Annotated in this window: 54 protein-coding genes (2 of these 54 only partly in view); 42 read left to right on the top strand and 12 right to left on the bottom strand. The window is 35.7% G+C overall.

Going from position 1 to position 57,671, the window contains the following annotated elements:
- From C7K42_RS02710 to clpB, 30 genes are all read left to right on the top strand, one after another.
- Nucleotides 1-738, top strand: partial view of an inositol monophosphatase family protein gene (locus C7K42_RS02710; protein ID WP_069028967.1) — the 3' portion only. 48 nt of this gene lie to the left of the window's left edge; only the last 738 of its 786 coding nucleotides appear in the window; its start codon lies off the left edge, out of view; it ends in the stop codon at nt 736-738.
- Between the two features lie 164 nt (nt 739-902).
- Nucleotides 903-2,735, top strand: coding sequence for a translational GTPase TypA (typA, locus tag C7K42_RS02705; RefSeq protein ID WP_014124899.1), 1,833 nt, complete (start codon nt 903-905; stop codon nt 2,733-2,735).
- Between the two features lie 305 nt (nt 2,736-3,040).
- On the top strand, nt 3,041-3,340 hold the full coding sequence (locus C7K42_RS02700; RefSeq protein WP_014124898.1) for an Fpa/YlaN family protein: 300 nt from the start codon (nt 3,041-3,043) through the stop codon (nt 3,338-3,340).
- Nucleotides 3,341-3,343: 3 nt separating this feature from the next.
- Nucleotides 3,344-4,525, top strand: a complete 1,182-nt coding sequence (locus C7K42_RS02695) for an FtsW/RodA/SpoVE family cell cycle protein (RefSeq protein WP_014124897.1) — start codon at nt 3,344-3,346, stop codon at nt 4,523-4,525.
- Nucleotides 4,526-4,576: 51 nt separating this feature from the next.
- On the top strand, nt 4,577-8,005 hold the full coding sequence (locus C7K42_RS02690; RefSeq protein ID WP_103099522.1) for a pyruvate carboxylase: 3,429 nt from the start codon (nt 4,577-4,579) through the stop codon (nt 8,003-8,005).
- A gap of 18 nt (nt 8,006-8,023) precedes the next feature.
- The gene (locus C7K42_RS02685) at nt 8,024-9,139 is read left to right on the top strand and encodes a CAP-associated domain-containing protein (protein ID WP_014124895.1); all 1,116 of its coding nucleotides are present in this window, start codon (nt 8,024-8,026) and stop codon (nt 9,137-9,139) included.
- The gene (locus C7K42_RS02680) at nt 9,136-9,561 is read left to right on the top strand and encodes a YlbF/YmcA family competence regulator (protein ID WP_014124894.1); all 426 of its coding nucleotides are present in this window, start codon (nt 9,136-9,138) and stop codon (nt 9,559-9,561) included. Before C7K42_RS02685 ends, C7K42_RS02680 begins: the two co-directional genes overlap by 4 nt.
- A complete protein-coding gene (locus tag C7K42_RS02675) occupies nt 9,551-9,865 on the top strand; it encodes a YlbG family protein (RefSeq protein WP_014124893.1) in 315 nt (104 codons plus the stop codon). The genes C7K42_RS02680 and C7K42_RS02675 overlap by 11 nt, the downstream gene beginning before the upstream one ends.
- Before the next feature lie 33 nt (nt 9,866-9,898).
- Nucleotides 9,899-10,453, top strand: coding sequence for a 16S rRNA (guanine(966)-N(2))-methyltransferase RsmD (gene rsmD, locus C7K42_RS02670; RefSeq protein ID WP_061840465.1), 555 nt, complete (start codon nt 9,899-9,901; stop codon nt 10,451-10,453).
- A 2-nt stretch (nt 10,454-10,455) separates the two neighbouring features.
- Nucleotides 10,456-10,950, top strand: coding sequence for a pantetheine-phosphate adenylyltransferase (gene coaD / locus C7K42_RS02665; protein ID WP_014124891.1), 495 nt, complete (start codon nt 10,456-10,458; stop codon nt 10,948-10,950).
- Nucleotides 10,940-11,983: a SepM family pheromone-processing serine protease gene (locus tag C7K42_RS02660; protein ID WP_014124890.1), complete on the top strand. Its 1,044-nt coding sequence runs from the start codon at nt 10,940-10,942 to the stop codon at nt 11,981-11,983. Before coaD ends, C7K42_RS02660 begins: the two co-directional genes overlap by 11 nt.
- Nucleotides 11,984-12,085: 102 nt before the next feature.
- Entirely contained in the window at nt 12,086-12,469 is a 384-nt protein-coding gene (locus C7K42_RS02655; RefSeq protein WP_103099523.1) for a DUF1149 family protein, read from the top strand.
- Nucleotides 12,470-12,482: 13 nt separating this feature from the next.
- A complete protein-coding gene (locus C7K42_RS02650; RefSeq protein ID WP_014124888.1) occupies nt 12,483-12,854 on the top strand; it encodes a VOC family protein in 372 nt (123 codons plus the stop codon).
- A gap of 29 nt (nt 12,855-12,883) precedes the next feature.
- On the top strand, nt 12,884-13,618 hold the full coding sequence (locus C7K42_RS02645) for a metallophosphoesterase (protein ID WP_014124887.1): 735 nt from the start codon (nt 12,884-12,886) through the stop codon (nt 13,616-13,618).
- A 79-nt stretch (nt 13,619-13,697) separates the two neighbouring features.
- Nucleotides 13,698-15,875 (top strand): Tex family protein, encoded by a 2,178-nt coding sequence (locus tag C7K42_RS02640; RefSeq protein WP_170157593.1) that lies wholly within the window; start codon nt 13,698-13,700, stop codon nt 15,873-15,875.
- Nucleotides 15,872-16,333 (top strand): SprT family protein, encoded by a 462-nt coding sequence (locus tag C7K42_RS02635; protein ID WP_014124885.1) that lies wholly within the window; start codon nt 15,872-15,874, stop codon nt 16,331-16,333. Before C7K42_RS02640 ends, C7K42_RS02635 begins: the two co-directional genes overlap by 4 nt.
- A 101-nt stretch (nt 16,334-16,434) precedes the next feature.
- A complete protein-coding gene (gene murC, locus C7K42_RS02630; RefSeq protein ID WP_014124884.1) occupies nt 16,435-17,772 on the top strand; it encodes a UDP-N-acetylmuramate--L-alanine ligase in 1,338 nt (445 codons plus the stop codon).
- 79 nt (nt 17,773-17,851) lie between these two features.
- On the top strand, nt 17,852-18,322 hold the full coding sequence (locus tag C7K42_RS02625; protein WP_014124883.1) for a MaoC/PaaZ C-terminal domain-containing protein: 471 nt from the start codon (nt 17,852-17,854) through the stop codon (nt 18,320-18,322).
- Nucleotides 18,315-18,995: a Bax inhibitor-1/YccA family protein gene (locus C7K42_RS02620; RefSeq protein WP_014124882.1), complete on the top strand. Its 681-nt coding sequence runs from the start codon at nt 18,315-18,317 to the stop codon at nt 18,993-18,995. The genes C7K42_RS02625 and C7K42_RS02620 overlap by 8 nt, the downstream gene beginning before the upstream one ends.
- Nucleotides 18,996-19,158: 163 nt before the next feature.
- Nucleotides 19,159-21,804, top strand: coding sequence for a DNA polymerase I (polA, locus tag C7K42_RS02615; RefSeq protein WP_103099524.1), 2,646 nt, complete (start codon nt 19,159-19,161; stop codon nt 21,802-21,804).
- 14 nt (nt 21,805-21,818) lie between these two features.
- Entirely contained in the window at nt 21,819-22,667 is an 849-nt protein-coding gene (gene mutM / locus C7K42_RS02610) for a DNA-formamidopyrimidine glycosylase (protein ID WP_014124880.1), read from the top strand.
- On the top strand, nt 22,664-23,260 hold the full coding sequence (coaE, locus tag C7K42_RS02605) for a dephospho-CoA kinase (protein ID WP_014124879.1): 597 nt from the start codon (nt 22,664-22,666) through the stop codon (nt 23,258-23,260). Before mutM ends, coaE begins: the two co-directional genes overlap by 4 nt.
- A gap of 141 nt (nt 23,261-23,401) precedes the next feature.
- A complete protein-coding gene (gene nrdR, locus C7K42_RS02600; RefSeq protein WP_014124878.1) occupies nt 23,402-23,869 on the top strand; it encodes a transcriptional regulator NrdR in 468 nt (155 codons plus the stop codon).
- A gap of 18 nt (nt 23,870-23,887) precedes the next feature.
- Nucleotides 23,888-25,273 (top strand): replication initiation and membrane attachment family protein, encoded by a 1,386-nt coding sequence (locus C7K42_RS02595; RefSeq protein WP_103099525.1) that lies wholly within the window; start codon nt 23,888-23,890, stop codon nt 25,271-25,273.
- A complete protein-coding gene (gene dnaI / locus C7K42_RS02590) occupies nt 25,273-26,199 on the top strand; it encodes a primosomal protein DnaI (protein ID WP_014124876.1) in 927 nt (308 codons plus the stop codon). The genes C7K42_RS02595 and dnaI overlap by 1 nt, the downstream gene beginning before the upstream one ends.
- Nucleotides 26,200-26,380: 181 nt before the next feature.
- Complete coding sequence (locus C7K42_RS02585; protein ID WP_103099526.1) at nt 26,381-27,076, top strand: tRNA (adenine(22)-N(1))-methyltransferase; 696 nt, start codon at nt 26,381-26,383, stop codon at nt 27,074-27,076.
- Nucleotides 27,073-28,194 (top strand): Nif3-like dinuclear metal center hexameric protein, encoded by a 1,122-nt coding sequence (locus C7K42_RS02580; RefSeq protein ID WP_103099527.1) that lies wholly within the window; start codon nt 27,073-27,075, stop codon nt 28,192-28,194. Before C7K42_RS02585 ends, C7K42_RS02580 begins: the two co-directional genes overlap by 4 nt.
- A 12-nt stretch (nt 28,195-28,206) precedes the next feature.
- Nucleotides 28,207-29,436, top strand: coding sequence for a peptidase T (gene pepT, locus C7K42_RS02575; protein WP_061840454.1), 1,230 nt, complete (start codon nt 28,207-28,209; stop codon nt 29,434-29,436).
- Between the two features lie 77 nt (nt 29,437-29,513).
- Nucleotides 29,514-30,542 (top strand): lysylphosphatidylglycerol synthase transmembrane domain-containing protein, encoded by a 1,029-nt coding sequence (locus C7K42_RS02570; RefSeq protein WP_373852824.1) that lies wholly within the window; start codon nt 29,514-29,516, stop codon nt 30,540-30,542.
- Nucleotides 30,543-30,628: 86 nt separating this feature from the next.
- Nucleotides 30,629-33,247, top strand: coding sequence for an ATP-dependent chaperone ClpB (clpB, locus tag C7K42_RS02565; protein ID WP_103099529.1), 2,619 nt, complete (start codon nt 30,629-30,631; stop codon nt 33,245-33,247).
- Between the two features lie 55 nt (nt 33,248-33,302).
- Here the strand turns inward: clpB and C7K42_RS02560 are convergent, their stop codons facing one another.
- From C7K42_RS02560 to lepA, 3 genes are all read right to left on the bottom strand, one after another.
- On the bottom strand, nt 33,303-34,433 hold the full coding sequence (locus tag C7K42_RS02560) for an AI-2E family transporter (protein WP_014124870.1): 1,131 nt from the start codon (nt 34,431-34,433) through the stop codon (nt 33,303-33,305).
- A gap of 138 nt (nt 34,434-34,571) precedes the next feature.
- Nucleotides 34,572-34,928, bottom strand: a complete 357-nt coding sequence (locus C7K42_RS02555; protein ID WP_061840275.1) for a hypothetical protein — start codon at nt 34,926-34,928, stop codon at nt 34,572-34,574.
- A gap of 165 nt (nt 34,929-35,093) precedes the next feature.
- Entirely contained in the window at nt 35,094-36,923 is a 1,830-nt protein-coding gene (gene lepA, locus C7K42_RS02550) for a translation elongation factor 4 (protein ID WP_103099530.1), read from the bottom strand.
- 181 nt (nt 36,924-37,104) lie between these two features.
- Here lepA and C7K42_RS02545 point away from each other — a divergent pair, with 181 nt between their 5' ends.
- The 3 genes from C7K42_RS02545 to C7K42_RS02535 are packed head-to-tail and all read left to right on the top strand — an operon-like array spanning nt 37,105 to nt 38,795.
- Nucleotides 37,105-37,596: a nucleoside 2-deoxyribosyltransferase gene (locus C7K42_RS02545; protein ID WP_069028962.1), complete on the top strand. Its 492-nt coding sequence runs from the start codon at nt 37,105-37,107 to the stop codon at nt 37,594-37,596.
- Complete coding sequence (locus C7K42_RS02540) at nt 37,593-38,255, top strand: DUF2238 domain-containing protein (RefSeq protein WP_103099531.1); 663 nt, start codon at nt 37,593-37,595, stop codon at nt 38,253-38,255. The genes C7K42_RS02545 and C7K42_RS02540 overlap by 4 nt, the downstream gene beginning before the upstream one ends.
- A 12-nt stretch (nt 38,256-38,267) precedes the next feature.
- A complete protein-coding gene (locus tag C7K42_RS02535; protein WP_014124865.1) occupies nt 38,268-38,795 on the top strand; it encodes a hypothetical protein in 528 nt (175 codons plus the stop codon).
- A gap of 3 nt (nt 38,796-38,798) precedes the next feature.
- On the opposite strand, the gene queG is transcribed toward C7K42_RS02535, so the two are convergent.
- The gene (gene queG, locus C7K42_RS02530) at nt 38,799-39,959 is read right to left on the bottom strand and encodes a tRNA epoxyqueuosine(34) reductase QueG (RefSeq protein ID WP_014124864.1); all 1,161 of its coding nucleotides are present in this window, start codon (nt 39,957-39,959) and stop codon (nt 38,799-38,801) included.
- Between the two features lie 121 nt (nt 39,960-40,080).
- On the opposite strand from queG, the gene thrC reads away from it, so the two are divergent.
- Nucleotides 40,081-41,562 (top strand): threonine synthase, encoded by a 1,482-nt coding sequence (gene thrC, locus C7K42_RS02525; RefSeq protein ID WP_103099532.1) that lies wholly within the window; start codon nt 40,081-40,083, stop codon nt 41,560-41,562.
- Between the two features lie 13 nt (nt 41,563-41,575).
- Nucleotides 41,576-42,772, top strand: coding sequence for an amidohydrolase (locus C7K42_RS02520; protein ID WP_103099533.1), 1,197 nt, complete (start codon nt 41,576-41,578; stop codon nt 42,770-42,772).
- A gap of 46 nt (nt 42,773-42,818) precedes the next feature.
- Here C7K42_RS02520 and C7K42_RS02515 read toward each other — a convergent pair whose 3' ends face one another.
- Nucleotides 42,819-43,004, bottom strand: a complete 186-nt coding sequence (locus C7K42_RS02515) for a hypothetical protein (RefSeq protein WP_094243539.1) — start codon at nt 43,002-43,004, stop codon at nt 42,819-42,821.
- Between the two features lie 23 nt (nt 43,005-43,027).
- Nucleotides 43,028-43,795, bottom strand: a complete 768-nt coding sequence (locus C7K42_RS02510) for a tyrosine-protein phosphatase (RefSeq protein ID WP_094243540.1) — start codon at nt 43,793-43,795, stop codon at nt 43,028-43,030.
- Between the two features lie 147 nt (nt 43,796-43,942).
- Between C7K42_RS02510 and C7K42_RS02505 the strand changes: the two genes are divergently transcribed.
- On the top strand, nt 43,943-44,362 hold the full coding sequence (locus tag C7K42_RS02505) for an OsmC family protein (protein WP_014124859.1): 420 nt from the start codon (nt 43,943-43,945) through the stop codon (nt 44,360-44,362).
- A gap of 357 nt (nt 44,363-44,719) precedes the next feature.
- On the opposite strand, the gene glmS is transcribed toward C7K42_RS02505, so the two are convergent.
- Nucleotides 44,720-46,531 carry a glutamine--fructose-6-phosphate transaminase (isomerizing) gene (glmS, locus tag C7K42_RS02500; protein WP_103099534.1) on the bottom strand — a complete coding sequence of 604 codons (1,812 nt, stop codon included), beginning with the start codon at nt 46,529-46,531 and terminating at the stop codon, nt 44,720-44,722.
- A gap of 398 nt (nt 46,532-46,929) precedes the next feature.
- Between glmS and sppA the strand changes: the two genes are divergently transcribed.
- The 6 genes from sppA (at nt 46,930) to yihA (ending at nt 53,050) form a co-directional block, all read left to right on the top strand.
- Nucleotides 46,930-47,952 carry a signal peptide peptidase SppA gene (gene sppA / locus C7K42_RS02495; RefSeq protein ID WP_103097089.1) on the top strand — a complete coding sequence of 341 codons (1,023 nt, stop codon included), beginning with the start codon at nt 46,930-46,932 and terminating at the stop codon, nt 47,950-47,952.
- Nucleotide 47,953: 1 nt separating this feature from the next.
- Entirely contained in the window at nt 47,954-48,574 is a 621-nt protein-coding gene (locus C7K42_RS02490; protein ID WP_014124856.1) for an RDD family protein, read from the top strand.
- A gap of 19 nt (nt 48,575-48,593) precedes the next feature.
- Nucleotides 48,594-49,517, top strand: a complete 924-nt coding sequence (locus tag C7K42_RS02485; RefSeq protein WP_014124855.1) for a hypothetical protein — start codon at nt 48,594-48,596, stop codon at nt 49,515-49,517.
- 126 nt (nt 49,518-49,643) lie between these two features.
- Nucleotides 49,644-50,927, top strand: coding sequence for a trigger factor (tig, locus tag C7K42_RS02480; RefSeq protein ID WP_094243542.1), 1,284 nt, complete (start codon nt 49,644-49,646; stop codon nt 50,925-50,927).
- A gap of 217 nt (nt 50,928-51,144) precedes the next feature.
- Complete coding sequence (gene clpX / locus C7K42_RS02475; RefSeq protein WP_103097087.1) at nt 51,145-52,401, top strand: ATP-dependent Clp protease ATP-binding subunit ClpX; 1,257 nt, start codon at nt 51,145-51,147, stop codon at nt 52,399-52,401.
- Nucleotides 52,402-52,468: 67 nt separating this feature from the next.
- Nucleotides 52,469-53,050, top strand: a complete 582-nt coding sequence (yihA, locus tag C7K42_RS02470; RefSeq protein WP_103099535.1) for a ribosome biogenesis GTP-binding protein YihA/YsxC — start codon at nt 52,469-52,471, stop codon at nt 53,048-53,050.
- A gap of 46 nt (nt 53,051-53,096) precedes the next feature.
- Here yihA and C7K42_RS12835 read toward each other — a convergent pair whose 3' ends face one another.
- The 5 genes from C7K42_RS12835 to C7K42_RS02450 all read right to left on the bottom strand — a co-directional run.
- A complete protein-coding gene (locus C7K42_RS12835; protein WP_014124851.1) occupies nt 53,097-53,270 on the bottom strand; it encodes an SPJ_0845 family protein in 174 nt (57 codons plus the stop codon).
- Between the two features lie 271 nt (nt 53,271-53,541).
- Nucleotides 53,542-55,479, bottom strand: coding sequence for a PTS fructose transporter subunit IIABC (locus tag C7K42_RS02465; protein ID WP_014124850.1), 1,938 nt, complete (start codon nt 55,477-55,479; stop codon nt 53,542-53,544).
- A gap of 12 nt (nt 55,480-55,491) precedes the next feature.
- Nucleotides 55,492-56,406 (bottom strand): 1-phosphofructokinase, encoded by a 915-nt coding sequence (pfkB, locus tag C7K42_RS02460; protein ID WP_014124849.1) that lies wholly within the window; start codon nt 56,404-56,406, stop codon nt 55,492-55,494.
- The gene (locus C7K42_RS02455; protein WP_069028957.1) at nt 56,403-57,158 is read right to left on the bottom strand and encodes a DeoR/GlpR family DNA-binding transcription regulator; all 756 of its coding nucleotides are present in this window, start codon (nt 57,156-57,158) and stop codon (nt 56,403-56,405) included. Before C7K42_RS02455 ends, pfkB begins: the two co-directional genes overlap by 4 nt.
- A gap of 164 nt (nt 57,159-57,322) precedes the next feature.
- Nucleotides 57,323-57,671: the end of a ClC family H(+)/Cl(-) exchange transporter gene (locus tag C7K42_RS02450; RefSeq protein ID WP_014124847.1), read on the bottom strand. 1,187 nt of this gene lie beyond the right edge of the window; the window shows 349 of its 1,536 coding nt (coding positions 1,188-1,536); the start codon falls outside the window, past its right edge; its stop codon occupies nt 57,323-57,325.

Raw genomic sequence — 57,671 nt, 5'->3', positions numbered from 1 at the left:
GATTTGGTCAAAGAAGAAATCGCTAAAAATGACATGACAATCGATACAAAAGAAGGTCGTAAAGACTTAGTTACTAGTGTTGATAAAAAAGTGCAAGATTTTTTAGTCGAACAAATCAATAATTTTGACCCAGAAGCCAAGATTTTGGCAGAAGAAGACGGTCGTGATCGTCTTACTGACTTTTCTGGGCGTGTTTTTGTTATTGATCCGATTGATGGTACGTTAAATTTTGTATTAGAAAAAGAAAATTTTTGTATTATGATTGGTGTCTATGAAGAAGGGAAAGGAAAATTAGGCTTTATTTATAATGTCATGCAAGATCATCTTTTATGGGGCGGCAGAGAAATTGGGGTTTTCATCAATGAAGAAAATCTAACAGTACCAAAAGATTTGTCTTTAAAAGATGGTTTAGTAGGCATGAATTCGAGTATGTATCGTAAAAACGCTTATAATGCGCAAATTATGGCTGAACGGTCCATGGGTGTCCGGATGTCCGGATGTGCCGGCTTAGAATTAATCGGTTTAATTGAAGGAGAACGAAATGCTTATGTTTCAAGTTTAGCGCCTTGGGATTATGCAGCAGGAAGTATCATGTTAGAAGCACTAGGCATGGAAGTTTCCGATATTAATGGGAATCCTTTAAAATTTGCTGGAAGGGAACTTTTTATGGCGGGAACGCCTTCGGCTTATAAAGAAATGAGAGCTCTAGTTGAACAGAGTGAAACTGAAAATAGCTAGTTATTAAGAAAATTTCATATTTGAAATGTTTTCACTAGTTTTCAGAAAGATTTTTTGATATAATGATTTGTCGGGAGAAATATACGCGCTAAAAGTAGACATAAGTTTTATTATCATTTAATTTGATGGATAATCTGGTTAGTTTTTAAAGGAGCAAATGAATATTGAAATATAGAGATACAATCCGTAACGTAGCAATTATTGCCCACGTTGACCACGGAAAAACAACATTAGTTGATGAACTATTAAAACAATCTGAAACATTAGAAGGAAGAACAGACCTACAAGAAAGAGCTATGGATAGCAACGACCTTGAAAAAGAACGTGGTATTACTATCTTATCTAAAAATACTGCCGTACAATATCGCAATACACGTATAAATATTTTAGATACGCCTGGCCACGCAGACTTCGGGGGTGAGGTCGAACGTATTATGAAAATGGTTGATGGTGTGGTTTTGCTAGTTGATGCTTATGAAGGGACTATGCCACAAACTCGTTTCGTTTTGAAAAAAGCATTAGATCAAAATGTAACGCCCATTGTGGTTGTTAATAAAATTGATAAACCGGCAGCTCGACCACAGTTTGTTGTAGATCAAGTGTTAGAATTGTTTATCGAATTAGGTGCTGATGATGACCAATTAGATTTTCCGGTAATCTATTCTTCGGCTATCAATGGTACTTCAAGTCTTTCAGAAGATCCTAGTGAGCAAAAAGCAACAATGGCGCCGATATTTGATACGATTATTGATCATATTCCAGAACCTGTTGATAACAGCGATGAACCTTTACAATTCCAAGTTTCCTTATTAGATTACAATGACTATGTAGGTCGTATTGGTATTGGTCGTGTCTTTCGCGGGAAAATCAAAGTTGGCGATCAGGTAGCTTTGATCAAACTGGATGGCACTGTTAAAAAATTCCGTGTAAGTCAGCTGTTCGGCTATTTTGGCTTGCAAAGACAAGAAATTCAAGAAGCTAAAGCAGGAGACTTAATAGCAGTTGCTGGTATGGGAGATATTTTCGTTGGTGAAACTGTAACACCTTCTGATCACCAAGATGCATTACCCATTTTACGTATTGACGAGCCTACGCTGCAAATGACATTTTTAGTTAATAATTCACCGTTTGCAGGTAAAGAAGGTAAGTATATTACAGCACGTAAACTTGAAGAACGTTTAATGCTAGAATTACAGACTGACGTTTCATTACGAGTGGAGCCTTTAACACCAGAATCTTGGACAGTTTCTGGACGTGGTGAACTTCATTTATCTATCTTGATTGAAAACTTACGTAGAGAAGGCTATGAACTTCAAGTTTCTCGTCCGGAAGTTATTGAACAAGAAATTGATGGTGTGAAATGCGAACCATTTGAAAGTGTGCAAATTGATACCCCAGAAGAATACATGGGATCTGTTATTGAATCATTGGGCTTGCGTAAAGGTGAAATGCAAGATATGATCAACGGCGGAAATGGGCAAGTACGGTTGATCTTTCAAGTGCCATCACGTGGTTTAATTGGTTATAACAATGAATTCTTATCCATGACACGTGGTTATGGCATTATGCACCATACTTTTGATCAATATTTGCCAATGCTTAATGCGCAACTTGCTGGTAGAAATCATGGAACATTAGTTTCTATCGATGCGGGTAAGGCTACTGCTTATTCTATTATGAATCTTGAAGAACGTGGCGAGATTTTTGTAGAGCCTAACACTGAAGTCTATGAAGGAATGATTGTTGGTGAAAATTCACGGGAAAATGATTTGTCTGTAAATATTACCAAGGGTAAGCAAATGACTAACGTTCGTTCGGCTAACAAAGACCAAACTTCTACCATCAAGAAACCACGCATCTTGACTTTAGAAGAATCTATTGAGTTCATTAATGAAGATGAATATTGTGAAATAACGCCAGAAAATATTCGGTTACGTAAACAAATCTTAAATACGAATGAACGAGCAAAAGCTTCTAAAAAACAAAAGAAAGCTTAAAAGTAAAAAAATTCCAGAGCCTTTTATTGAGGCTCTGGTTTTTTTATGAAGAATTCATAAAAAAGATGTATCTAAATTTTAATAAGAACATTTTATTGTATAAACAGTGTTCTTATTCAGAACTACTCAAAGAGTAGTGTGAAATAAGTAGGTAAAATCTTACTAATTCTCTATTTCCTTGTAATGCTTCTTCTGATAAACTTTTAAATAAATTATTTAATTTATTATGAAATGCTAGAACCAACTGCCCAATTTAGATAAAGTTTGTGCTATAATAGTAAAACGTAAGAATAGGAGGGAATATAATGGAATCTATTTCTCCGGAATTAGCATTAGATTTGCTTTATCAAGAGGCTGATCGTATCAAAATGTTAATTAAAAATCAGCAAAACCAATTTTGTATTTCTCAGTGCAAAGCATTTGAAGAAGTTGTTGATACACAAATGTATGGTTTGTATAGGCAAGTATCTTTTTCAGTGCGCCTAGGAGTTATTTCAGAAGAAGAAGGGCAGCAGTTGCTTAGTGATCTCGAGCATGATTTAAATCAATTATACAATGAAATATATGAAAAAAACAAAGCTATTGAAAATGGCAAGGAGGTATAGCACTTGCCTGAAAAAATAAAAAAAAGACGTTTTTTAGATTGGGGAATCCTGATCCCTTATTTAATTTTGAATGTTATTGGCTTGATGATGGTCTATAGTACGACTTCTTATGTATTATTAGAAAATGGTCAAAATCCTGGCCGTCAAGCACTTTTTCAGTTAACATTTTGGCTTATCAGTTTATTTCTGATTGCTTTTATTTATAAACTGAAAACAAATGTTTTAAAAAATAAAAAGACGGTTGCAGTCGCCTTACTCTCTGTTATTGTTTTGTTATTAGTTGCTTTTGTATTTAGTCCAGTAAATGGGGCATACGGCTGGATACAGATTCCTGGAATGGGGACGATTCAACCGGCGGAATTTTTAAAGATCGTTATCATATGGTTTTTAGCTACGATTTTAGCGCAACAACAAAGCCAAGTTCAGCATCATTTTCTATATAGTATCAGGGGTTCATTAATTGCTGCGTTCATTCCAACTTTGATTTTGATGTTTTATCCAGACTTCGGAAACGCAGCTATTATTGTTTTACTTATTATTGTCATGCTACTGGCAAGCGGTGTTAATTACGTTTACACACTTTATACAGGCTTGATCGGTATTTTCGGAAGTATTTTGGCGATATTTGGCGTCAATACGATTGGTAAGTATTTTTTACCTGATTATGTACTTTCCAGATTTGCTGTATTCCGCAATCCTTTTATCGACGAGTATGGCGATGGTTATCAAATGATTCATGGTTACTATGCTTTGTTTAATGGTGGATTGTTTGGCAGAGGCTTAGGAAACAGTATTCAAAAAAAAGGTTTTTTACAATTTGCTCATACTGACTATGCTTTTGCTATAGTGGTAGAAGAACTAGGCTTAATTATAGCAATTCTCATTTTAGGTATTTTATTTTATATGATCGCACGTATTTTATTAATCGGCATTCGTTCAAAAGATCCTTTTAATTCTATTATGTGTATCGGCATCGGCGCGTTATTTTTAATTTCCATTTTTATTAATTTGGGAGGCATTACAGGTGTCATTCCTTTAAGTGGAATTACGTTTCCTTTTATTAGTCAAGGCGGATCGAGTTTAATTATGTTTTCGGTTTGTGTTGGCTTTGCCTTAAATATTAGTGCTGATGAGAAGAAAAAAGCAATGTTGAATGAAATAGAGCAAAAAGAGGCTGAAAAATAAGTATTGTCTTATTTTTCAGCTTTTCCATAAAAAATTTTAAGGAGTGGTTGGATGGATAAAATTCTTGTAGCTAATAGAGGAGAAATTGCAACACGTGTTTTTCGTGCGTGTGTCGAATTAAATATACAAACAGTAGCGATTTATGCAAAAGAAGACGAATATTCGGTTCATCGTTTTAAAGCGGATGAAGCTTACTTAGTAGGCGAAGGTAAAAAGCCGATAGATGCTTATCTGGACATTGAAGATATTATTCGTATTGCTAAAGAATCAGGGGCTCAGGCGATCCACCCTGGCTATGGATTTTTATCTGAGAACTTAGAATTTGTTACTCGTTGTGAAGAAGAGGGTATCACTTTTATCGGTCCGTCCTCTCATCATTTAGATATTTTTGGTGATAAAATTAAGGCCAAACAAGCAGCGGTTGCTGCAGGAATTCAAGCGATACCGGGTTCAGATGGACCTGTTTCTGGTGAAGAAGAAGTTGTTACTTTTGCTAAAGAAAATGGCTATCCTATTATGATTAAAGCTGCTTTAGGCGGCGGCGGTCGTGGTATGCGTGTAGCTCATGATGAAAAAGAAGCCCGTGAAGGTTTTGCGCGTGCAAAAAGCGAAGCGAAAGCCGCTTTTGGAAGTGATGAGATCTATGTGGAAAAATATATCGCTGATCCTAAGCATATTGAGGTACAAATCTTAGGTGATAAACATGGGCATGTGATTCATCTATTTGAAAGGGATTGCTCCGTTCAAAGAAGACATCAAAAAGTTGTTGAAGTAGCACCTTGTGTTTCGCTTGATAAAAAATTACGTGAGAGAATCTGTACAGCAGCAGTTGATCTAATGCAACATGTAAGCTATATAAATGCAGGAACTGTTGAGTTTTTAGTTGAAGATGGGAAATTTTACTTTATTGAAGTCAATCCACGTGTGCAAGTAGAACATACAATTACTGAAATGATCACTGATGTAGATATTGTGACCACACAAATTTTAATTGCTCAAGGTAAAGATCTTCATCAAGATATTGGCTTAGCTAAGCAAGAAAATCTGACATTTAAAGGAGCCGCTATTCAGTGTCGTATCACAACAGAAGACCCATTGAACGATTTTATGCCTGATACTGGAAAAATAGATACCTATCGTTCTCCGGGTGGTTTTGGGGTAAGACTAGACGTAGGAAACGCTTATGCTGGAGCGGTTGTCACGCCTTATTTTGATTCTTTGCTGGTCAAAGTATGTACACACGCTGCAAGTTTTGAACAAGCAATTGCCAAAATGGCTCGTTGTATTCAAGAATTTCGTATTCGTGGTGTAAAAACAAACATGGCGTTTTTAAAAAACGTTATTTCCCATCCAGAATTTCGTTCAGGAGAAATGACGACTACCTTTATCGATCAGACACCTGAATTATTCGAATTTTCCTTTACTCGAGATCGCGGAAATAAAACAATGAAATATATTGGAGAAATTACGATTAATGGCTTTCCTGGTATTGAAAAACAAGAAAAGCCTTTCTATGAAGCCCCACGTTTGCCGAAAAATCTTATAGATGCAAAGAATGAACAAACCGCTAAAAATATTTTAGATCAACAAGGAGCAGACCAACTGAGTCAATGGGTGCGTCGACAAAATAATGTTTTGTTGACAGATACAACTTTCCGTGACGCTCACCAAAGTTTACTAGCTACGCGCGTACGTACACACGATTTGTCAAGGATCGCTGGACAAACAGAAAAAGGAATTCCGCAGCTGTTTTCTAGTGAGATGTGGGGCGGTGCCACTTTTGACGTGAGTTATCGTTTCTTAACTGAAGATCCATGGGAAAGGTTACGTCTTTTACGTAAAAAAATGCCGAATACCTTGCTGCAGATGTTATTCCGCGGCTCAAATGCAGTAGGCTATTCTAATTATCCTGATAATGTGATCATTGAATTTATCAATGAAGCCGCAAAACAAGGAATGGACATTTTCCGTATTTTTGATAGTTTGAATTGGTTGCCGCAAATGGAAAAAAGTATTCAAGAGGTAAGAGATACCGGCAAAATTGCTGAAGCTGCGATTTGCTATACGGGAGATATCAATGATCCAAGCCGACAAAAATATTCTGTACAGTACTATAAAGATATGGCACAAAACTTAGAGCAACTAGGCGCACATATTATTGCTATTAAGGATATGGCGGGGTTGTTGAAACCACAAGCGGCTTATCGTTTGATCAGTGAATTAAAAGATACAGTCGATCTACCGATTCATCTGCACACGCATGATACAAGCGGTAATGGTATCATGACTTACTCTGAAGCTGTCAGAGCAGGAGTGGATATTGTCGATGTCGCTGTTAGTGCAATGAGTGGAGGTACCAGTCAGCCAAGTATGAGTAGTTTATACTATGCTTTAGATGATAGTGAGCGTGTACCACATATTCAGATCGAAAATGTGCAAAAATTAAATCATTATTGGGAAGACGTGCGTCAATATTATCAAGCCTTTGAAAGCGGGATGAATGCACCGCAAACCGAAGTTTATATGCATGAAATGCCAGGCGGTCAATATTCCAACTTACAACAACAAGCAAAAGCGGTCGGTTTATACGACCGCTGGGATGAGATTAAAGAAGTCTATCATAAGGTAAATATGATGTTTGGAGATATTGTGAAAGTAACGCCTTCTTCTAAAGTTGTAGGAGATATGGCCTTGTTTATGGTACAAAATGATTTAACAGAAGAAGACATTTATGAAAAAGGAGAATCCATCAGTTTCCCTGAATCGGTCATCTCCCTTTTTCAAGGGGATTTAGGACAACCTGTCGGTGGTTTTCCTAAAAAGTTACAAGAAATTATTTTAAAGAGTAGAAAACCTTATACGGATCGTCCAGGTGCTTTTGCAAAACCGGTAGATTTCAATGAAGTAAGTGCCGAACTAGCAGAATTGATCGGTTATACGCCTAATCAAGATGAAGTGTTAAGTTATTTAATGTATCCTGATGTTTTCATCGCTTATCGCAAAGCTTACGAACAATATGCAGATATTAAAGTTTTAGATACACCCACTTTTTTCAAGGGAATGCGTCAAGGTGAAAAAATTACCGTAACAATTGAAAAAGGGAAAGTTTTAATTATTCGACTAGATGATATTGGAGAACCAGATATTGAAGGAAATCGTACACTCTTTTTCAATTTAAACGGTCAACGACGTGAAATTGTTGTAAAAGACACCTCTATAAAAACGAGTGTAGCTGTTAAAAAGAAAGCTGAACCAACGAATAAAGAACATATTGGTGCTACAATGTCAGGTACCGTTTTAGATGTTTTGGTTCAACGTGGGGACCGCGTAAAACGTGGGGACACACTTATGGTAACTGAAGCAATGAAAATGGAAACTTCTATTGAAGCTGGCTTTGATGGTGAAGTAAAACATGTTTATGTAGCAGCGGATGAACCTATTGCTTCAGGCGATTTATTGATTGAAATCGAAGAAAAATAGTGGAAAGGTTGTATTCTCATGAAAAAAAGAAGTCTCCTATTTACAGGTTTGTTTCTTATTTTTCTTCTTGCATTATATATGCAACCTATTTGGTTTCCGCAAGAGCCAGCAGAAGATGAGACAACTAAGCAGCTTCCTAGAACGCCCCCTGCTACTAATTTGAACTATGAAACGATTGAAACAGAAGGATTTGCACATTGGATCGAAAAAGACTTAGATGCATTTGAACAGGACTATGGTCAACCAGAAGAAAGTATGGCTTCTGGTTTCTCCTTTACCATCAATCGTTATTTAATAGATGATGAATTATTGGAAGTCAACAGTGAAGACAAAGTCATTAAAAGTATTAAGTATTTAGGAGAAGAAGATGATACAATCAAACCTTTTAAATTCGGCATGACTATGGATGAGTTATCAAAAATTGCCATGGTTTATCCAAACTTTACGATTGACTATCAAGATGAAACGATTGATTTAGAACTTGAAGAAGACGATATGAACTATCGCCCTTTAATTGCTTTTGATAATGGAACATTTGCTATTTTATTTTTTGAGCAGATGCAAGGAGAAAGTCAGTTATATGCTGTTGATTATTTAGATAGTGAAACTTTATTAAAACTTGCGCCTTATACTGTTGCTGATGATCAAGGTCCTCGCTATGCGCAAGAAAAGGGTAGTGATTGGGAAGAAATTCATCAGTTTAAAAGACAGCAAACAAGTGACTTCCTTCAGTTATTACGCAAAAGAAAGGAACAACCTACTTTTTCACTCGATAGTAATCTTCAAATGACTAGTGAAAAAACATTAGCTACTTTTATCAATGATAAAGAAGATATTTTAACCACAGAAAGGTTACAAGAACTGCAACGATTTGAAGAGGAAGAACCGGGTACTTTTATGTTAAATGATAGCGAAATGACCGATTTATTAGATGATCCTTCAATCTCTGGACACTTTGAGATGCCAGTTTATGATCCCAGTTTTTCAGTTTTATCTTGGTATAGTACACCAAGGCTTAACGAGCGGTTGTTAGCCTCAAATGAAGCCTCTTTAGCCGTTGCCTTTTCAAAAGAAAATGTGTTAATCTTATGGAAAGAATTAGATTATCAAACAGAGGAAAGTGAAAGTAATTGATTTATGATGAGCAATTATTTGCTATTGAGGATCAAATGGATGATTTATGCGAAGTGTTGGTAAAAAGTGCGACTTTCCAAAATTATTTAAGGCAAAAGGGGCTAATGTATGAAGATAAAAACGTACGGGTGTTACGTGATGATTTTATAGCCAAAAAAGAGGACTTTGAAACGGTCGCGGCTTATGGAAAATACGCCCCTGACTACAGAAAAAAACAACTCGCCTTGCGTAAAGCCAAACGAACTTTAGATCTTCATCCTAAAGTTGCTGAATTTCGCTTAGCTGAAACTGACCTGCAGTCAGTATTAGATACTATTGGAAGTAAGGTTGCGAGTACAGTTTCTGAGGGTGTTAAGGTGGATGCAGGCACTCCTTTTTTTGAAAACAATTTAGGTAAAGGAGGGAACTGCGATGGCGGATAGTTCAAAAGCATTCGAGATGCAAAAACGGCGTGGGCTCGTTGTTTGGGTATATAGTCTAAAACAATTGAAAAATTTGCGTCGCTATGGTTTTGTTCATTATGTTTCAAACAAAATGAAATACGTTATTTTATATATTAATGAAGAAGACATGCAAAAAACCATCGACAATTTACATCGTCTTCATTTTGTAAGAGATGTTGATATTTCATATCGTCCAGATATTGATATGAGTTTTGGTGAAACAGTTGGTACTGAAGCTGCTTTTCAAGTCTCAGAAAACAATGAAGAAAACCTTAGTGAATGATATTTTGTATAACCAATGGAAGGAAGTGCGATTTTGCGTGTAATATCTGGAAATTATCGAAAAATGGCATTAAAAAGTTTGTCAAAAGACACCACTCGGCCAACAACAGATAAAATTAAAGAGTCCTTGTTCAATATGATCGGTCCATACTTTGATGGGGAAAATGTGTTAGATCTTTATTCTGGTAGCGGGGCTTTAGCTATCGAAGCTATTTCCAGAGGAGCAAGGAGTGCTGTTTGTGTAGAAAAATATTTTCCAGCGTTAAAAGTAATTCAGGAAAACATCCGTTTAACCAAAGAAGAGCAAAAATTTGTGACTTTAAAGCAAACTGCAGAAAGAGCTCTTTTACAACTTGCTCAGGATGAAGCGTTGTTTGATATCGTTTTTTTAGATCCGCCTTACGCCAAACAAACGATCGTACAGGATATCGATCAACTTTTACAGTTAAATTTATTAGGACAAGATTGTTTAGTGATTTGTGAAACGGATAAAAATGTTGATTTACCTGAAGAGATAAAGCCTCTACAGCAAGTACGTAAACAAAATTATGGTTTAACAAAAATAACGATTTATAGAAATGAGGCGTAAGTATGAAAAAGATTGCATTATTTCCTGGAAGTTTTGACCCTTTAACGATGGGACACTTATCTACTATTGAAAGAGGCGCACAGATATTTGATGAAGTAATTGTTGGTATTTTTATCAACACGAATAAAAAATCTCTGTTTTCAACGGATGAAAAGGTCCAATTAGCTAAGGAAGCTTTAGCGCACCTGTCCAATGTTAAAGTCATTTCACAAGAAACTGAGCTAACTGTACAAACGGCAAGACGACTGGGCGCAAAATTTTTATTACGAGGGATTCGAAATTTTAATGATTACGAGTATGAAAAAGAAATCATGACGATGAACCGTCACTTAGCTCCTGATATCGAAACGGTCTTTTTGATGGCTGAAACAGAGTATAGTCATATTAGTTCTAGTTTATTAAAAGAAACGATGCTATTTTATGGTGATGTGAAAAAGTATTTGCCAAAAAATGTTTACAAGGCCATAAAAAAGAAGCGTGAACAAGATGAAGCGTGATTCTTTAAAAAAAACGTTAATACTTTTGATCATTGCACTCGCTATTTTCGCGAGTGTCTTTTTACCTTTACCCTATTATATTGAAAAGCCCGGTTCTACAATTGAACTTAAAGATTTAATCACTGTTAATGATAAAAAAGACCAGGAAGATGGTTCTTTTTCCCTAACTTCGGTAGGTGTTCAGCAGGCTTCAGTTGTTACAGCAATAAAAGCAAAGATTTCTCCTTTTGAAGAATTGGTTTCAGAAGAAGATCTTTTCGGTGGGGCGAGTGGTGAAGAATATGATCAGATGCAAAATTATTATATGGAATCCTCGCAAAACGCAGCGATTCAACAAGCGCTAAAGTTGGCAAAGCGCCCTTATAACTTTGAGTATAAGGGTGTTTATGTGATGAATGTGATGGAAAATTCGAGCTTTAATGGAAAAATAGATGTTGGTGACACAGTAACGAAAGTCGATGGAAAAAGCTTTGATAATAACCAGGATTTTATGGATTATGTTCAGCAAAAGTCAATTGGTGACACTGTAAAAGTAACTTATGAACATAATGATAAAACAAAGAAAGCTAGTGGCAAGCTGGTAGAACTACCAAGTAATCAAAAAGCAGGAATCGGCATTACTTTAGTAGATCACACAGATATTACTTCAAAAGACGATATTGATTTTGATGTAGAGGATATTGGCGGACCTTCTGCTGGTTTAATGTTTACACTAGAAATTTATGAACAACTGACTGAAGAAGATTTGAGAAAAGGAAAAGATATCGCAGGAACAGGTACCATTGATGAAAAAGGCAAAGTCGGGCGAATCAGTGGTATTGACAAAAAAGTGGCCAGCGCAGATGAAGCAGGTGCGCAAATCTTTTTTGCGCCCAATGATACAATAAGTAAAAAAGTATTAAAGAAAAACCCCGGCTTAAAATCTAACTATCAGGAAGCTAAAGAGACAGCTGATAGTTTAGATACGGACATGAAAATCGTTCCGGTAAAAACCTTACAAGATGCTATTGATTATTTAAAACAGATGGATTAAATAAATAAAGAGTAAAAGCTGGAAAATAAGCTATAACAGTTATTTTCCATTTTTTTGTTTCGTATATATTTATGCTATACTTAAATTTGAGAGGTGAAGTATTTGAAAATCAAACGACAACAGCCGTTAGTGGAGGCTTATCATTTTGACCAGCGAAAAAAAGAAGAAGCAGATCTTCAGACGGGGATAAATATTGGTCTAACGCCACTTAAAGCTCCTGATGAAAGCTATCCTAAGGAAAACAGTATCATTGGTACACGTTTGCGTTTTGAGATCGTCTTTTCGCAGTTTATTATTCGGGGCGCTATGGGGCAAATCAATCATATTGTCAATCAAAATATTCAAAGTCAAGATGATTTGACTAGAGAAGAAATTGATGAATTGATGGACCCTTTATTTGATATTTTACAACGATTAACTTATGAAGTAACTGAAATTATTACTGATAAACCAGGCGTTAATTTAGATTTTGAACGCAAAGAGTAGAAAAGAGGAGAAGATGTTTTCAAATAAAGTACAGATTAGTCTTTTTGTAGATGATGTAAAAAAAGCAGTTGACTTTTGGCAGTCTTTGGATTTTGCAGTGATAGATAGTCAAGAAACAGACGGCACTTTAGTAGTGGAGATTGCGCCAAGTGAAAAAGCGGAAATGAGTTTTGTCTTATATGATAGAAACTTTATAGAAAAGCAGTCTCCAGATGTAGCTACAAATCCACCACAAGTGATGTTTTTTGCGGAAAATATTACTGATTTATACAAAAAAATGGAAAATTTACCGATTGAAATTGGAGAATTAATTCAAATGGAAGAAACATTAGTGTTTAATTTCGTTGATCCAGATGGTAATTATTTTGCGGTGTCTGAAGCCTAAAGACTTTAGGACAAAGGAGGTTTTTTATCTTGAAACCTTATGTTTATGTGATTAGTGATATTCATGGAGAATTGGCACTGTTTGAAAAACTTTTAAAAGATTTTGATCCAGTAATTCATCAACTCGTTTTAATCGGTGATTTAAACGATCGCGGCAAAAAGAGTAAAGATTGTTTTTTACTAGGCAAAAAGTTAGTTGAAAAATATCATGCGATATATTTGCGTGGAAATCATGAGGAATACTTTTTACAATTTTTAAATTCTCCTGAGGATTGGTATCAAGCTTATGTACAAAATGGTGGTAAAGAAACGATGGAGAGTTTGTTATTTAAAGGATGTTGTGAAGAGTACTCGCCAACAGAAATCGCGATGACTATTCGTTCTTATTATAAACAACTGCTTCAGTTTTTAGTTGAAAGACCTTTGTATTTTGAGTGGGAAAAATATATTTTTGTCCATGCGGGGGTTGATCTGAATAAAAAAGATTGGAAGAAGACCAACCCACCGGACTTTATTTGGGTCAGGGAACCTTTTCATCAAGGAAAAAATAATACGGGGAAAACAATTGTCTTTGGACATACAATCACGCCCTTATTATATGGTGATATGCAGACAACTGCTTTGTGGATTTCCGATCACAAAATTGGTATTGATGGTGGCGCAGTATTTGGCGGCTCAGTTCATGGCGTCATTTTTAATAAAGATGGCATCGTACAAGATATTGAATATCACAAACTGACAGCAGGCTGGCAGCCTAATTTTTAAAGAAAGGAGGACTTTTTAAACAAAGTTCTCTCTTTTTTATGTTATAATAAAAGTTATGTGAAATGAAAGGTGTGTCAAAATGGCGCAAGAAATTAACGAAAAACTTCTTCCTTTATTACAGGAAGAATTAACACAATATCGCACAAAACAAATACATACTGTATTAACTTTATTAAATGATGGGAACACGGTGCCTTTTATTGCCCGTTATCGAAAAGAGATGACCGCTGATTTAGATGAAGTTCAAATTCGAGAAATTGAAGAACGTTATCATTACTTGGAAAATTTGGAAAATCGTAAAGAAGAAGTTTTGCGACTGATCGAGGAACAAGGAAAGCTAACTTCGGATTTAAAAAGTAAGATTTTAAAATCTCCTAAAATGCAGCAAGTGGAAGATCTTTATCGTCCGTACAAGCAAAAACGAAGGACAAAGGCAACTATCGCCAAAGAAAATGGATTAGAGCCTCTTAGTCAATGGTTATTAACTTTTCCGCAAGCAGATGTTTATGCTAAAGCAGAAGAGTTTGTCAACGAAAAAATAGCCACGACCGAAGACGCACTAACTGGAGCGCATGAAATTATGGCTGAACAGTTCGGTGATATAGCCAAATTCAGAAGCTGGATTCGTAATGAAACTTTTCAAAATGGCCGCTTTGAAAGTCAGGCAAAAGATAAAGAAAAAGATGAAAAAGGCGTTTATGAAATGTATTACGATTTTTCAGAGCCTATTAAAAAAATAGTTTCACATCGGATTTTAGCTTGTAATCGCGGTGAAAAAGAAGGCATATTAACGGTTTCGCTTAAAAGCGATGAAACAAAAATATTGAATTATCTAAATCGGCAATTAATAAAAGATGCATCATCTCCAGCTGCTTCATTAGTGGTTGCAGCTTATCAAGATGCTTATAAACGTTTTATTGCTCCTGCCATTGAACGTGAAATTCGTAATGAATTAAAAGAGAAGGCAGACGAACAAGCGATCGCGATTTTTGGCGAAAACTTACGCAACTTGTTATTGCAACCTCCTTTAAAGGGCAAAACAGTTCTAGGCTTTGATCCTGCTTATAGAACAGGATGTAAACTGGCTGTTTGTGATGAAACTGGGAAAGTGCTTGCTATTGAAGTGATATATCCACATAAACCTGCTTCTGCTGAAAAAAGAAAAGCAGCGGATGAACAGTTCAATCAACTTGTGGAAAACTATCAAGTAGATATGGTTGCTATTGGTAATGGTACGGCAAGTCGTGAATCAGAACAATTTGTTGCTAGAAATTTACAATCGATTACGCGTGATGTTTACTATGTAATTGTCAATGAAGCTGGAGCTTCAGTTTATTCAGCTAGTACGATTGCGCGTGAAGAATTCCCCAACTTACAAGTAGAAGAGCGTAGTGCGATTAGTATTGGTCGTCGCTTGCAAGATCCTTTAGCAGAATTAGTGAAAATTGATCCTAAAGCTGTAGGTGTGGGGCAATATCAACACGATGTTTCACAAAAAAGATTGAATGAGCAGTTGGATTTTGTAGTAGAAACAGCTGTCAATCAAATTGGTGTAGATGTAAATACCGCTAGTCCGCAACTTCTACAACATATTTCAGGTTTAAATAAAACAACGGCAGGAAATATTGTTAGTTATCGGGAGGAAAATGGCGCTTTTACGAAGAGAACACAGTTGAAAAAAGTCTCACGTTTAGGTCCTAAAGCTTATGAACAAGCCATTGGCTTTTTACGGATTCTCGGAGCTAAAAACATTTTAGATAATACTGCCATTCACCCGGAAAGTTATACTGCAGCCAAAAGCTTACTAGAAAACCTACAATTGGATTTATCAGATGTTGGTACTTCCTATGCTAAAGAAGTGCTGGAAAGTTTGTCTCCGGAAAGTTCGGCTGCTAAATTAGATATTGGTGTGGAAACACTTAAAGATATTATCTACGCGCTTATTCAACCCGGACGTGATATGCGTGATAGTATGCCCGCGCCGCTTTTACGCAAAGACGTTTTATCGATGGAAGATTTGAAAGCAGGCATGCAATTAACAGGAACGGTCCGCAATGTGATTGATTTTGGCGCTTTTGTGGATATAGGTGTTAAACAAGATGGACTTGTGCATATTTCAAAATTGAGTCCGAAATTTGTTAAACAGCCCACTGATGTTGTTTCAGTCGGTGATATCGTTACTGTTTGGATTGAACAGGTTGATTTGAAAAAAGGACGCATAAGTTTAACGATGATCGATCCAGGAGAATCAAAATGACTGAGGATGAATTACAATTATTAGTGGAAAAAATTTCCATACAGTTTTTTAATAAACCTTTTTTACATCAGGCATTTTTTAATCAACGTTTACAAACAACAGGTGGCAGATATCATGCAAGTGACCACCACTTAGATTTTAACCCTAAGATGGCTAAACTTGATCACAAGATCTTTATTGGAATTATTAAACATGAGCTATGCCACTACCATCTGCATATTGAAAATAAAGGTTTTCAACATAAAGACGCAGATTTCAAAGAATTGTTGACAAAAACGGGTGGTTTACGCTATGCTCCAGATATTCGAACGAAGCAAAGCTTTCATGTGTATAAGTGTCAAAACTGTCAGTTGACGATTACTAGACAAAAAAGAATTAATACACAACGCTTTGTTTGTGGTAAATGCAGTGGTAAACTGCTATATCAATATACCTATACAAAAAAAATCGGAAAATAAAAATCTTTTGCTATTTTTTATCTTTTATTAGATAATATATTCCAGTTTGGTAATGACGCTTTGGTTGTTATCAATTTTTCCGAGAAAAGAGGATTCTAATAATGACAAATCAAGATAAAAAAATCTACCATTTTGTAGGGATTAAAGGCTCAGGAATGAGTTCTTTGGCATTAATTTTGCATGAACAAGGAGAACAAGTGCAAGGATCTGATGTAGAAAAGTATTTTTTCACTCAGGTTGGCTTAGAAAAAGCTGATATTCCTATTTACCCATTTGATGCAAATAATATTACGGAAGGTTTGACTGTGATAGCCGGTAATGCTTTTCCTGATACTCATGAAGAATTAGTTCGAGCCCGTGAGTTAGGTTTAGAAGTCATTCGTTACCATGACTTTATTGGACACTTTATTCAACATTTTACAAGTATTGCTGTTACTGGCTCGCACGGGAAAACGAGTACAACCGGTTTATTAGCCCATATACTAAGTGGCATTGAATCGACTAGCTTTTTAATCGGTGATGGTACAGGTCATGGAAGAACCGATGCTGAATTTTTTGCTTTTGAAGCTTGTGAGTACCAACGTCACTTCTTAGCTTACAGTCCAGATTATGTAATTATGACGAATATCGATTTTGACCATCCAGACTACTTCAAGAGTATCGATGATGTATTTTCTGCTTTTCAAACCATGGCTAAGCAAGTTAAAAAAGGGATCTTAGCTTTTGGTGATGATCCTTATTTACGAAAATTAGAAGCAGATGTTCCTATTTATTATTACGGTGCGAATTCAGATGATGATATTCGGGCTGAAAATATCGCACGTACCACGACTGGTTCAGCTTTTGATGTTTATTTCCACGATGATTTCATCGGACACTTTGATTTGCCGGCTTTTGGTCAACATAATATCAATAATGCCTTAGGTGTTATCGCTACGGCTCATTTAGAAGGTTTTGATATGAAAGAAGTTGCCGAAGAAATGGCTTCATTTTCTGGAGTAAAACGTCGTTTTAGTGAAAAGAAAGTCTCTGATATGGTAATTGTCGATGACTATGCACATCATCCAGCAGAAATTAAGGCTACAATTGACGGTGCTCGTCAAAAATACCCTGATAAAGAAATCGTGGCAGTTTTTCAACCCCATACTTTTTCGCGTACCATTGCTTTAATGGATGATTTTGTCGAAGCACTTAATTTAGCAGATAGTGTTTATTTATGTGACATATTTAGTTCTGCGCGTGAACAAGCTGGTGATGTAAAAATAGAAGACTTAGCAAATAAGATTGATCAAGGTGGCGAAGTTATTCAAGAAGACAACGTTTCTCCACTTCTAGATCATAAAGATGGCGTGATTATTTTTATGGGCGCCGGAGATGTGCAAAAATTTGAACGCAGCTATGAAGATCTTTTAAGTAATACAACACGAAGTGTATTATAAGAGCGTTAGCTAGCTTGACACTTTTTTTATAGTTGATAAAATAATAAAATAAAAATCATAGACATAGGAGGCTAGTTGATTGGATATAGGGAAGTTAAATAATTTAGGAAAGGCAATTGATGAAATCGAAGAAGGGCAGACCATGTCTGTGACTGAAGCGATTGAAGATGACCAGCTATTATTATATTTAGGTTTGACCAATGATGCGAATCCTTTGTATATCCAGCATGATTATGCCCGTAAAACGATTTATAAGCAACCGCTCGTGCCTTCAGTATTATTGATTGGTATTGTAACCAGTACGATCTCAAAACACTTTCCAGGACCCGGTTCACATGTGGTGAATTTATCGGTTAATTTTGTAGAAGCTGTTTATCATTACGAAATGTTGACTTTTTTACTAGAAGTTATTAAAGTGGATAAACATAAAGACGTCGTGACTATTTCTGTAGAAGCTGTTAACACTGAAGAAAAGCGGGTTTTAGATGCGGTCGTTATGGTTCAACCTCCTATGATTTATGAAGAAGAAAGCGAGGAAAATAATGAATAATAATCCAGCAATTGAAGCAAAAGGTGTGAATCACTTTTATGCTAAGGTATATGGCATCTTTGCTTTAGGGCTTGGCATCAGTGCTATTTCAGCGTATTTAGCAATGACGATGTTTTTTGAACAAACCATTTCTTTTATCGACAGCTTTCCTTTAGGATTAACCGGCATATGGTTGGCTGAAATCATTTTAGTGGTTTTGCTTAGCGCTAAAGCACAAAAAAATCCTTCGTTAACCATCGCAGGTTTTGTTGTTTATTCGCTGTTAAACGGGCTTGTTTTATCGGTTACTTTATCGATGTATACGCAAGCCTTGGTCGGAAAAGCTTTTGCTACAGCGACAGCTACCTTTTTAGCTATGGCTTTATATGGGGCGATGACAAAACGTGATTTAAGCGGAATTGGTCGTGCAGCGATTGGACTTTTAATTGGTGTGATTGTGGCAACACTCATCAATTTCTTTTTACAAAGTCCAGCTGTTGATTATCTTTTATCCTATTTAACAGTCGCGATCTTTTTAGGTTTAACTGCTTATGATAATCAACAAATAAGAAATTTATATTTTGCTACAGCTGGTCAAGATAATACCGGTTTTGCTGCCTTTATGGCATTACAACTTTACCTAGATTTTATTAATCTATTCTTATCCTTCTTACGTATTTTTTCTAGAAATTAAAAGAAATTTAACGTTTCGATGTTCTGAGAAAACCTCTCTTTTCATTCGGAGCGTTTTTTTAATAATCGTTAGTTTACTTAAGGATAACAAACCATAAATGATCGCTTTCGTCCTCATTGTTTGTTAAAATAGGTAAAGAGAATTTGAGTGAGGGGATAAAAAAATGGCAAAAAATAAATTACTACTGGTAGATGGTAATAGTGTTGCATTTCGCGCATTCTATGCCTTACACAGTTCATTAGAACGTTTTAAAAATCCAAGTGGTCTTCACACCAATGCAATTTACGCTTTTAATTTAATGTTTGAAAATGTCATGGAAAAAGAAAGGCCTAGCCATGTGCTAGTAGCTTTTGATGCAGGCAAAACTACTTTTCGTAATGAAATGTATGAAGATTATAAAGGTGGACGGGCTAAAACACCGGGAGAATTAAATGAACAGCTTCCTTATATAAGAGAGTTGATTAATGGCCTTGGCATCTCTTATTATGAGTTAAAAAACTATGAAGCAGACGATATTATCGGTACTTTAGCCGAGCAAGTAGATAAAGATAAATTTGATGTTACTATTCTCACAGGAGATCGGGATTTAACCCAGTTAGCAACTGATGATGTAAAAGTCGCGATTACCAAAAAAGGTGTCAGTGATACAGAAGATTATACGCCAGCCCATATTGCTGAAAAATATGATGGTTTAAAACCTAAACAAATTATCGATATGAAAGGACTAGCGGGAGATTCGTCTGATAATATTCCAGGCGTAACAAAAATTGGGGATAAAACTGCAATCAAATTATTAAATCAATATGATTCTGTTGAAGGTGTTTACGAACATATTGATGAGATGAAACAAAGCAAGATGAAAGAAAACCTAATTAATGATAAAGAAACTGCCTTACTTTCGAAAAAATTAGCCACAATAAATATATCTGCTCCTATTGATGTTTCTATTGATTCTTTAAAATATGAAGGTAGCGATTTGGATAAACTTGTTCCTTTTTATAAAGAAATGAATTTCCGAACATTTTTGGATAATTTGGATGTCGGAGAAGAAGAAAATAAGATGGAGGACATTTTATTTGAAGTGGTTGATGAACCGACAGAAGAAATGTTTACCGATGAAATGGCTTTATATGTCGAAATGTTGGGTGAAAATTATCATGTAGAAGATATTGTAGGCGTTGTATGGGGTAACGATAAGAAAATTTATGTCACAAAAAGCGATAAGATTTTTGAAAATAAGGCTTTTAAAAACTGGTTAACCGATAAAAGTAGAGGAAAAAGAGTCTATAACGCAAAAAGCACCCAAGTAGCGTTGAATCGTTACATTGCTTTGCCTGAAGGTTTTTCTTTTGATGTTTTGGTTGCTGCTTATTTATTGGACAATACAGATAATACGGATGATATTGCAGGGATTTGTGCACATTATGATTATCAAGATATCCAATCAGATGTGGCTGTTTATGGTAAGGGTGCAAAAAAAGGTCTACCCGAAGATGATGAGACGTTTTTTGCCCATTTAGCAAGAAAAATCAAGGCTATTCAATGGCTTACGCCTAAATTAGAAGGTGAGCTTAAAGATAAAAATCAACTCGATCTATATAAAAATTTGGAAGCTCCTATTTCTTCCATTTTAGCTGAAATGGAAATAACAGGTATTACAGTAGATGCCCAACGATTGAATCAAATGAAGGATGAATTTGCTCAAAGCTTACAAAAAATTGAGGAAAAAATCTTTGAGCAAGCTGGAGAAAAATTCAATATCAATTCGCCTAAACAACTAGGGCATATTTTGTTTGAAAAGATGAACTTGCCTGTCATTAAAAAGACCAAAACAGGTTACTCGACGGCTGTTGACGTTTTAGAGCAGTTAAAAGATAAATCACCGATTGTTGAAAATATCTTAAAATACCGGCAGATTGCTAAGATCCAGTCAACTTATGTTGAAGGACTTTTAAAAGTCATTTTACAAGATGGTAAAGTTCACACGCGTTATCTGCAAACTTTAACACAAACAGGGCGTCTAAGTTCGGTCGATCCAAACTTACAAAATATACCTATTCGTCTAGAAGAAGGACGAAAAATTCGACAAGCTTTTGTTCCGCAAAAGCACGACTGGGTCATTTATTCTTCTGACTATTCACAAATTGAATTGCGCGTGCTTGCTCATGTTTCAAAAGATGAGCATTTACAAGAGGCATTTAATGAAAACCAAGATATCCACGCCAGTACTGCTATGCGTGTGTTTGATATTGAAAAACCTGAAGATGTAACAGCTAATATCAGACGTCAAGCCAAAGCAGTAAACTTTGGGATTGTTTATGGTATATCAGATTATGGTTTATCACAAAACCTAGGTATTTCTCGTAAAGAAGCCAAAAATTATATTGATACTTATTTTGAACGCTACCCTGGCGTGAAAAAATATATGAACGATTCTGTAGAACAAGCAAAGGAAAAAGGTTTCGCTGAGACGCTTTATCATCGTCGTCGTTATCTTGAGGATATTAATTCTAGAAACTTTAACTTAAGATCTTTTGCCGAAAGAACAGCGATTAATTCACCGATTCAAGGTAGCGCTGCTGATATCTTAAAAATTGCTATGATCGAATTAGATAAACAATTAAAAGAAAAACAACTAGAAACGAACATGCTTTTACAAGTACATGATGAGTTAGTTTTTGAAGTTCCAGAAAGTGAACTTAAAACACTAGATCAATTGGTAAAAGAAGTTATGGAAAATGCTGTTCATTTAGATGTTCCGTTGATTACCGAAAGTAGTTGGGGGAAAACTTGGTATGATGCAAAATAAAGAGGTGTGTACAGTTGCCGGAATTGCCAGAAGTAGAAACAGTTAGAAAAGGGCTAGTTACCCTTGTCCAAGACAAAACTGTTGCAGAAGTTATTGTTAGATGGCCTAAAATCATTGAATCACCGGCAGTTGATACATTTTGCCAAAAACTAATCGGACAAGTTATCAATGATATTGCGCGTAGAGGGAAATTTTTAATTTTTGAATTTACTGATTTTGATTTGATTTCTCATTTACGTATGGAAGGTAAGTACGAATATACACCAAAGAATACTGAAGCTCCGGTTGATAAACATACTCATGTGATATTTAAATTTACAGATGGGAGTCAACTGTCCTATCATGATGTAAGAAAATTTGGACGCATGGCTTTAGTAGAAAAAGGACAATATCCGTTTTATAAAGGGATTAAGCAATTGGGACCAGAACCAGTAGAAGAAGAATTTTCATTGCAAGCATTTGAGAAAAAACTACAACATTCTTCTTCTTTAATAAAACCTCTGTTACTTAATCAAAAAGTTGTAGCAGGTCTAGGAAATATTTATGCGGATGAAGTATTATGGCTAGCTAAAATTCATCCTCAACAGCCAGCTCGCACTTTAACAAAAAAAGAAGCAGAAAGTTTACACCAGGCAATTATTGCTATTTTAGCTAAAGCAGTTAGAGCGGGTGGGACAACCATTCGTTCTTATAAAAATGCTTTAGGTGAGGCAGGATTTTTTCAAGTGAGTTTAAATGTCTATGGTAAAACAGGTGAACCCTGTCCTAGATGTGAAACGCCTATTAAAAAAATTAAAGTGGCGCAAAGAGGCACACATTTTTGTCCGCATTGTCAGAAATTAAAGAGGAGGAAGCTGTCATGAGTTTTATCCTCGGTATCACAGGAAGCATAGCTACAGGAAAGAGCACAGTTGTTAATATTTTTAAACAGTACGGCTTTTCTGTAGTTGATGCTGATATTATTGCAAGAGAGGTCGTTGAGCCGAATACAGCGGGGTTAAAAAAGGTTGTTGAAACTTTTGGAAGCAGTGTGCTTTGTTCAGACGGCTCATTAAATCGCAAACAGTTAGGTCAAATAATTTTTAGTGATACAAAAAAAAGACAGGCACTTAATGCGCTACTTGCGCCTTTTTTACAAGAAGCAATTATCGAACAAATTAAGCGAGCAAGTGCTGTTTCTTCTTTAGTTATTGCTGATATTCCTTTACTTTATGAAGCTGGTTATGATAAGTATATGGATCAAGTGGCGGTAGTTTATATCCCTGAAGACTTACAAGTACAGCGTTTAATGAAAAGAGATCGTATAACAAAAAAAGAAGCGCAAAAAAAAGTTGCTAGTCAACTTTCCATTGAAGAAAAAAAGAAACGTGCGGATATTATTTTTGACAATCAAGAAAGCCTATCATCTATCCGCCAACAAATTTTTTCTTGGCTTAAAAAAAGACAATTTTTATAAAGCTTTAAAACTCTAGTCATTTCTAGAGTTTTTTTGTCCTTAAACTGTTAGTATAGGAAGGTTTCATGTTATAATATTAATAAGAATTTTTATAAAAACAATTGAAATTTTAACGAAATAATCATAAATGAGGTGAACAACATGCATTGTCCAAAATGTCATCACAACAATTCGCGTGTTATTGATAGTCGGCAGACAGATGATGGTCGTGCTATTAGAAGAAGAAGAGAATGTGAAAATTGCGGCTACCGCTTTACAACTTTTGAAAGGCTCGAAGAAACGCCGCTTTTGGTGATTAAGAAAAACGGTGCACGTGAAGAATTCAATCGAGAAAAAATATTGCGTGGCTTGATCCGTTCGGCTGAAAAACGACCGGTAGCTATGGAACAAATGGAACAAATTGTTGATCATGTGGAAAGTAGAATTCGTGAATTGGGAGAAAACGAAATTTCTTCTAATTTAATCGGCGAATATGTGATGGAAGATTTAAAAGATGTAGATGAGATTGCTTATATTCGCTTTGCTAGTGTCTATCGACAATTTAAAGATATGTCAGTATTTTTAAAAGAGCTAGAAGATATTGTCGGTAAGGCAAACGATTCAAATTAACAATAAGGAGGGACTCTTTTGCATAGCGCTTGGGATGAAGTACAACCTAATAATATTTATCAAGTGACCAAAAGCTTTTCTCTAACAGAAGAAGGAAATAACGGTTTGGTTTATCTTTACCAACCGATTATTGGCCAAAATGCACTGGCTTTATATTATGGTTTTATAGGAGATAAAGAAGATCAGTATGAAAATGAGTTTGCACATATTGATATGCTAGATGCCTTAAATATTGGCCTGCCAGATTTTTTACAAGCACGTAAACAATTAGAAGGTATGGGTTTATTGTCTGTGTTTACCAAAGAGGATCCGGAATTTGGCAAAATGTTTCTTTATCGTTTAGAAGAACCTATTCACCCGCAGGATTTTTTTCGCGATGAAACCTATAGTTTTTTATTATTAAATACTATCGGGGAAAGAAAGTTCCGGCAGATGGTCCGCCGTTTTCAACCTGAAAATCCTGATTTAACGGCTTATCAAGAAGTCACAAGTGGCTTTCGTGAGGTCTATGGAGCCTTGGATGAACGTTTATTTATTCGTAATGCCCAAAGCCTGGAAAAAGTTTCCCAGGACTATCAAGTACCTTCAAATAAACAATTACAGTTAGATGAAGGTCAAATTGACTGGGATTTTTTGTATCAGTTAGCACAACGAAAGTTTATTGTTAAAGAGAATTTTGATGATTCTTTTAAACAACAGCTAACTTTATATGCCAACTTATTTGGCTTTGATGAAATGAAATTAGTTGATTTAATGACTGAGGCGGTTTCTTTATCTGATGGCAAAGTCGGTCGAAAAGCATTGGATAAGGTTATTAGAAAGCAAGCGACAGTAAAAAAAGAAAAACAAGCAGATAACCATGACGAACAATCTGATGAACAGACTCGTCGCTTCAATACTTTACGACAAACGGGCTTTTCCGAAAATGATATTCAGTTAGTTAAAATTGCGCAAAGTTCAGCGCCCATGGATTTTTTACAAGCGATAAAAAATGAAAAGCATAATTTTGTTACAGATCCTGAAACTTGGTTATTAAAGACTTTAGTCGAACGTAGTCCATTACCCAATAGCGTGATTAACGTTTTGATTCATTATATTCTGGTTGTTAAGAAAAATAGCTTTTTACAGTCTAACTTTGTCAATCAAATTGCTACAGATTGGTCAGAATTGGAAATTAACAGTCCAGAACAGGCGATTAAACATGTACGCGATTTAGTAAAAGAAGCTAAAAATAAGCCAAGCAAAAAGAAAAATTATGCAAATAACAAGCAACAGCCTATTCGTAAGGAAAGCTTGCCAGACTGGGTGGACAAGCCTAATGAAGAAGTGGAAGACCCAGCAGTACAAGGAGAAATTAATAAAAAACTTCAGGATTATCTGAAACGCAAAGAAGGTGAAAGCTAATGGAAGATGTGGGAAAAAATTTAAATAAGCTAATGAATCAAAAAAATTATCGAACGCGTTTTTCTGAAATGATGACTGAGGTATTAAAAGATCAAGATGTGCAAAATTTTTTGGATGAGCATAAAAATGAGTTATCAGAAGATGATATTGAACGTAGTTATGCGAAGTTATATGAGTTTGTGCAGGAAAAAAGAAAATTCGATTTAAATGATCCGACAATGATTGCACCGGGTTATGAACCACAATTAACATTGAACTATCATTCGGTGGATGTCACCTATATTCCGACGGAAGAATTAGTAGCTAAACAAGAGCAAGAAGAGATCCGCAGTCGTATTCAAGCACTGAATATGCCTAAAGATATTCAAGAAGCCCGTATGGCAAATTATGAAGGAACAACAGGACGAGGCAAAGCCTTTATGAGTGCTATTGATTTTATCAACGCTTATAAAGATAATCCGCAAGTTTTTCATAAGGGTCTTTATCTAGTTGGTAGTTTTGGTGTAGGAAAAACGTATTTATTAGGCGCTATTGCCAGAGATTTGGCTGAATCGGGTTATACATCGACACTGCTGCATTTTCCTTCTTTTGCAGTAGATATGAAACAGTCGATCAAAAAAGATGAAGTTGGCGAAAAACTTGACGCGGTCAAAAGTGCTTCTATCTTAATGCTAGATGATATTGGCGCAGATGCGATGAGTAGCTGGATCCGCGATGATATCTTCGGGGTTATCTTGCAATACCGTATGCAAGAACAGCTGCCTACCTTTTTTAGCTCTAATTTCACCATGAAAGAATTAGAGCAGCATCTATCAGTAACACAGCGTGGAGAAGAAGAGCCGCTAAAAGCGAAGCGTTTGATGGAACGTATACGTTATCTAACACAAGAAATTGAGCTGACTGGAAGAAATCGAAGAAACACTTAGAATAAATGATAGTTTGTGATATCTCCTTCTTTGCTGATAAAATAGCCGAACTATAGAGAGGTTGTGTCTGTGATTACTTGTCGCAAATTTATGACAACCGACAAATCTCAGCAAGCATAGTTCGGTTATTTTTATTATGTTACAGCTCCTTTTCTAATTTAAGAGAGAGGAAGAAAGCTTTTTGAATAGCCATATATTATCTCAGCGTTTGGCTGCAGTTGCTGAGTTTGTTCCCAGAAAAGCTCGTTTAGCAGATATTGGTTCTGATCATGCGTATTTGCCTATATTTTTAGTAACGGAGGGCAAAATAGATTACGCCATTGCTGGAGAAGTTGCTCAAGGCCCTTTAAAAGCTGCTAGCGCACAAATAAAAAGATATGACCTTGAAGAAAAGATCACTTCTAGATTAGCTGATGGTCTAACGGCTATCTATCCGAAAGATCAAATTGACACGATCGTGATTGCGGGTATGGGCGGGATATTGACCGAGAGCATATTAACCAATGGCCAGAAATACGGTTTTTTAAAAGGACAACGCTTGATTTTACAACCCAACAATCATGAATCGGATGTAAGGTATTGGTTAGCAGCTAATCATTATAAAATTTATGACGAACAGATCATTGAAGATCATGGAAAGTTTTACGAAATTATTGCTGCTTGCTATCAAGAAAATAATCATTATACAAGCAAAGAATTATATTTTGGCCCTGTTTTAATGCAAAAAAAGACAGCTAGCTTTAAAAAGAAGTGGCAGAAAAAGTTAGAAACAAAACAAAAAGTTTTAAGGAATCTAAAAAACGCCTATCGCGTACCTAAAGACAAAATTGAAGCGGAAAAAAGACAGATGGCGTGGATCGAGGAGGTATTATCTTGAGTCTTGATGCAAAAGAGTTTATTAATAAATTTGAAACATTTTGTCCTCTTTGGTTGGCTGAAGAAGGTGACCCTTGCGGACTTCATCTAGGAACATTAGATAAAGAAATTGAACGTGTCATGATGACATTAGACGTGCGTCCAGAAGTTGTTAAGGAAGCAATCGATAAAAATATCGATTTGATCATTGCTAAACATCCGCCGATTTTTCGCCCTGTAAGCCGTTTGGCTGCTGATGATCCGCAAACTAAGATGTATATTGATTTACTAAAGCATGATATCGCAGTTTATGCTGCACATACGAATATGGATATTATCTGGGATGGATTAAACGACTGGTTTTGTGAAATGTTAGGTGTTAATGTCGACAATTATTTGGTAAAAACTCATGAAGTAAGTTTTAAAAAATTAGCAGTATATGTTCCTATAGAAGACAGCAAGAAAATGCGGCAAGTCTTAGCTGATATTGGGGCTGGTATGCAGGGGAATTATCGTAATACAAGTTACTCCCTAGTAGGCACGGGCCGTTTTACACCTAATGCACAAGCCAATCCAGCCATTGGTAGGAGTGATCAAGAAGAGAAAGTGCAAGAAGCACGAATTGAAGTGATTTTTCCAGAAACGATTCAAGAAAAGCTCCTCCAAGCGATGTTTGCTGCTCATCCTTATGAAGAACCTGCCTATGATATTTTACCTTTGGATAATCCAGGGGAATCATTTGGGCTTGGACGAATAGGGCATTTGGATACTGCGGTTGATATAGAAGATTTTGTGCAAAAGGTAAAAACAACATTTCAGCTTGATGGACTACGTCTCATTCAACCAAAAATGGCAAAACAGAAAGTACAGAATATAGCGATTTGTGGCGGATCTGCTGGGAAATTTTATCCTGAAGCAATTAAAAAGTCAGCGGATGTTTATATTACTGGAGATGTCAATTATCATACAGCCCATGACATGCAATCTAACAACTTGACGGTCATTGATCCGGGGCATAATATTGAGGTAGTTTGTGTGAATAAATTTATAGAAAAAATGGAAGAATGGAAGCAAGAAGAAAATTGGGATATTGATTTTATCCCTTCTTCTACAAATACAAACCCCTTCCAATTTAGATAAAGGAGATAGCATATGTACGAAAATTTACTAGCACGTTTTTTACGTTATGTTAAAACTGAAACTCGCTCGAATCCAGAAAGTGAAACTATTCCATCCACTCAATCACAGGTTGATTTTGCAGATAGCTTAAAACAAGAACTGATTGAGTTAGGATTAGAAAATGTTCATTATGATAATAATAATGGCTATGTTAGTGGCACACTTGCAAGTAATATTGAAAAAAAGGTGCCTAGCATCGGCTTTATTTCCCATATGGACACTGCTGATTTTAATGCAGAAAATGTAGCTCCTCAAGTGATTGAAAATTATGATGGCATTTCAGAAATTCAATTGGATGAAAAAGGTGAATACAGCTTAAATCCCAATGATTTTCCTAGTTTAAATAAATACCAAGGAGAAACCTTGATCACTACTGATGGCTCCACACTCTTAGGTGCAGACGATAAAGCAGGGATTGCCGAAATTATGACGGCTATGGAAATTTTAAAGGCTAACCCTGATATTTCACATGGTGAAATTAAAGTAGCTTTTGGTCCTGATGAAGAAATCGGGACAGGCGCAGACAAATTTGATATAGAAGATTTTGATGTCGATTTTGCTTATACGATGGACGGGGGGCCTCTTGGCGAACTTGAATATGAAACCTTTAATGCAGCACAAGCAGAAATTACTATTAAAGGAAAAAACGTTCATCCGGGAACAGCAAAAAATATGATGATTAATGCCTTACAATTAGCCATTGATTTTCAAAACCAACTTCCTCAAGATGAAGTACCGGAAAAAACTTCAGGAAGAGAAGGATTTTTCCACTTGATGAATTTAAGTGGCAGTCCAGAAGAGGCAAAGATGTCTTATATTATTCGTGATCATGATCATCAAAAATTTGAAGCGCGTAAACAAAAAATTAGCGCTATTCAAACGAATTTAAATGAAGCATTCGACCAAAAACGTGTATTTGTTGATATGTATGATCAGTATTACAATATGAGAGAAATCATCGAAAAAGATATGAGTATTGTTGAGCTAGCTAAAAATGCCATGCTTGATTTGGCTATCGATCCGATTATTGAACCAGTACGTGGAGGAACAGATGGTTCTAAAATCTCCTATATGGGTCTTCCAACACCTAATATTTTTGCGGGTGCTGAAAACATGCATGGTCGTTTTGAATATGTATCTTTACAAACCATGGAAAAAGCAACAGCGTTAATTGTAAAAATCGCTGAATTAAATGCTGGATAATTATAAAAGAGGAAGTAAAATAATATCTTCCTCTTCTTTTTCTATCCATCTCATTGGTTTTCTGGTTAAAGGAGAAGTTGATGAAAAAAAATCCAAAGTGGAAAATCGTGTTAAATTTAATTTTACTTCTGCTTATTTTGGGTATTATGTTTTATTTTATCCAAAATTCAATGCGCGAAATTTTTGTGGAATTAAAAGAAACGAATCTTGTGATTTTGTTGGGTGTTATTTTCTTAGGATTGTTACATCAGTTTTTTGAAGGCTATGGTATCAAAGAGACTGTAGGTAGTTTTGCCCCTAATTTTTCAGTATTTGATGGTATGATGACATCTTTTTACACTGCATTTTATCGAGTTGTTACTTTTGGCGTAGGCACTTTACTGGCTGAAATCGGTTTTTATAAGAAAAAAGGCATTAAAATTAGTCAAGGCGTAGGGGCTTCAGCTCTACATATGATCAGTTATAAGGCCGCTATTGTGACTTATGCTGTACTAAATTTGTCCTTTTATTTCAATGCGATTTTAAACCAACGTCCAAAGATGATCGCGGTGATCATAACAGGTATTGTTTTAACTGTTTTGCTTATTGTGACATTGATTGTATTATCTTTGAGCTTGAACTTACAAGTGCTGGTATTGCTATTTTGCAATCGATTTATTCGTAATCAAAAATTACGTGTCTATATCGATCAGTTCAATTTACAAATCAATGCACTACACCACGCGATGCAATCTGTATTAAATGATAGGACTTCTCTTTTAAAAATTTATTTGTTTAATTTATTAAAAGTAGGCGCCTGGTATGTTATTCCATTTGTTTGTTTACAAGAAGAATTTAACGATATTGATTTCTTTTTAACATTTGCACTTATTAGTTTTACTTTGGTTGTATCAGGTGTTATTCCCTCGCCAGCGGGTATTGGATCATTTGATTTTGTTTATTTATTGATGTTTCGTCCGCTAAGTGGCACAGTAGATGCTGTATCTTCCTTACTTTTATATCGTTTTGCTAGTTATGTCTTACCGTTTTTGTTAGGATTTTTAGTCTTTCTGAAAGAACGAAGAACAGCTATTACTACTGAAATTGAAGATTCTTCTCAAATTTAGTTGTTAATCTTTGACCAATTTTGACCAATGAGCTATACTAGTTAATGGAGATAAATTCTCAACCTTAACTGATTGGGGGAAAACAAATGAATATTGAAAAAATGACAACCACATTACAAAGTGCAATTGCTGAAGCACAACAGGTTGCTGTAACAAGAAAACAACAAGAAATAGATATTGCTCATTTATGGAAAATATTTTTACAACCAAAACAATTTGCTAGAAATTTTTATAAAGACTTAGGTGTTGATCTTAACGCTTTTGAACATGAAATTGATCAAACGATCGATAGTTTACCAAGTGTTGAAGGCGGTAATGTACAATATGGTCAAAATATTAGTCAAAATATTAGTCAAAATTTATACCATTTATTAAATGAAGCAGATCAATTGGCGAAAGATTTTAAAGATGAGTTTTTATCTACCGAAATTGTTTTACTTGCATTGATGAAGTTAAAAAATTATCGTTTGACAAAATTTTTAAAAAATCAAGGTGTTAATGAAAAACAAATAAAACAAAGCATTGAAAATATTCGACAAGGGGATCGGGTCACTTCCCAAAACCAAGAAGAACAATATGAAGCCTTAGAAAAGTATGGAACAGATCTTGTTCAAGAAGTGAAAAATGGCGAGATGGGTCCGATCATCGGCCGTGATGAAGAGATTCGGGATGTTATTCGAATCTTATCACGCAAGACTAAAAACAACCCTGTTTTGATTGGTGAAGCTGGGGTAGGTAAGACGGCAATTGTTGAAGGTCTTGCACAGCGTATTGTTAAAAAAGATGTACCTGAAAACTTGAAAGATAAGACTGTATTTTCTTTAGATATGGGTGCTTTGATTGCGGGCGCTAAGTATCGGGGTGAATTTGAAGAAAGATTAAAAGCCGTTTTGAAGGAAGTTAAAAAAGCGGACGGTCGTATTATTCTATTTATCGATGAAATTCATAATATCGTAGGCGCTGGGAAGACTGAAGGTAGTATGGATGCCGGTAATTTATTAAAACCCATGCTAGCTCGAGGTGAATTGCATACAATCGGTGCAACGACCTTAGATGAATATCGGGAAAATATTGAAACGGATAAAGCGCTAGAACGACGCTTTCAAAGAGTCAGTGTTCAAGAGCCATCGGTAGAAGATACGATTTCTATTTTACGTGGCTTAAAAGAACGTTTTGAAATCCATCACGGCGTAAATATCCATGACAATGCTTTAGTTGCTGCGGCTACCTTATCTGATCGCTATATTACAGATCGTTATTTACCAGACAAAGCCATTGATTTAGTCGATGAAGCTTGTGCCAATATTCGGGTGGAAATGAATTCAATGCCAACTGAATTGGACCAAGTAACAAGACGTTTAATGCAATTAGAGATTGAAGAAGCGGCTTTGAAAAAAGAAATAGACGATGCTTCAATGAAACGTTTAGCATCTTTACAAGAAGAACTGGCTGAATTACGTGAAGAAGTCAACTCAATGAAGCTACAATGGGAAACAGAAAAAGAAGAAGTAAATGCTGTTTCAAATAAACGGGCAGAAATTGATAAAGCGAAACATGAATTAGAAGACGCCGAAAATAACTACGATTTGGAAAGAGCTGCTGTTTTAAGACATGGCACTGTACCACAGTTAGAAAAGGAACTTAAAGAATTAGAAGATAAAGATGATCAAACTGTTCTAAAAATGGTACAAGAGTCGGTGACTGCTAATGAAATCGCAGTGGTTGTAGGACGTTTGACAGGCATACCTGTAACGAAATTAGTTGAAGGCGAACGAGAAAAATTACTTAACTTGAACGAAACCTTGCACAAGCGAGTGATTGGTCAAGATGAAGCTGTTAATGCAGTAAGCGATGCAGTGATTCGTTCGCGTGCTGGATTACAAAATCCGGATCGACCATTAGGTTCTTTCTTATTCCTGGGACCCACAGGTGTAGGGAAAACTGAACTTGCTAAAGCTTTAGCAGAAAATCTTTTTGATTCTGAAGATCATATGGTACGGATTGATATGAGTGAATATATGGAAAAACATACGGTTTCTCGTTTAGTCGGTGCACCTCCTGGTTATGTAGGTTATGAAGAGGGCGGACAATTGACTGAAGCCGTACGTCGCAATCCTTACACAATTATTTTGCTTGATGAAATTGAAAAAGCTCATCCAGATGTCTTTAATATTTTACTACAAGTATTAGATGATGGTCGTCTGACAGATTCAAAAGGTCGAGTTGTTAATTTTAAAAATACTGTTTTAATTATGACAAGTAATATCGGTTCGCAAATATTATTGGAAGGTGTTTCGGACCAAGGAGAGATTTCAGCAGAAACAAGATCTCAAGTGATGAATATGTTACAAGCAGCGTTTAAACCAGAATTTCTCAACCGAATTGACGATACCATCGTTTTCACTCCGTTAAATATAGAGGACATGAAAGGCATCGTTGAAAAAATCATTGAGGAATTATCACAAAGATTAATGCAACAGGAGATTTTCCTTGAAATATCAGATGAAGCAAAAGCTTGGATCGCTCAAAATGCCTATGAGCCAGCATATGGCGCTAGACCTTTGCGACGTTATATTACACGTGAAGTAGAAACACCATTGGCTAAAGAAATTGTTTCAGGACGTGTCATGCCAAAAACAAAAGTGACTATCGAATTGCTTGATAACCACTTAGTATTTCAAAATGAACCAATGGAAGAGGAATAAAAAAGTATTCGGAAGTTGAATATCCAACTTCCGAATACTTTTTTTATGGAATATATTATTTTGTTTCTTCAGTATCATCTAGCCAATTTATTGTGATAATTTTTAAGATAGCCGCGATTGGAACGGCTAGAAACATTCCTAAAACCCCGAAGTAGGCACCACCTACTGTAATTGATATGATGATGATGATCGGGTTAAGATTTAAGGCACCACTCATAATACGCGGACCGATAACATTTCCATCCAGTTGCTGTAAAATAAGTAATGAAATCAATGCTGTGATAGCTAGTTGAAGGTCTGCACTGAAAAAAGTGATGACTGTCGTTACAATCGAAGCAAAGATAGAACCAAAATAAGGGATCATATTACATACGCCAAGAAGAATTCCTAAGGTTAATGCGAAAGGCACGTCTAAAAAGTAAAGTATAATCGTTGCAAAAGTCCCAATAATACAAGCATCCAAAAATTGCGAACTGATAAACTTATAAAAAATCGTATGGGTTGCTGCTAGCCATTGTTTACTACTTAAATGAATTTTTTCAGATAGTATTTTTCTTCCTAACTTATCGAAAAATGACAAGATAGAGTCTTTAAACAATAGTGCATAAATGGAAATAATCAAAGCTAAAAATCCATTAAAAACAAAGGAAGAAAGACTCCTTGTGATGGCTCCTAAAGAAGTCAGGGCTTGTGTCCATTGTTGTAATAAGTTTTCTGGTGAAAAGTCTGAGGTAAAACTTTGAAAAAACTCTTCTAAATTCAAAGATTCAAAGACTCCTTCAGATTCTAATCTTGCGATAAGATCCATCAGATAATCATAAAACTGCGGTAATAATCCAAGTAAGTCGATCACATTATTAATCATCAAAGGAATGACATAATTTAATGCTAGAAAGAACACATAAAAAATAAATAAATATAAAGTCACAACACTTATACCGCGGCTATGTTTTTCTATAAAGGGTAATTTGGTTTTTTCAAAAAGTAGTTCTAAACGCCTTACAGCACCATTTAAAAGATAAGCAAAAATAAAACCAATGATAAAAGGCGATAGAATACCTAATAAATTAGATAGGCTATTCATTATAAATTGGTAATTTGTAATCAATTTATAACCAACGACTAATGCCATCAAAAATAAAAACCGTATAAGCCAATAATTCCAGTCAACTCTCATTTTTTGCACTACATGCACCTCGCTCAATAATTTCTTTTTATTTCTGATGTCTCTTAATATAATAAACGATAGTACAAAAAAAGGAAACAAGCTAGTCAAAATAAAAATAAAAGTTAGTTTATGTTTTATTTAGAGCTTATTAGACACTTAATCAATGTTAGACCATTTATGATATGACTTCAATTCTATATGTTTTATCGTATCATAAGCAATAAAATTCTCTTCAATGAAGATACCATCTTCATTATAACCTTTTATCTTTCCAACAGTATCAGGCAAATAGTTATGATCCCAGAGTTCATTGCTTTGTACGGCGACTATTTTATCTTTCAACAAAGCTTCTTCCATTATTTCTGCGATCTCCTGCTCGGCCATATCACTTTTTTCTTCTATTGTAGTATATTCTTCAAAAGCGCTTTGATCGATTTGCGCCGTATGTTCTGATAAATAAAATCCCATCCATTTTAATCTTTTACGATCAACATAATCATGTAATGTGCTCAATTTTTTCACCTTCTTAAAGATATTATCAACTTCATTATACGAACAAACGTTCCTTTTATAAAGCGAACAATTTATTAAAATTTACTTTTTAATAAAAAAATAGAGCACTGGCAGAATAAATGATAAAAAACGTGGAAAAGCTGAAATTAACTTTCCCACGTTTTTTTAATCATCATCGTCCATTTCAAGTACAGCAAGAAAGGCTTCTTGTGGTACGTCGATGGAACCGATTTGTTTCATTCGTTTTTTTCCTTCTTTTTGTTTTTCTAGTAATTTTCGCTTACGAGAAACATCACCACCATAACATTTAGCTAATACGTTTTTGCGTAGGGCTTTAATATCAGAGCGAGCAACAACTTTTTGTCCAACAGTTGCTTGTACCGGAACTTCATATTGTTGCCTTGGAATCAAGCTTTTCAATTTTTCAACGATGGCTTTGCCACGTTCATAAGCAAATTCACGATGGACGATAAAACTTAAAGCATCCACTTTATCACCGTTTAGTAGAATATCCATTTTTACCAGATTGCTTGTACGATAACCTGATTCTTCGTAATCCAAAGAAGCGTAACCTTTGGTATTAGACTTTAGCTTATCAAAAAAGTCAAAAACAATTTCAGAAAGGGGAATATTATAAATAACATTTACCCGATAATCATCCCAATAATTCATCGTGACAAAATCGCCACGTTTTCGTTGACATAACTCCATGACCGGTCCTACAAAATCATTAGGAACCATAATTTCTGCTTTGACAAAAGGTTCTTCAACTTTTTCGATAGCAGAGCTTTCAGGAAAGTCAGCAGGATTGTCGATGTCAATTTCTGTGTCATCTGTTTTAGTCACATGATAAACCACAGAAGGCGCAGTTGTTATCAATTCTAAATTCGCTTCACGTTCTAAACGTTCTTGGACAACATCCATATGAAGCATGCCTAAAAAGCCACAACGAAAACCAAAGCCTAAAGCTTGTGAAGTTTCTGTTTCAAATTGTAGGGCCGCATCATTTAATTGTAGTTTTTCCAAAGCTTCACGTAGATCGTTGTAGCGCGAAGTATCTACCGGATACATACCGCAGAAGACCATCGGATTTTTTTGCTTATAGCCAGGTAACGCCTTTTCCGCTGGCCGGTCAGCTAAAGTGATTGTATCTCCGACCCGGGTATCTTGCACTGTTTTGATAGAAGCTGTTAAGTAACCAACATCGCCAACCATTAAATAATCTCGAGCAATAGCTTTAGGTGAGAAAATACCTAATTCAGTAACTTCAAAAGTCTTTCCATTGTTCATCAATTGGATTGTATCACCTGGACGGACGATACCGTCAATGATACGTATACTTAAAACAACGCCACGATAGACATCGTAAACTGAGTCAAAGATCAAAGCTTTCAAAGGGGCTTGAATATCCCCTGTAGGCGCAGGGACAATTTCTACGATTTGTTCTAAAATTTCTTCAATCCCTAGTCCTGACTTGGCGCTAGCAAGTACTGCTTGACTGGCATCAATGCCAATAACATCTTCAACTTCTTGGCGAACACGTTCAGGATCTGCTGCTGGCAGGTCAATTTTATTAATAACTGGCAAAATCTCCAAGTCATTATCCACTGCTAGATATACATTAGCTAAGGTTTGTGCTTCAATGCCTTGAGCAGCATCGACAATTAAAATTGAGCCTTCACAAGCCGCTAAACTACGTGAAACTTCATAAGAAAAGTCTACATGTCCAGGAGTGTCGATTAAATGAAATATATAGGTTTGACCATCTTTAGCAGTATAATTTAGTTCAACGGTGTTTAATTTGATCGTAATTCCGCGTTCTCTTTCTAAGTCCATCGAATCTAGTAATTGGTTTTGCATTTCTCTTGAGCTTACGGTATGTGTCTGTTCTAAAATACGATCAGCTAAAGTGGATTTTCCGTGATCTATATGAGCGATGATTGAAAAGTTACGAATCATCTTTTGTCTTTGTTTCATTTCTTCTAAGTTATCCATGGAATCATTCCTCATTTCTTTTCCTTCAGCTTATTAATTATACCAATCTAAATAGGAGAATAAAAGCTTTTTGTAAGATTTGCTTAAGGGAAGTCATGATTTTTTGCTAGTATTTAACGAGTAGATTTGATAAAGTAGTTGTGATCGATTTGGTCAGGACAACTTTATTGGAGGGACTTACATGAAAGTTTATTTTGCTGCACCGATGTTTGCTAAAAGTGATTTATTTTATAATTCTTATTTAGTAGATAAAATTCGAAAAAGATATACTGAACTTACAATTTATCTTCCGCAAGAAAATGCTGCGATCAATGATAAAACAGCTTTTGCGGATAGTAAAATGATTGCACTAGCTGACACTAAACAAGTAGAAGAAAGTCAGCTGATGATCGCTTTATTGGATGGAAATACCATTGATAATGGGGTAGCTTCTGAGATTGGTGTGGCTTACGCTAACGGTGTTCCGATCCTTGGCTTATATACAGATTCTAGGCAAGAAGGCGCTGATAACCAAGAAAAATTAGCGGCAATTTCAACAGTAGCCGAAAATCAGTTTCATTATTTGAATTTATATACGGCTGGTTTAATTAAATTAAACGGTCAAATTTTTTCTACAGAAGAAGAGCTTCTAACTGAAATCTATCAATTTTTACAGCAGGGCGTTTCTAAATGAGTAGCTATGTAAAGAGGCAACGTACGTTAGTTTTATTTGGTTTTTTGACTTTACTGGTTATTATCTGGGAATATTTTGTAGGGTTTGCTACTATTGATACGACCTTTACTAAAATTGTTGAATGTTCTGCCGGGATCCTCTTAATCTATGCGCCAGAGATTTTAAATCATTTTTTTCGTTTAAAATTTGCCAACTTTGTTGTCTATTTTTTCTGGATTTTTATTTTCTTAGCTATTTTCCTAGGGACTTGCTTACATTTTATGACGTTTATTCCTTTGTGGGATAAGTTGTTACACTTGGTAAGTCCGATGATTTTAACTGCTATTGGTTATGGCATTTTAAGTGAATTTTTAAAAGGACAAAATATAACAGCAATATCGCCTTGGCTATTTCTGATTTTCGGTTTTTCGTTTGCAGGAATATGTGGCGTTTTTTGGGAATTTTGGGAATGGAGCTGGGATATGCTTTTAGATATGAATCTACAACGTTATAAAAGTGGTAACACGGTTTTTGTAGGGCGACGAGTATTGCAAGATACCATGGGAGATTTATTGATCAATGTTATTGGTTCGTTTCTTCTTAGTTTTTTCGCTTGGTATAAGAGTCGATATAATAGCGCCTATTTTGAAAAGTTTAGGGTTCAATTTTTAAATAGTTAAAGGAGTCGTAATATGACGCAGGATCGTTCGTTTTTTTCTACCTATGAATTAGCTTACTTAGCCATGACAGTAGCGACTTGTACAGTGGGACGACTTTTATTTCAATTTATACCCAATATACAACCGATGACCGCTATATTTTTAATTATTACCTTACAATTAGGTATTTTCCGTGGACTTTTAATCAGTACTTTATCTGTGCTTATAACAAATATCTATTTAGGCATGGGTATCTGGACAATTTCCCAGATTTTTTCTTTTACGATCATTATTTGTTTGATGGGACTTTTCTGCAGTGTATCGATATTTCGAGAAAGTAGAGCATTACAGACGCTTTTTAGTATTTTTGCCGGATTTTTATACGGCTTTATTATTGCTTGTATCGACGTAGAGGTTTACGGTATGCCGCAATTTTGGCCTTACTATATTTCAGGGCTTTCCTTTGATTTATTACATGCAATAGGAAATGGTGGTTTTTATTTATTATTGACGCCGATTTTTCAAAAGTTATATAAAAAGACAGTAAAAAAGAAGGCTTGATTACTAAGCCTTCTTTTTACGTTCTTCTAACATTATTAAGGTTTCTTCTAATTCATTTAAAACTTCTCCATCTGTTTCTTTTTCTTCTAGTTCGTAAAGCAAGTCAATTGCTTGCTCGGGTTGTCTTTTCGTTAGTTCTCCGATTGCCCAAACAGCTGTACCGCGAATGACGGGTCGAACGTCTTCAAGACATTGACATATTTTGACTAGACTTTGTCTTCCCCCTAAGTTAGCTAAGGCAATCAGGGCATTTCTTTGTAGTGGTTTTTTTCCTCGCCAAGTTCCCGCTAGATGTCCAAATTGTTCTTTAAATTCTCGATTTGAAACTGATAGTAAAGGGGCTAATTTAGGTCTCATTTCATCAATAGAAGGTTCCATTTCCTTATGAAAGTGAAAATCTTTTCCTTGATTATAAGGGCAAACTAGCTGACAAATATCACAGCCATAGATAACATTATGAATCTGTTTGCGATATTTTTTTGGCATCATCGTTTTTGTCTGCGTTTGATAAGAAAGACATTTTTGCGCATTCATTTTTCCATCGCCTAATAAAGCACCGGTAGGACAGTGGGTGATACAACGCCTACATTCACCACAACCAAAAGTTCCGGGCTCATCAGGTTCAAATTGAATATTTGTTATAATTTCTCCTAAATAAACAAAAGAACCGTATTCTTCTGTAATCAATAAACCGTTTCGACCGATAAAGCCTAAGCCTGCTCGTTGGGCGACAGCCACATCCACGAGTTCTCCGGTATCAACTTGTGGCAAAAAACGCCAATTTTCGGCGTCTTGCGTATTAGCAGCTTCTTTTTGAATAAAAGCAATAAGTTTTGTTAGACGGTTCTTTAAGATATCATGATAATCGATCCCCCAAGAAGCACGGGCCATTTGTCCCCGTTTCTCATCTCTAGGTACTTTTTCATGAATTTTTGTTGGGTAAGCTAGAGCAATCGCGATGATACTTTGCGGATTTTCAAAAGTTAATTCAGGATAAAGACGTTCATCAATATTTTTATGTTCAAAGCCAGAAGTATGTCCAGCTGCTTTTTGTGCAATCAAAGACTCTTTTAATTCATCAAAGGGTTCAGCAGTTGTAAAACCGATCTTATCAATTCCTAAATTTTTACTTTCTGCAATAATTTTTTCTTTCAAACTTGGCATGCTTTTCACTTCCTAAGCATTTTTTTCTACTATACCATAAGTTAAAAAATAAGAATACATATGTTTAATACGCCTGCTTTGTGGTATATTAAAAGGAAATAAAAAATAGAGGAGATCGTCAATGACTTTATTTTATAAAAGCACCAGAGATTCTGAGAATGTCGTTTCAGCTTCGCAAGCGATTTTACAAGGATTGGCTGTAGACGGCGGATTATATGTCCCTACAGAAATCCCTGAAACTGATTTAGATTTTAAACATTTAGCTAATCAAAGCTATCAAGAAATTGCGGCTTTGATTATGCAACTATTTTTACCTGATTTCACTCAAGAGGAATTATACGAATGTATTAATAAGGCTTATGATCAAAAATTTGATAATCAAGAAATTACCCCTTTAGTAAAAGTAGGTGATCAGTATTATTTAGAATTGTTTCATGGTCCAACCTTAGCCTTTAAAGACATCGCTCTATCCATCTTGCCGCACTTAATGAAAAAAGCAGCACAGAAAAATAATATGGCTAAAGAAATCGTTATTCTTACAGCGACTTCTGGCGATACTGGAAAATCGGCTATGGAAGGATTTGCTGATGTCAAAAATACTAGAATTATCGTTTTTTATCCGGAAAGTGGCGTTAGTCCCATACAAAAAAAGCAAATGATTACACAAAAAGGTGAGAATACCTTTGTTACTGCAATTAAAGGGAACTTTGATGACGCACAAAGGAAAGTAAAAGAACTTTTTAATGATGAGAATTTACGTAGTAAAATGGCAGACAATAATAAAGTATTCTCTTCAGCAAATTCTATTAATATTGGACGGTTGGTTCCACAGATTGTTTATTATGTTTATGCGTATACGCGATTAGTAAAATCGGGACAAATAGAAAGTGGAGAAGAGGTCAACTTTTCAGTTCCGACAGGAAATTTTGGAGATATTTTGGCTGGTTTTTATGCAAAAAAAATAGGCCTTCCGATTCGTCGGTTAATTTGTGCATCTAATCAAAATAATGTGTTAACGGAATTTTTCCAAACTGGTAATTATGATCGTAATCGTCCTTTTTATGTTACATCTTCTCCATCAATGGATATTTTAGTTTCTAGTAACCTAGAACGTTTATTGTTTTATCTAACAAAAGAAGACACTGTAAAAACAAAACAACTGATGGATGACTTAAATAAGAGGGGGAATTATAAGATTACAGCAGAGATGAAAAGTGCTTTATCCGACTTTTTTGCTGATTTTGCTTCTGAAAAAGAAACTGAGCAAACAATCCGTGAAGTTTATGAAAAAGAAAACTATGTCATCGATCCGCACACAGCTGTGGCAACTTGTGTGGCGAATAAGTATGAAGAAAAAATGTTACCAACTATTATTCTTTCAACGGCTAGCCCTTACAAGTTTCCTCAAGCTGTACTTCAAGCGATCAATAATGAGGGTGAAAAAGCAGAAGGAATAGCGGCGCTCAATAAGCTGGAAACATTTGCTGAAATTCCTGTTCCTGCGGCTATAGAGGAATTAGAAAATGCAGAAATTAAACATAATGATAAAATTTCTGCTGAAGAAATGACACATTATGTAGAAAAAGTATTGAATTTAAAATAAGAAGGAGTTTGTCATGGGAAAGTGGTTACAAAATGTCAAAATTGAAACATCTTATGCAAAAGAAGGGGAATTTGTTTCAGGAACTAACACACAGTTAGTCGATTTATTCATCGAAAATGGTAAGGTAAGTAAAATTCAAAATCACAAGCAAGTAGAAGATGGCTATGAAAAGATTGATGGTCGCAAGTATTTGCTTTTACCTGGTATCCGAGAAATGCATTGTCATTTTGATAAAACCAAGTTGGGTACGAACTGGCAGCCAATTACACCTGCTAACTCAATTATTGAGCGATTCACAAAAGAAATTCCAGAACTAAACACCTTAGAGCTCCCGCTTTCTGAACGTATGAAGCATTTAATTGATAGAGAAATGCAGCATGGTGTTAGTTTTTTTCGTTCACATATAGATGTTCATCCAAAAGTGGGGCAGAAGTTCTTACAGCAAACTATAGAGGCTTTAAAAGCGTATCAAGAAAAATTTGCTTATCAATTAGTTGCTTTTCCTCAACACGGTATGCTTTTATCTAACGCCTACAAAGATGTCCAAACAGCCTTAGCAAACGGTGCAGATCTTATCGGGGGAGTGGATCCGACTGTACTGGATAAAAATACAGAAAAATCTTTATACTATACCTTTGATTTAGCGACAAAGTTTAATGTACCTATCGATATTCACGTACACGAACGGGCAGAAGAAGGCAAGAAAACATTTTATGAATTATTAAAATTGACAAAAGAAAGTAATTGGCAAAATAAAGTAACCGTGAGTCATGCTTTTGGTTTAAATGATTTTAGGGGAGATGAACGTAAAGAATTTTTCCAAGAATTAGCAGATCAACAAATTTCTATTATTTCAAGTGTGCCTCTTGATGGCGTGATTCCACCCTTGGAAGAATTGCGTCGCTATGGGGTGGATGTTTCTTTGGGTTGTGATAATGTTTATGATTCATGGTCACCTTTTGGCGATGGCAATATACTTGAGAAATTAAATCGATACGCTGAAATTTTCGGTATAACAACCCAAGATGGTTTGACAGATTGTATGGAACTGGTCACAGGTAAAAAGACAGTAGGAGAGAATTTGTGGCTCAAAGAAGGCGATGAGGCTACATTTATACTAGCTGATAGTTCATGCAGTGCTGAATTTGTTGCACGAAAGTCAACTGTCTGTACAAGCTATTATAAAGGCAATGCTGTATTTTCTTTATAATTTAAATAAAAGCAAAAAAACGACTGTTCACAAAAAACAGTCGTTTTTATTTCTTTTGTTTTGAAAGTGTCAGTATGGTTAAGGGAATAATTAAAACAACATAACCAATAACTGCAACTAAAATTATAGCTAACCAGGTATTAGTGATTGAAAATAATTTAGTAACTAACATCGCTATAGTAATAGATACAAAATAACAAATAAATAGTTGGACAAAGCGTTTGACTGTCAACTTAGCATTCCTCCAATATCACGCTATTTACTATTTGCTAAGTATAAGGAACGTACTTCATTTTGCATGTTAGAAGTAATTCCTAACTCATTTGTTAAATAATTCTTTATACCACCAAATTCTTCATTAACCATTTGATAGAAAGTATCCAAATAAGAAGCATCAACGGTTAAAGCGATTTTTAATGCTTCGATTGTCTTACTATCTGTGCCTTCTTTAATCGCTTTAGCAATGATTTCGTCGTTTTCTTGTACGCGCATAGCATTAGTTGCTAGGTAGTCTTTGTAGATCGTTTCTTTAGGCACATTTAAAATTTCTAATAGCAAAGTGGCTGAAACCCCGGTGCGGTCTTTTCCAGCAAAACAATGAAAAAGAAAACTCTTATTAGAATCAACACTTAAAGCTGATTCAATCACTTTTTTAAAACCTTCTTGCGCACTAGGGTTGACTGCCATCGTACGGTAGGTTTCTTTCATATAATTTCTAGCTGTATCAGGCGAAAAAATTTGTTTAAAGTCATCAAGTCCTGTTCCTTGTCCCTTAACATTTTTAAAAATATCAATATGTACATAATCTGTATTTTTAAAATGTTCATCTGGACGTTCTTTAATTTCTTGGCTTGAACGTAAATCGGTGATCTTTCCCAAGCGATAGTTTTCCACTAGTTCATTTTGATCTTGCGGTGAGACTTTACTTAATTCTCCAGAACGTAGTAACTTTTTTCCAGCTAGTACTTGACCTTCACGATTTTTTATACCACCTAAATCTCTAAAATTTGTAATAGTTTCCATAAAATTCCTTTCTACATTCCTCTTTTATTCCCATCTTACCATAATTTTTAATCGTTTAGTATACACTTGTTTTCTCACTTATAATTTAAAAAAGGTACTTGCTAGCGTATAATGAATTTATGAAAGCAATAACAGGAGGCGTTTTATATGAAAAAAATCTATCATACAGAAGTTGTTAACGATCAAGGTTTAAAAGGTACAGCCTACACTAGAGGTGAGCACGAATTAGCTGTTGTTACATCTAGTCCAACAAGCACTGAAGCAGGAACAAATCCAGAACAACTTATCGGACTTTCATGGGCAACTTGCTTTAATTCAACCATTGAAATTCTTTTAAAGAGTAAAGGAATTGAAAAAAAGAGTCGAGTGGAGGTTCATATAGACTATTGTGAAGATCAAAATACCAAAGAACATTTTTTTGAATTAAAAGCCTATGCAGCTATCGACGGAATTGATCTCGATGAAGCCACAAGTTATGTAGATACAGCAGCGAAACGTTGTCCGGTATCAAAAATTATCGGAGATTATCCATATGCTTCTTATGAGGTTATTCCTTATTCTGAATGAAATACAGACAAGACTCTTTTACTTAAATCATTGAATCATAAAAAAGCTTGTAACTACCAAATAAAGGCGTTACAAGCTTTTTTGCTGTGAATCACTACAATTCAGCGACCAAAGGGAGCTGAGAGTAGCTGATGAACAGTACTAGGGCGAGCGAAAGTGAGGCGTAGTGTCCTTTACTTCGAATCACTACGATTCAGCGACCAAAAAGAGCTGAGAGTAGCTGATGAACAGTACTAGGGCGAGCGAAAGTGAGGCGTAGTGTCCTTTACTTCGAATCACTACGATTCAACGACCAAAGGGAGCTGAGAGTAGCTGATGAACAGTACTAGGGCGAGCGAAAGCGAGGCGTAGTACCCTTTATTCTACTGTCACTGATTTAGCCAGGTTTCTTGGCTTATCGACATCATAACCACGTTGCAGACAAGCATAATAAGCGATTAATTGTGTTGGGATAACAGCAACCAAGCTTGTTAATAGCGGGTGCACTGTAGGTAAAATGATTTGGTCTTCTTGTCTTGCCAGTTCTTCTGAGGCAATCACAATGGTATTAGCACCACGACTCTCAACTTCTTTTAAATTTCCGCGTGTATGGGCACCCGTGTTTTGGCCGGTAATAATGCCCAATACTGGGGTAGCTTCTTCAATTAAAGCAATTGTTCCATGTTTTAATTCCCCGGCAGCAAATCCTTCTGCTTGTACGTAGGAAATTTCTTTTAGTTTCAATGCAGCTTCTGAGGCCACATAATAATCATTTCCACGACCGATATAAAAAGCATTGCGGGTAGTACTTAAATAATGTTCGACTAAACTTGAGATATAGTCTTTTTCATCTACCATACTTTCCATAGCAGTTGCAACAATGGATAATTCATGAAAAGCATCAAATGAAGTACTTGCTTTACTATTTTTATTCTTTCCTACTGCTTGGGCCAAAATTGCTAACATCGCAATTTGTGCTGTATAAGCTTTTGTGGAAGCCACAGCAATTTCAGGACCGGCATGAAGCAGCAGCGTATATTTAGCTTCTCTGGATAAGGTTGAACCCGCAACATTGGTAATTGTTAATGACGGAAAGCCTAAACGATTGGTTTGGACTAAAACTTGTCGACTGTCTGCTGTTTCCCCGCTTTGAGTTAGAAAAATAAAAAAGGGTCTTTCTGAAAGTAAAGGCATGTTATAACCGAACTCACTGGAAAGTTGTACTTCAACCGGAATTTGCGTCACTGTTTCAAGTAAGCTTTTAGCAGCCCAGCCAGCATTATAACTTGTTCCGCAAGCTACAATATAAATACGATCACTTGCCGAAACTTCTTCAACCAAGTCCTTATCGATGTTCACTTTTCCTTGATCATCTCGGTATTCTTGCGTTAACTTACGCATTACCGTAGGTTGTTCGTCAATTTCTTTTAGCATATAAAAAGGGTAAGTTCCTTTTTCGATGTCAGAAGCATCTAATTGGGCTTGATAAGCATCGCGTTGAATGATTTCGCCCTTCTGATCTTCAATCACAATACCATCAGCAGTAACTGTAACCAATTCATTATCTGCGATTTCCACGAATTCATGCGTTTGGTCCAAAACAGCTAAAGCATCACTTGCAATCACATTAAAACCTTCACCTAAACCAATCAACAACGGACTTTTATTTTTAGCAACATAGATCGTTTCGGGCTCTTCTTTATTCACTAAAGCAAAAGCATATGAACCATGTATAACGCTAAGCGCTTTTTGGAATGCTGTTTTAGTAGATAAGCTTTCTTTTTCCATAAATGAAGCAATCAAATTCACGACAATTTCAGTGTCTGTTTGACCATAAAAATTTTCTTCAGCTAGATAATCATTTGCAAGTTCCGCAAAATTTTCGATAACGCCATTATGAACTAAGACTAATTGACCGTTTTGTGAAGTATGCGGGTGTGCATTTTCTTCTGAAGGTTTTCCGTGAGTTGCCCAACGTGTATGGCCGATTCCTATTGTCCCATTCACTTCATTTGTTAGTTTTTCTTGTAAATTTTTGATTCGACCTTGAGATTTGACCAAATGCTCCTGTTTTTCATCTGATACAAATAAACCAGCCGAATCATAACCGCGATATTCTAAACGTTGTAAACCATTAATGATAATTTGTTCTGCATGAGTCTTTCCTACAATTCCTACAATTCCACACATAATGAGATTCCTACTTTCTTTTGTCATTACGTATTTCTAACTGCGCGACAAAATTTTTGTTACAAACTTTGCAGCTTGTTTTTGTTCTTGTCTTTAGAGTGCAGACCCTAGAGCCACCCGCCGAATATTTCGATAAGCTCTTTTCCTCGTCATCTGTAAAACAGATCTGGCGCTGTTAAATAATGGTATAGCTATCCTCCTTGTTATTTGTTATTTAGAAATACATTGGTAATGATATACATAATTTGATTTTAAGTCAAGAAAAAATCAAAAATAAATAAATTGGTCTAGATTGAAGCGAAATTAGTTTTTCTTTTTTCCTATACTAAATAGCAAACTTTCGGTAAAATAAAGTGAGCAATGTTTTATTTGTATAAAATGAAAAGGGGAGGGTATAAATGAATAAAAGACGTTGGGTCGCGGTGATTATTGCTGCAGCTTTATTTATCTTCGCAGCTGTTTCATCTTTTATGACAGAAGATACAGACGAAAAAAATTTAAGCGGGGCAGACGCGCTATTATTCGGTTCAAATGAAATAACAGAAGGAATTGTGGAAGAAGGAGGAGAGGATCAGCGGATCGCTCAATTAACTATTGATGGAACGATTGCTGATACTGGAGAAAATAGCTTTTTCTCAGGAGAAGGTTATAACCATCAATTTTTCATGGATCAATTAAAAGAAGTACAAGAAGATCCAACAGTAGCAGCTGTTTTACTAGAAATTAATACACCAGGTGGCGGTGTCTATGAAAGTGCGGAAATCGCCAAAGAGATCCGAGCGATTCAAGCAGCTGATACACCCGTCTATGTTAGTATGAAAAATATGGGTGCAAGCGGAGGCTACTATGTATCTGCTTCAGCTGATAAGATTTTTGCTACTTCTGAAACTTTAACCGGATCGATCGGTGTCATTATGTCTAGTGTAAATTTTTCTGAGTTAATGGATAATTTAGGCATCGAAGATCAAACCTATAAAAGTGGTCCTTTAAAAGACATGGGATCGGCTATGAGAGAGCCAACAGAAGAAGATGAAGAAGTTATGCAAAGCTATGTCGATAACTCTTATGATCGCTTTGTGAAAATTGTCTCTAAGGGACGATCTATGTCTGAAGACCAAGTGCGTGATATTGCTGATGGTAGGATTTATGATGGACAACAAGCTAAAGATAATGATTTAGTAGATGAGATCGGTTTTCCAGACGATGCTTTAACTTCTTTAAGAGAGGATGAAGGCTTAGAAAAAGCGCAAGTATTTGAATACGATATTGCTAGTACTGGTTTTGACCAAACTTGGTTAGGGTCTAAAATCGCTCAAGCAAAAGGTATGAAGCAAACGGAGACAGATCGTATGCTCAATGTTATCGAACGAATCGGTACACCAGAAGCACCTAAACCAATGTATTATTACGGAGGTGAATAAGATGTCCGAACAAGAAAATGAAACAAAACAAAAGGATTTTTATCAAAAGGTTTTAACCTCTTTTAAGTCTAGAGAATACACAGAAGATGAAGCTGCGCAAAAGAAAGTTGAATGGCAGAAATATGAGGAAAAACCAGAACAAAGTCGTTATTCAAATGATTTTCCTAATTATTTCTTCGCTGGTTTTTGGATTCGTTTGTGGGCTTTTCTGATAGATTTGCTTTGTATTAATGCGATGACTACGATTCTTTTGGATGCTACTTTTACCTGGTTTGACATCGAACGTTCTACTGAATTTCTAAGTGCATATAGTTTACTTGCTTTGCTGATTTATCTTATTTATTTCACCTTTTTAACTAAGCTAAACAAAGGACAGACGATCGGCAAAATGATTTTTGGTATCCGTGTCATTTGTCTAACTGAAAAAAATTTAAGCTGGAAAACAGTTTTTATTAGAGAAACTGCAGCAAGATTTGTTTTACAATTTCATCCGTTCTTATATTTAGGATATGTACCTACACTTTTTACACGGAAAAAACAACATGTTGGTGACTATTTTGCTGATACTAGCGTTGTAACGATCAATTTGATCCAGGCGTTTAATCAAAAGGTTAACGCATAAATAAAAGAAAGAGGATTGCATGGCAGATATTATTAATTTTCCTGATGAAAGTAAACGATTGTTAGAGAGTGCGAATAAAAAAATGCAAAATCAAGATTATTTGGCGGCAAAAAAGGACTTTGAGCAACTTTACCAGCAAAATCCAACATATACCTATGCCAAAAAGTTGGTGAGAGTATTGCAGTATTTAGATGATTATACACAAGCCCTAGCATTAGTTGATGAACATTTCAATGCCTTTATAAATGACGCAGACGGTTTTGTAAGGTATTTTCATTTATTACTTTTAGATACGCAATTTTTAACTGCGCACAAGTTGTTATTCTACGAAAAAAAGCAAGACCAGTTTTCTGCATTAAAAGAAGAACTTACACAGTTAGAAAATGCGCAATCTTTACTATCTGATGATCTTAAAATGGCAAAGAGCAGACATCTTGCTTCTCTAGATAAGATGCAACAGCCCATTGCTCCTAAGGATTGGCAAGAATTGATAAAGGGAATCTCTTTATCGGATTTTTTAATGATTTGTCAAAAATATTTAAAAAATGCGCAGAACCCCTTTATACCTCCTAAATTAGTGGAAGAATTGGTAAAAGATGGTGCGACAGAAGAAGTTATTATTGATGATAAAAAAGTTGATTTATCCGAACTTCCTTTACCCGAAGACGCAGAGGTATTAGATAAAACAATCGCAGTTATTGAAGAAGAAGTACAAGATAATCCACAATTAGAGGCGCTTATTATTTCAGAAGTGAAAGCTCATTTTGCTTTATTGTATCCTTTTTTGCCTGACAAAAAATATGCTAGGGATTGGGCACAAAGTTATATTTTAGAATATAAAGCAATGTTTGGTGAAGACATTTCAACTGGACAATTAGATAATTATGCAAAAATACAAGAAAAAAAGAAAAAAATTCGACAAATTTATCAAAAATTAGGATAAAAATGCTAGAAATTAAGGAAGTTTGCTTTTAAAATGTTTACAATTTAAAAGCGTTAGTGTACTATTTATAGGTATGCATGAAACTATTTCATATGTAAATTTATTAATCAATTCGGAGGGAATTACATGACTGCAAAATGGGAAAAAACTGGCACCAATGATGGTGTGTTAACATTCTCTATTCCACAATCAGAGATTCAAGAAGGCTTAACTAAAACATTTAATAAGGTAAAAAAAGACCTTAATATTCCAGGTTTTCGTAAAGGAAAGGTTTCACGTAGTGTTTTTAATCGTATGTATGGTGAAGAAGCTTTATATGAAGACACAGTGAATGATCTTTTACCTAGCAACTACGAAGCTGCAGTACAAGAAGCTGGAATCGATCCTGTTTCTCAACCTAAGGTAGATATTGAAAGCATGGAAAAAGGTCAAGACTGGGTTATCAAAGCTGAAGTAACAGTAAAACCAGAAGTGAAATTGGGTCAATACAAAGATTTGAAAGTTGAAAAACAAGAACGTGAAATCACTGATCAAGATGTAGAAGATCGCCTGCAACGTGAACAAGACCAACATGCTGAAATGGTGATCAAAGAAGATGAACCAGCAGCTGAAGGCGATACTGTCGTGATCGATTTTGAAGGATTTGTTGATGGAGAATCCTTTGAAGGTGGAAAAGCAGAAAATCATTCACTTGAACTAGGATCTAACTCATTTATCCCTGGTTTTGAAGAACAATTAGTCGGCGTTAAAGCAGGCGATAACCTAGATGTGACAGTTACTTTCCCTGAAGATTATCAAGCAGAAGATCTAGCAGGAAAAGAAGCGGTATTTAAGGTTACAGTTCATGAAGTAAAAGAAAAAGAACTACCAGAATTAGACGACGAGCTAGCAAAAGACCTGGACGACGAAGTCGAAACTTTAGATGAACTAAGAGAAAAATATCACAAAGAAATGCAAGAAAGTAAAGAAAAAGCAGCACAAGATGCTGTTGAAGAATCTGCAATTAAACAAGCAGTTGATAATGCTGAAGTGGTTGAACTGCCAGATGTAATGATTCAAGATGAAGTAAAAAGAGCAAAAGACGAATTCTTGAATAATTTACAACAACAAGGTATCAGCGCTGAAATGTATTACCAAATCACAGGGACTAGCGAAGAAGACTTGGATCAACAATTCGAAGGTGAAGCTGGTACACGCGTGAAAACAAACTTGGTTATTGAAGCTATTGTAGCCAAAGAAGGCTTTGAAGCAACTGAAGATGAAGTTAATTCTGAAATTAAAGATTTAGCTGAAAATTACAATATGCCAGAAGCACAAGTTCGTTCTGTTTTATCAGAAGATATGCTTGAACATGATATTAATATGAAAAAAGCAGTGGACCTTGTAACTTCTACAGCTATCGAAGAATAAAAATCGGTTAGATAATAGTAATGTATTAAAGACGATCTGCATTTAATTGTAGGTCGTCTTTTTTAAAAAACCTTAATTAACAAGGTTAAAAAGCTTTTTCTTTTATTTTAGGTGTGCTAAAATGATGAAAGGTTGTTTATGAACAAATAACTGTATTAAGCGATTTTTATATAGAAAAGTTAGGTATTTCTAAATCGCTAAACAAGGAGTGAACACTATGTATGACAACACAAATACAAATCAACCGGTTCGCTGTTCTTTCTGTGGTAAAACACAAGAAGAAGTAAGGAAAATCGTTGCCGGTCCGGGTGTTTACATTTGTGATGAATGTATTAATTTATGTAAAGATATTATCGATGAAGAATTTTATGAAGATGTTGACCAAGAACTTACTGAAGTACCAAAACCTCAAGAAATTTTAGATGCGTTAAACGACTACGTTATAGGACAAGATGAAGCTAAAAAAGCATTATCAGTAGCTGTTTATAACCATTATAAAAGAGTAAATGCACAAGCTTCTTCTAAAAATGAAGACGAAGAAGACGTAGAATTACAAAAAAGTAATATCTGCTTGATTGGTCCTACTGGTTCGGGAAAAACTTTCTTAGCGCAAACATTAGCAAGAACTTTGAATGTACCTTTTGCGATTGCAGATGCAACCAGTCTTACCGAAGCTGGCTATGTTGGTGATGATGTAGAAAATATTCTCTTAAAACTTTTACAATCAGCAGATAATAATGTTGAAAAAGCTGAAAAAGGGATCATTTACATTGACGAGATCGATAAGATTGCACGTAAAAGCGAAAATGTTTCGATTACACGAGATGTTTCAGGTGAAGGCGTACAACAAGCACTGCTGAAAATCTTAGAAGGTACTACTGCAAGTGTACCTCCACAAGGCGGACGTAAACATCCACAACAAGAAATGATTCAAATTGATACAAGCAATATCTTATTTATTGTTGGCGGGGCTTTTGACGGCATCGACGCTATTGTTAAGAATCGCTTAGGTGATAAAACGATTGGATTTGGCGCTAATAATCAAAGTATTTCAGAAGATGATAGCGTAATGCAAAATATTATTCCAGAAGACTTGCTAAACTTTGGCTTGATCCCAGAATTTATCGGTCGTTTGCCTGTAACAGCAGCTTTAGAAAAATTGACAGAAGATGATTTGATTCGTATTTTAACTGAACCTAAAAATGCTTTAGTTAAACAATATAAGAAATTGTTGGCTTTAGATGATACTGAACTTGAATTTGATGAAGATGGTTTGTCAGCTATTGCTAATAAAGCGATTGAGCGTGGTACAGGTGCTCGGGGACTACGTTCGATCATTGAAGAAATCATGATGGATACGATGTTTGACGTTCCTTCTAAAGAATCAATTAAGAAAGTCGATATTACTGAAGGTGCGGTTAATGGCACCAGCGCGCCAGAAATTACCTATGAAGAAGAGAAAAAAGCAGGCTAGTTACATTGAACCGGATAGAGTGATTTCTATCCGGTTTTGTTTCTAAAAAGTCAACTAGGAGGAAGTTATGAAAGTTCATGCAGCAGAAATTGTCATCAGTGCTGTTTCCAAGAAACAATATCCTAAATCTGCTTTAGCTGAAGTTGCTTTAGCAGGACGTTCAAATGTGGGGAAATCTTCGTTTATCAATACTTTAATTGATCGAAAAAAATTAGCACGTACCTCTTCTAAACCAGGTAGAACGCAAACCATTAATTTTTATCTGATCGAAAATAAATTTCACTTTGTAGATCTACCAGGTTATGGTTATGCTAAAGTGTCAAAACAAGAACGCGCCAAGTGGGGTGAGATGATTGATGAATATTTTGCCAATCGTAAGCAACTACAAGCGGTTGTATCTTTAATCGATATGCGTCATGACCCTTCAGAAGGGGACATACAAATGTATGATTTTTTGAAGTATTATAATTTTCCAGTGATTGTCGTCGCAACTAAGGCTGATAAAGTGGCTAAGAATAAGAGAGAGCAACAAATAAGTAGAATTAAGGAAATCTTGGATTTTGATGAAAATGATCGTTTCGTGGTGTTCTCGACTGTAACTAAAGAAGGTAAAGAAGAAGCCTGGAAAGCGATAGAAGAATTTATATAAAAAAGTTCCGAGAGTAGGCGAAATAATCGTACTTCTCGGAACTTTTTTATTTTTTATTTTTTTCGACTGTATTTTCTTCTTTATCTTTTTTAGACTCTGGATGTAAGAAGCGTTCTAAGTCTTGCTTTTCATCCTTTTTATTTTTGTCTTCATCGGGTAGAAAGGCGAATTCATCAAACTTTTGATCTAAGATATTATCTTGTTTAAATTTTAATCCCATAATACCACCTCCACTAAAAGTAGTCTATCACGAAATTTTTGTTATTGCATATAAAACGGAATAATTTTAACAACACTTTAAAAAAATTTTTTATAAGTACATTAAAGTGACAAAACAATGAGATTAGTCAGAATTAAAAACAGTACTTTCAGAAATTAACGAACTAGTTATCTTTTTGAACAATAGTGTTGTACATACTAGATATGAAAAAAACTTCGAGTAAGAAGAATTTTCTCTTTACTCGAAGCTTTTTAATGAAAAGATCATATAATTATTTAATTGGCTTTTTCAAAAGACCTAACATAACGCCTGCAATAATTGCGCCAATGATAACAAATAATATATACCATAGCGGTTGGCTAACAAGAGCAATGACAAAGATACCGCCGTGAGGAGCCATCAAACGAATGCCCATAGCACCAACTAAACCACCAGTGATTGCAGAACCAACGACAAAACTTGGAATTGCGCGAAGTGGGTCAGCAGCGGTAAATGGAATGGCACCTTCAGTTACAAAGGAAGCTCCCATAATAACGTTAGTTAAACCAGCTTGATTTTCTTGCTCAGTAAATTTATTTTTAAATAAGCGAGTGGCTACAAAGATTGCCAAAGGTGGAACCATACCACCAGACATAACAGCTGCCATTACAAGACTTCCGCCTTGAGCAATTGTTGCTGCAATCGTACCTGTACCAAAAACGTAAGCTGCTTTATTGAAAGGCCCCCCTAAGTCAATAGCCATCATTCCAGCTAATAGTGCACCTAATAAGGCCGCATTAGCGCCACTTAAGTTCAGTAAGAAACTGTTCAATCCATCATTGATTACTTTCATTGGAACGTTAATTAAAAGCATAAGGAAGCCAGTAATTAAAAGACCAAAGAAAGGGAAGAACAGAATGGTTTTAATTCCATCTAGTGATTGCGGTAGACCTTTTAATATTTTACGTAGAAATTCAACAACATAACCACCAACGAAACCGCCTATTAAAGCACCGATAAATCCAGCGCCGCCTTGTTCAGCAATCGCACCAGCAGCAAAACCAGTAACTAAACCTGGTCGGTCACTAATACTCATTGCAATAAAACCAGCTAATACCGGAAGCATAAAGCCAAAGGCAGCATTACCAATTTGGTTGAACCAATCAGCGACTTGGTTATAATTTCCTAATTGATCTAAAGCATCTTGTGGAACGCCCATCCATTGGTCGATCATAAAGGAAAGAGCCATCATAATTCCACCGGCAACAACAAATGGTAGCATGTGAGATACACCATTCATCAAATCTTTATAAATCTTTTGTCCGACGGATTGTTTTTCGCCTTCAGAACTGCTTTGGCTTTGGCTTGATTGTTCCTCACTACTTTGATAAATTGAAGCATTCCCACTTAAAGCATTGTTGATGAGCTCTTCAGGTCGACGAATACCATCACTAACTGGGCGAGAAACGACAGGCTTACCACCGAAACGATTCATTTCTACGTTCGTGTCAGCAGCAATTACCACGCCACTTGCACGAGCAATATCATCTGAAGTTAAACGGTGCTTGACACCTTCAGAACCATTAGTTTCGACTTTAATGTCAATCCCCATGTCTTTAGCTTGATTTTTCAGAGAGTCTTCTGCCATATAAGTATGGGCAATTCCTGTTGGACAAGCTGTTACAGCCACAATAAATGGACGATCAGCTGAATCAGTTGATTCCGTTTTTTCTGCAGATGATTGATCTGTTTGTTCTTCTTGCTCTTCATCATCATCTTGTTCCACTTGTGCAAAAGCCGCTTGAACGTCATCAGGTGTTTGAGCATTGTTTAATTCTTCTACAAAGTCTTGGTTGACTAATTGACGTGATAAGGCAGCCAAGGCTTGTAAGTGGGTATCATCAGCGCCTTCAGGAGCAGCGATCATAAAAAACAGATAAGTTGGCTGTCCATCAAGCGCTTCATAGTCCACGCCTTGCTTACTTTTAGCAAATAGAACAGTCGCTTCTTTTACAGCGTCATTTTTTGCGTGAGGCATAGCGATGCCATCGCCCAAGCCAGTAGAAGTTTGTTCTTCGCGCGCTAAAATTCCATCTTTAAATTGGTCAATATCAGTAATTCTGCCAACATCGTAAAGCTTTTGTACCATCTCATCGATCGCAGCTTTTTTCTCTGTTGCTTGCAGATCCATAATCATGGCTTCTTTAATCAATAAATCATTGATATTCATTATATAAGCCTCCTATATATTTTTAACTGTTATTTCTGGTAACAAGTCGTTAATAAATTTAGCACTAGCTAGATCATCTGAAAAAGTCGTCGCACTGCCACAAGCAACGCCCCATTTAAAAGCTTCTAGCGCATCGCTGCTTTTAGAAAATTCTCCGATAAAACCAGCAATCATGGAATCACCAGCACCGACTGAATTTTTAACTTCATGTTTTAAAACATTAGAAAGGTAAGTGCCATCTTCTGTAATCAATAAAGCGCCATCGCCAGCCATAGAAATAATCACATTTTTGGCGCCATCAGTTAACAATTTCTTCCCATAAGTAATAATATCATCTAATGATTGCAAGTTTGTATGGTAGAGTTCAGCTAATTCATGGTTGTTTGGTTTTACTAACAATGGTTTTTCTGGCAGAGCAGCGAGTAAATCATCACCCGTTGTATCAATCACAAATTCGGCACCATTTTCTTTTATGATCTTCACTAATTCTTGGTAAAAACCTTCTCGTAGACTACCAGGCGTACTTCCTGATAAAACAACAATATCGCCAGTAGTAATAAGTTCAGAGAGGGTGAACTTCAAACGATTAATTTCATCGTCATTTAAATCAGGGCCTAATCCATTGATTTCTGTTTCTTCTTCAGCTTTTAATTTAACATTGATTCGCGTATCCTGTTCAACTTTAGTAAATTGACTGCGAATGCCTTCTTCAACCAACCATTTTTCAATAAAATCGCCAGTAAAACCACCTAAAAAGCCAAGGGCACAAGAAGATGAACCAATACGTTGTAAAATACGAGAAACATTGATTCCCTTTCCTCCAGGAAGCTTAAAGTCTTCTGTCATACGATTTACATTTCCAGTGTTTAACTGCTTGATGTGAACAATGTAATCGATTGAAGGATTTAGTGTTAAGGTGTATATCATTGCTTGACCTCCTTTAGCATTGTTTGTTCTTGGAAATCCTTTAGAAGTTTTGATGGACAACTATCAGTAATAATTTTAGCCGCTTTTAACGGAGCAACTTGAGCAAAAGCGATTTGCTGAAGTTTCGAATGGTCAATTAATACATAGTTTTGTTGACTCTGTTTTAACGCCCATTTTTTGACAGCTGCTTCTTCTGGATCTGGTGTAGTAAAACCAGCTTCTACTTCAGCACCGTTCATTCCTAAAAAAGCTTTACTGAAACGAAACTTACCTAATTGTTGAAGGGCGGTAGAACCTAAAGTGGCATTTGTTGATAGCTTAATCGTACCCCCTAAGATAATCGTTTCAATTTGCCGATCGATTAAAAGAGAAGCATGTTTTACTGAATTTGTAACGACTTTAATCGATAGATCCTGTGAAATAAACTGAATCATCTCAATTGTAGTTGTTCCTGCATCAAGATAGATAACATCTTCTTTATTTAGTAAATCAGCGCAAAATTTTGCGATCTGAACTTTTTGTTGATGAAACTTCTCTTCTTTTTCATCCATCGAGGCTTCAAAAGTGAGATGTGATGGTTTTTTTGCGCCCCCATGAACACGAGCAAGCATTCCTTGTTCTTCAAGATTTTGTAAATCACGACGAACAGTTGATTCTGATGCTTTGAGCGGTTTCATAAGTTCGCTTACTGTGATTACATTATTTTCAGTCAAAAGATCTAAAATAATTTGATGTCTCTTTTCTGTAAGCATTTCCAATCAATCCTTCCGAACACATTTTATCACGATTTATTTTCAATATCAATCAAAAACAAGCATAATCAGTCAATTATTTTGCTAAATAGCGATATAGTCAAAAAAAGTGTCAGTAAGCAATGATTTTAAGTCCTACTTACTGACACTTTTGCTAGATCATTTTATTTAATCAAAGTCTTTTGTCTCAATTCTTTTTTTACCAAGGCGGCATGCTGGCTGTCTGTTAAGATAATAAGCATATCTCCCATCTGTAAAATTGTATCGCCGTGCGGTATAATATCTTCTTGTTCACGTCTTATAGCCACTAGCAATGTGTCTTTTGGCCAAGAAAAGTCACGGACTGCATAACCATCTAACACACTTTCAGCAGTGACTGGGTACTCGATTGTTGTCTTCTCATTTGTATTGGCAATTTTTTTATGGGAAACTAAGCGATCAAGCAGAGATTCATAGATTGGATGTCCTCCCAGCAAATCTACTACAATATAAGCGATCAAAGAAACAAAACCT

This window comes from Tetragenococcus halophilus subsp. halophilus DSM 20339 (assembly GCF_003841405.1).
Classification (GTDB): Bacteria; Bacillota; Bacilli; order Lactobacillales; family Enterococcaceae; genus Tetragenococcus; species Tetragenococcus halophilus.
This window is presented reverse-complemented; position numbering and strand designations above follow the sequence as displayed.

Excerpts from the sequence above, each read along its gene's own strand:
- yihA (WP_103099535.1), top strand. The coding sequence starts at position 52,469 with ATGAAAGTTCATGCAGCAGAAATTGTCATCAGTGCTGTTTCCAAGAAA.
- sppA (WP_103097089.1), top strand. The coding sequence starts at position 46,930 with ATGAATAAAAGACGTTGGGTCGCGGTGATTATTGCTGCAGCTTTATTT.
- C7K42_RS02635 (WP_014124885.1), top strand. The coding sequence starts at position 15,872 with ATGACTGAGGATGAATTACAATTATTAGTGGAAAAAATTTCCATACAG.
- C7K42_RS02675 (WP_014124893.1), top strand. The coding sequence starts at position 9,551 with ATGGCGGATAGTTCAAAAGCATTCGAGATGCAAAAACGGCGTGGGCTC.
- clpX (WP_103097087.1), top strand. The coding sequence starts at position 51,145 with ATGTATGACAACACAAATACAAATCAACCGGTTCGCTGTTCTTTCTGT.
- C7K42_RS02620 (WP_014124882.1), top strand. The coding sequence starts at position 18,315 with ATGAATAATAATCCAGCAATTGAAGCAAAAGGTGTGAATCACTTTTAT.
- coaE (WP_014124879.1), top strand. The coding sequence starts at position 22,664 with ATGAGTTTTATCCTCGGTATCACAGGAAGCATAGCTACAGGAAAGAGC.
- nrdR (WP_014124878.1), top strand. The coding sequence starts at position 23,402 with ATGCATTGTCCAAAATGTCATCACAACAATTCGCGTGTTATTGATAGT.
- glmS (WP_103099534.1), bottom strand. The coding sequence starts at position 46,531 with ATGTGTGGAATTGTAGGAATTGTAGGAAAGACTCATGCAGAACAAATT.
- tig (WP_094243542.1), top strand. The coding sequence starts at position 49,644 with ATGACTGCAAAATGGGAAAAAACTGGCACCAATGATGGTGTGTTAACA.
- dnaI (WP_014124876.1), top strand. The coding sequence starts at position 25,273 with ATGGAAGATGTGGGAAAAAATTTAAATAAGCTAATGAATCAAAAAAAT.
- C7K42_RS02490 (WP_014124856.1), top strand. The coding sequence starts at position 47,954 with ATGTCCGAACAAGAAAATGAAACAAAACAAAAGGATTTTTATCAAAAG.
- C7K42_RS02540 (WP_103099531.1), top strand. The coding sequence starts at position 37,593 with ATGAGTAGCTATGTAAAGAGGCAACGTACGTTAGTTTTATTTGGTTTT.
- polA (WP_103099524.1), top strand. The coding sequence starts at position 19,159 with ATGGCAAAAAATAAATTACTACTGGTAGATGGTAATAGTGTTGCATTT.
- murC (WP_014124884.1), top strand. The coding sequence starts at position 16,435 with ATGACAAATCAAGATAAAAAAATCTACCATTTTGTAGGGATTAAAGGC.
- C7K42_RS02455 (WP_069028957.1), bottom strand. The coding sequence starts at position 57,158 with ATGCTTACAGAAAAGAGACATCAAATTATTTTAGATCTTTTGACTGAA.
- C7K42_RS02640 (WP_170157593.1), top strand. The coding sequence starts at position 13,698 with ATGGCGCAAGAAATTAACGAAAAACTTCTTCCTTTATTACAGGAAGAA.
- lepA (WP_103099530.1), bottom strand. The coding sequence starts at position 36,923 with ATGGATAACTTAGAAGAAATGAAACAAAGACAAAAGATGATTCGTAAC.
- C7K42_RS02700 (WP_014124898.1), top strand. The coding sequence starts at position 3,041 with ATGGAATCTATTTCTCCGGAATTAGCATTAGATTTGCTTTATCAAGAG.
- queG (WP_014124864.1), bottom strand. The coding sequence starts at position 39,959 with ATGCCAAGTTTGAAAGAAAAAATTATTGCAGAAAGTAAAAATTTAGGA.
- C7K42_RS02650 (WP_014124888.1), top strand. The coding sequence starts at position 12,483 with ATGTTTTCAAATAAAGTACAGATTAGTCTTTTTGTAGATGATGTAAAA.
- C7K42_RS02485 (WP_014124855.1), top strand. The coding sequence starts at position 48,594 with ATGGCAGATATTATTAATTTTCCTGATGAAAGTAAACGATTGTTAGAG.
- C7K42_RS02690 (WP_103099522.1), top strand. The coding sequence starts at position 4,577 with ATGGATAAAATTCTTGTAGCTAATAGAGGAGAAATTGCAACACGTGTT.
- C7K42_RS02685 (WP_014124895.1), top strand. The coding sequence starts at position 8,024 with ATGAAAAAAAGAAGTCTCCTATTTACAGGTTTGTTTCTTATTTTTCTT.
- C7K42_RS02535 (WP_014124865.1), top strand. The coding sequence starts at position 38,268 with ATGACGCAGGATCGTTCGTTTTTTTCTACCTATGAATTAGCTTACTTA.
- C7K42_RS12835 (WP_014124851.1), bottom strand. The coding sequence starts at position 53,270 with ATGGGATTAAAATTTAAACAAGATAATATCTTAGATCAAAAGTTTGAT.
- C7K42_RS02510 (WP_094243540.1), bottom strand. The coding sequence starts at position 43,795 with ATGGAAACTATTACAAATTTTAGAGATTTAGGTGGTATAAAAAATCGT.
- clpB (WP_103099529.1), top strand. The coding sequence starts at position 30,629 with ATGAATATTGAAAAAATGACAACCACATTACAAAGTGCAATTGCTGAA.
- pepT (WP_061840454.1), top strand. The coding sequence starts at position 28,207 with ATGTACGAAAATTTACTAGCACGTTTTTTACGTTATGTTAAAACTGAA.
- C7K42_RS02465 (WP_014124850.1), bottom strand. The coding sequence starts at position 55,479 with ATGAATATCAATGATTTATTGATTAAAGAAGCCATGATTATGGATCTG.
- C7K42_RS02660 (WP_014124890.1), top strand. The coding sequence starts at position 10,940 with ATGAAGCGTGATTCTTTAAAAAAAACGTTAATACTTTTGATCATTGCA.
- C7K42_RS02520 (WP_103099533.1), top strand. The coding sequence starts at position 41,576 with ATGGGAAAGTGGTTACAAAATGTCAAAATTGAAACATCTTATGCAAAA.
- coaD (WP_014124891.1), top strand. The coding sequence starts at position 10,456 with ATGAAAAAGATTGCATTATTTCCTGGAAGTTTTGACCCTTTAACGATG.
- pfkB (WP_014124849.1), bottom strand. The coding sequence starts at position 56,406 with ATGATATACACCTTAACACTAAATCCTTCAATCGATTACATTGTTCAC.
- thrC (WP_103099532.1), top strand. The coding sequence starts at position 40,081 with ATGACTTTATTTTATAAAAGCACCAGAGATTCTGAGAATGTCGTTTCA.
- C7K42_RS02505 (WP_014124859.1), top strand. The coding sequence starts at position 43,943 with ATGAAAAAAATCTATCATACAGAAGTTGTTAACGATCAAGGTTTAAAA.
- C7K42_RS02545 (WP_069028962.1), top strand. The coding sequence starts at position 37,105 with ATGAAAGTTTATTTTGCTGCACCGATGTTTGCTAAAAGTGATTTATTT.